Raw genomic sequence first — 55098 nt, 5'->3', positions numbered from 1 at the left:
GGGTCCAGCGGGTGCTGGGCCGCCCGCCCGTCAGCTTCGAGGACTACGCCGCCCGGGCCTGGGCCTGACGCCTGGGGAGGGCCAGGTCAGCACATGGTCCACGAGATCGACTTGGACCGCCGCACCGGCGAAGTGAGCTGGAAGGTGACCGTGTGCTTGGACCCGAGCTCGGGGGTGATCGTCTTCTTCGAGCCGAAATAGTCGCTCTTGCCGTTGTACGGAATCTTCCTGGAGCCGCTCTCGATCACCTGGCCGTCGACGAGCCACTGGTAGGAGAACGGCGCTCCCATCTCCGACGCGTCGATGCCGATGCCGAAGCCCAGCGAGCCGTGGTAACAGGTGACGCCCTCCTGGTTGATCCTCGACGCCCCGGCGACCCGTACGTAGGCGAGGCTGAACGAGGCGGTCCTGGCCTTGGTCGCGGTGGGCGACGGGCGCCTGGTGCTCGGCTTGCTCGTCGGCGTTCGGGCAGGCGTGGCGGTCGCCTTCTTCGTCGGCGTCGGCGTCGGCGTCGGGCGTACGGTGGTGCGCGCCTGCGACGGCGAGGGGGTGGGGCGCGGGCGTTTGGGGGTGATGGTTGGGGTCTGCGTCTTCCTGGGCGCGACGGTCTTCTTGTGCTTGGCGGTGGCGGAGGGGGACGGCTCACTGGAGCCGGCGGCCAGTGTCGGCGGGGCGGGATTCCGGTCCGCCGAGGCGTTCCAGACGACGACGCCGGCCGCCAGGCACAGAGCGACCGCTCCGGAGACGCCGGCGATCAGCGGGAAGCGCAGTGCCGTGCGGCGCGGCGGAAGGGCTCGGGGTTCGCCCGCCGGGGCGTGCCAGGGCCCGGGGGCGGGGGCGTGCCCGCCGAGCAGGCGCAGCAGGACGTCCTGCATCTGCGGGCGGGCGCGAGGGTCCTTGGCCAGGCACGCGTACACGACCGAGCGCAGCGGCTCCGGTAAGTCGCCAAGGAACGGCTCCTGGTTCAGGACGCGGTTGATGACCGCGGGCAGCGAGTCGCCGCCGAACGGCGGCGTGCCCGTTCCCGCGAACACCATGACGGAAGCCCAGGCGAAGACGTCCGCCGCCGGGCCGACGTGCGCGCCCGCGAGCTGCTCCGGGGCCATGTACGCGGGCGTCCCGACGACACTGCTGGTGACGGTGACCGCGGAGTCGGCGACGCGCGCGATGCCGAAGTCGATGACGCGCGGCCCGTCCCGCCCGAGCAGCACGTTGGCGGGCTTGAAGTCGCGGTGCACGATGCCCGCCTTGTGGATGGCGGCCAGCGCCGTGGCCGTGCTGACCGCCAGCCGCTGCAGGTCGGCGCCGTGGTGGCGGCCGGTCTGCTGCAGCGAGGGGCCTTCGACGTACTCGCTGACGATGTACGGACGCGCGTCCATCGACGCGTCGAGCACCTGGGCGATGCAGAACGGCTCGACCCGCCGGGCCGCGGCGATCTCCTTGGCGAAGTGGTTGTCGCTGCCGACGGACTGCCGCAGCACCTTGACGGCCACCGGCCGTCCGTCCGGGGCCTGGCCGAGGTAGACGACACCCTGGCCGCCCTCACCGAGCCGCCCGACGATCCGGTAGGCCGCGATCGTCTGGGGATCTCCTGGGCGTAGGGGTTCGGCGTTCGGCATGAGTGGAGTTACTCCTGTGACGGCCGGCACGGACCTTCCGCACCTTAACGGGATAAATCCGGATCTGGCAGCCATTTGCTCATCGGGACATCATGGCGCAGCCACAACGGCGGGCCGGCTCCTTATTCCGATGGCAGGAGGAAACGCCAGGTCATGGCGAAGACGCGGCCCTGGCTGTCGCGATAGAGCGGCCACGCTCCCAGCCCCTTGTGCCGTGCGACGGACCGGATCACCGCTCTCGCCTGGCCGCCCGTCAGGTTTCTGACCAGGACGTCCCCCTCCGCCTTCGCCGGTTCGGGGATCTGGGACGGCCAGGTCATTTTCGCCTTCTCGCCGCGCCGCTGCTCGGCCACCAGCCGTACCCGGTCGGCTCTGTAGCCGGTTCCTTCACGTCTCACCCGGTCGGCGAGGGTCGTCAGGGTCTCCTGCGCGTGGTACAGGGAGTCGGGGTAGCGCTTCCCGCCGCCGTATCCCTCATGGAGGGCGTACGCGCTGATCGTGCGCAGGGTGCGGCCGCCGGTCCAGACGCCAAGGGTCGCCGTGGTGGCGTCGTAGATCCTGGAGCCGCTCGGGGTGGGGGACGGAGGCTGGCTGACCAGGTCTTTCCTGAGCGAGCGGACGAGGGCGGTGACATCGGCGGGCGTCAGCCGCAGCCGGCGGTCGGCGTCGGCGACCGCCAGGCCATCCCCGTACACGATGATCTCGGCCGGTTCGATCGCCTTGAACCCGGGCCGGATGTAGCCTCCCCCATCCTGCAGCAACGCGACCACCTGCCGGCTGCCCGGCCTCTCGTCGAGCGGGGCGACCTTGGCCGGGGCGGCCTTGGTCGGGACCACCTTGGCTGGGGCGGCCTCGGTTGGGACGGCCTTGGCCGGGGTGACCCCGGTTGGGGCGACCTCGGGTGGGGCGAACTCGGAAGAGGAGGAGCAGCCGGTGGCTGACATCATCGAAACGGCTGTCACCAGAATCGTGCAGAACGCGCGCATATTCCGGAAACGGGAAAGATCCCTCGCCGGTTCAGCCGGCCACCCGGCAGGCGCCGCACTCAGCCGTCGGCGGTGAGCCCCTCGGCGATCTTGCTCAGCTCACGGTCGACGGCCTTGTCATCGGCGAATTTCTTGGCGTACGTGGGGCTGAACATGATCTCGGCCCGCCGCTGCTCGCCCATGTTCAGGATGAGCGTGGGGGTGCCCTTCATGCCGTCCTCGCCGACCCCTTCGACGACCAGATAGCCGGTCCGGTCGCCGATGCTCACCTCTTCGCCTTCCCCCTCGTCGCGGTGCAGCTGCACGCGGTCGTCGACCTCCTTGACGGTCTGGCCCTCGTACACGTAGATCTGGACGCAGTAGAAGCCGTTCTTGTCCCCGTCGTAGTTCCACGAGGTCGTGTAGCTGTCGCCGAAGTCCAACGACCAGTGGGACCACTGCAGGCCCTCGGGCAGGTAACCCACCTTGATGTGCTTGAACGCCCTGCCGTCGCCCAGGTCCCCGAGGCTCGGGGGTTCGGACGGCACGGGTGGGGTGTCGTCGATGGCGGGCGGGTCCGGGGTCGGGGAGACGGTGGGCGTCTGCATGGAGCCGCCCGGGGCCACCGTCAGATAGAGGGGGGCGGCCGCGACGACGGTCAGCGACGTGGCCAGCGCCGCGATCCTGCCCCGCATCCTCTTGCGCCGCGAGGACCGGATGACCCGCTCCACGAGGTCGGGCGCGGCGTGCAGTCGCGCGGTCTCGTCCGCCATGATCTGGCGGAGCTGTTCCTCAAGCGTGGGCATTGCCGATCACTCCTTCCACGGATGCCTCGCCGAGTGCCGTACGCAGCTTGGCCATCGCCTTCGACGCCTGACTCTTCACCGTGCCGACCGTGCAGCCGAGCACCTCCGCGGTCTGCGTCTCGCTGAGGTCCTCCCAGTACCGCAGGACGACCACCGCGCGCTGCCGGGCAGGCAGGTCGCGCAGCGCGTCCATGAGCACGTGGCGCAGGTCGACGTCGGTCGAGCGCGCCGGCGTCTCCGGCGGCATGCGCATCGGGATGATGCGCAGGATGGCCCGGCGGCGGGCCCGGCTGATGGCGGTGTTGACGATGACGCGGCGCACATAGGGCTCGGGGTTGTCGTGCCGCACCCTGTCCCAGTTCCTGTAGGTACGCTCCAGCGCCGTCTGCAGCAGATCCTCTGCCTCCGCCTCGTCTCCGCAGGCGAGGTAGCTGACCCGCAGCAAAGTCGTGGCCCGCGCGGCCACGAACGCGCCGAAGTCGTGGTCTGTGCCGCTCACGGCTGTCTGTCCCGTTTCACGCCTCCTAATACGCCTCGGCCGCTCCAACAGTTGCCCGAGTGTCGCAGGCAACCTCGCTAGGTGCTCAGGCGTATTGGGGGACGTCACTTCGTACGTCTGGAGGAAGCACATGAAGCTCGCGACCGCACCGGTCCGGCCGCTGATCGCCATCGGGACCGGCCTGGCCGCCGTGGTCACCGCTGCGCTGCTGGGCCTCCCGAGCCTCGTCAAGGCGCCGGAGACGCGGCTCACGGCCGCCGCGTCGGCTCCGCCGGAAGGCACGTACTGGCATACGAGGGTGCTGACGCAGCGCACCCATCCCCGCCAGTTCGGCAGCGGCGCGAATCGCTACTGGGTGGTGGAACAGGACCTCACCGAGAAATGGACCATGCCCGACGGCAGTTCCTGGTTCGGAGTCCGGCCGCTGGGGGCGTACCCGAAGAGCGCGGCGGACCGGAAGGCGTGGCGCCGCGACGGCTCACCCGCCAAGTGGACCCGCACGGCCGACGGCCAGTACGTGAAGAAACTGTCCACCGAACCAGACAAGGGCCACCTCTACCCCGTACGGGCCCGGAACACGTTCTCCCTGGCTGGGCAGCACCTGAGGTACGACGAGGTCCAGCGACTGCCCGCGGACCCGAACGGATTGAAGTCCTGGTTCGCGGAGGCGGCGCGAGTCCTACGGGTCAAGGAGAACGGCGTGGACAGGTACGTCACTGGAGCGCTGATGGAGCTGTTCCATCAGCTTCCCGCGCCGAAGGAGGTCCGCACCGCGGCCTACCAGGCCTTGCTGACGATGCCCGGCGTCCGCGCCCAGGGCAGGGCAAAGGACAACGTGGGCAGGACCGGCGCGGCCGTCCTGATCGACTACCCGGAGATCGTTCAGAGTGGCAACACGATCAAGACCAAGACCGACCTGATCATCGACACCGACACGATGCTCCTTCTGTCCCGAACGTGGACGACCCACCTCAACGGCAAGCTGTTCATCAACAAGATCAGCACAGAAACCGTGCTCCAGGCCGGCTGGACCAACGCCGAACCGGCCGTACCCGCCCTGCCGTAACGGCACCCCGCTCGGCGGGCGGCGTGTGCGCCGGAGCTCGGTATGGTGCCCACGTGGCGCTACGCGACACCGGCTTCGAGCCGACCTTCGCCCTCGACCCGAGTCTGTGGGTGGCATTGGAGCAGGCGCTGAATGTCGTCGAGCGCGACGTCCGCAGCGCGGGAATCACCGGAACCCTTCGGTTGGTCATCCCTGACCGGGACGGCAGCGGTCTGGCCTGGGTGGAGTTCCGGGGCGGTTACCAGGGCAACGGCCTCCGGCCCGTCGAGGGAGGCGATGCTCAGGGGGCGCTCGTGAGCGTCGCGGATGCCCCCAGGAAGTGATCGTGGAGATGCTGTGGGAGGTTTGGCCCGTCTGCTCTGCCCATGATCGAGGAACGCCGTTGGCGGCGGTCCCAGATCCGGCCGGTGGCCCAGGCATACTCCCAAGCCTGGATGTACGGCGGCTCGACGCCGAGGCCGGTCAGGACGGCGCAGACCTGCTCGCGGTGGTGGTTGGCGTGGTTGAGGGCCTGAGCCACGAAGATGCCGGCGCGGACCTCGCGGGTGCCGTCGTCCACGATGACCACGCGTTCCACGTCGAGCGGCTTGGCCAGCAGCTCTTCCCAGAGCTGCTCGGCCTCCGATGCCCAGACCAGGAGTTTCTGCAGGTCGAAGTGCTCGTCGCTGTCGACCCAGGCGAGCTCGGTCTCGGCCAGGCGCCGTACGTAGCTTCCGTCCGCCTCGATGATGTGGTGAAGAGTGGACAGGATGCCGCCGAAGGTGCCGACGCCACGCACTTCGAGTTGTTCTGCTGAGAGATTTTGATCCAGGCAGAACTCCACGAGCCGCTTCGTTGCCCAGTTGTTGTGGCGGATCGCGTCGAGCAGGACCTCGTTCATGATCTCCCCCTCGGGGCCGGCGCTAGTCACGATGGTGCGGGGCTCCGCCTGGGTGGGCAACGCATTTTCGGTAGAGGGGGACCGGAACGGTTGCGGAGCCGCGACAGCGCGAGCCGGTCCCGCTGATATCCGGTTCTCCGCCCTTTCAGTCCTCGCCGTGATAGGCGCGCAGCTCTCGGCGGGCCTGATGGCGGCTGTGGTGGCGATCTCGTCCGGCAGCGTGCTCGGTCCCAGCGATGTGATCACCTCCGGCTTCGCACACGATATCGGGGACCGAAAGCGACGTTGCCGCTCAGAGAACGACCGACGTGGCTGAACGCACCACGCCGTGAGCGACTCCTTGACCGGCCCGTGTCGGCCTGGCGGGTTACGCCACGATCGGGAAGCGGCGATCCAGGCCGGAGATGCACGTGGACGAGGCGGTGCTGAGCGGTGTGCGCAGAGAAACGAATGTCAGCGTCATTGGTCGTTGACCGTCCAGGCCCTCTGAAGAGCAGCCGCCCTGCTTCGACCGCCCGGCGCAGCGCCGCCTCCCTTGGCGTCCTTTCCGCTCAGGGAAAACACCCGCACCCAGCGACGGCACGGATCTCTGTCACGGTGAACGCATCAACGATGTGCCGGTTCTCGATGAGGAAGCCGACCAGTCCCGCTACTGCCTCCGTGCCCGTGGCGGCCCGCGCCTGTCCGCTGAGGAGGTAGACCAGGGGTGTGGACGGCTGGTCGAGCGCGAAGCGACGGCCGTGGCGGCGTACGTCCTTCAAGACCCTGATCGGCATCGGCCGCTCCGACGTGAACCACACCGCGATCTCCCACAGCGGCAACATCGGGTCAGCCTCGGCCGAGGCGTGGTAGCAGGCGACACAACCGTTGCCGGCGTGCAATCCGTGTGGGCAGGTCCATCGGGCGACATCCGCGGCGAGTTGGGGGCGCGCGCTCAACTTCGCTTCCCGCACGCAACGACGTACTCGCCGTACCGGCTGCTCGGGCGGGGGAATGGAACCGGAAGCGATGATCGAGATCCTTTCGCTCAGACGGCATGTACGAACGGCACGGCAGTTTTCCGCCACGGGTCAGCGTGGGTTCGAGGAACACCACCCGGGCCGGTTGGAGAGCGATGGGTGAGGACTGATGAACGGCGGTTCGGCATCGGGTGTACCGCCTGTCTCCGGCAAACAAGGCCGGTTGTGTCCGGGGCGCAGCCGACGCGGCTGTCGGCATGCCAAATACCCCAGGGAATCCACCATACGCCGCTCGGCCCTCCGGGCCCGTCACACACGCTCGGACGCGCAGGCCAGGGCTGGACGCCGCCGCCGTCCTGCGCTGTGAAGAGAGTCGAAAGCCCTGCTCGGGGGCCAGTGGCCGCGGTGCCGTGATTTTGGAAGCCGTTTCGGCGGTCGCGATCGCTCGGTGCCGGACGATTCTGAAATCAAGACGGAATTTTACTCCCAAAATTGGATGATTTCCGAATCTGTAGATAAGCTGAAATCACCGAGGACATTTTCGAGCGTTGGCATTACAGGTCGGCGTCGCCCCCGGCGATAGACCTTACCCGGGCCTTTTGAAGGCGCCCAGACAGGCCAACGATCATGACATCCATACTGCTTCATCACCCACCGCTGAGCGCCGCTGCCGGCGCACTCCCCGCGATCGATTCCCCGGTTCGGCTCTGGTTGGATCCCGCCCTGAGCCGACAGGGGACCAAGGGTGGAACGTGGTGGCCGTACTCCCGCAACGCCGGCGCCGAGCTGCCCGGCCTCATCGCCGCGGTCGACCAGCGGCTGGGCCGGATCACGCGGCGCGTCGGCTTGCACGCCGATGCCTGGGACGACATTCCGCACCTTGTCCCCGCCCGTGGCCGGCAGGTCCGAGTGGACTGCTTGCGCGGGGCCGATCCTGATCTGATCGCCCTGACCTTCGCAGGGGACCAGCCTGTCCTGCTCCTGGTCATTCCGTCCCGCGCCGGATCCGACCCGGCTGCCAGCACGCCGCAGGTCGACGAACTGGCCGAGTGGGAGAACGAGGGCGGCCACCTCCCGCGCCAGGACCCAGAAGGCTCGCCCCGCCGGCAGGCGACCGGCCAAGCCGATCGGCAGCCACCCGCCTCTTCTCCTCGATCGGAGCCTCCCAAGACCGTCATCGACTCCTTCCCGCTCGGCAGGGCCGTTCCGTCTGAACCGACCACCATTCGCCTGTCCGGCGAACTCGACATCTTCACCAGTCCGACGTTGCGCTCGCGCCTGCTGGACGTCCTCAAGTCCAGCACCAGCCTGCTCATCCTCGACCTGTCCGCAGTGTCCTTCTGTGATGCCTCCGGCCTGGCCGTCATGGTCGGCATCCAGCGCCGCGCCCGATCCATGGGCATCAGCCTGGCCCTCGCCGCACCCCGCCCGTCCATGACCAGGCTGCTGCACATCACCGGCTTGGACCGCAGCCTGCCGATCCAGAAAGGATCCCTAGCCTGCGGCTTTCACGGCGAATTTGAGTCAGCTTGATCGTTCGCATAAGAAAAGTGCCCTTGAGCTGGGATGATCGGACTTGTCTAAGGCCCCGTTCACGCCAGATCAGAAGGCACTTTCCGAGTGAACTCTACCGCTCCCCACCGCAAGATCACCGCGTCCGCCGACGGCCGCGGGCTGGTATCTCACGCCGGTGCTCTGCTGCTGTTGCAGACGCTGCGCGTCACCGGGCTCAACAACGCCCTGTCGCAGCGGCTGGAGCGATGGCGGCCCGCCCGCGCGATCCACCACCCCGCAAAGATCATCACTGATCTGGCTCTCACCCTGGCACTCGGCGGAGATTGCCTGGCCGACATCGCGATGCTGCGCACCCAGCCCGAGGTGTTCGGCCCGGTCGCCTCCGACCCCACGGTCTCGCGCCTGATCGACCGGCTCGCCGCCGACCCGGTCCGCGCGCTGAAGGCGATCGGCGCCGCGCGAGCCACCGCCCGCCAACGCGCCTGGCACCTGGCCGGACCCCACGCCCCCGGAGCCGACGGCCAGCCGGTCATCGTGGACCTCGACGCCACCATCGTGCTCTCCCACTCCGACAAGCAGCATGCCGCGCCGACCTGGAAGAAAAGCTATGGCTTCCACCCGATGACCGCCTTCGCCGACCACGGCCCGCTCGGCGGCGGGGAACCTCTGGCGGTGATGCTGCGGGCGGGCAACGCCGGGTCCAACACCGCCGCCGACCATATCGAGACCACCCGGCTCGCCCTGGCCCAGCTCCCCAAGCACCTGCGGCGCAACGTGCTCATCCGCACCGACTCCGGAGGCGGCACCCGCGAGTTCCTGTCCTGGCTCACTCGCCCAGGACGATGGCTGAAGTACTCCATCGGCTTCACCATCACCGACGACATCGCCGCCGCCATCCTCAAACTCCCCGCCACGGCCTGGACACCCGCCTATGATGCTGAACGCCGAGTACGGCCCGGCGCGTGGGTCGCCGAGCTCACCGGCCTGCTGGAGCTGACCGGCTGGCCGAAGGGGATGCGGGTCATCGTCCGCAAAGAACGCCCGCACCCCGGCGCCCAACTGCGCTTCACCGACATCGACGGGCACCGCTTCACCTGTTTTGTCACCGGCACCCCAGGCGGCCAGCTCGCTGATCTGGAACTGCGCCACCGCCGCCGCGCCCGCGCTGAAGACCGCATCCGCGCCGCCAAGGACACCGGCCTGCGCAACCTGCCCCTGCACGACTTCACCCAAAACCAGATCTGGCTGGAGATCGTCGCCCTGGCCTGCGAACTGGTCAGCTGGATGCAGATGCTCGCCATGCACGGCACCGACGCCCGCCGCTACGAGCCGAAACGGCTGCGCCTGCGCCTGTTCGCCGTCGCCGGCCGATTGGTACGCGGGGGCCGCAGGATCCGCGTGCGGATCCCAGCGCACTGGCCCTGGGCCAGGCAGATCATCACCGCCCTGACCCGGCTGCACGCTCTGCCGGCACCGACCTGACCATCACCAACCCGTCCCCACGACCGGAAAGGAACCCCGCGGGCCTGTGGAACCCCGCCCACCCGGCGCGACAGCCGGGCAATCCCGCTGACCGCAGCGAGGAAATCGACCTTCAGCCGGACCTCTTAGCCGACCAGATCAAGATCGAGAAAGATCGAGGCTAGCACGGCCGGCGATCAACGCGGAAGGTCTTGGCGCGGTAGGTCGGAACGCATGCTAGACTGTAGGCAGTTGCAGTTGTGGTACCCATAAGAGACTTTGTGCGCGCCTGACAGATTGTAATCTTCAGGCGCGTTTTGTTTTGCCGGTCATTTCCGGATGGGCTCATTGCGGCAACGCGGGATTCGCGAGGTGCGAATTCCGTACGTTGTGCACGTATCCGAAGGAGATCGACATGGCAACCGGAACCGTGAAGTGGTTCAACTCCGAAAAGGGCTTCGGCTTCATCGCGCAGGACGGCGGCGGCGCCGATGTCTTCGCGCACTACTCCAACATCGTCGCCAACGGCGGCTACCGCGAGCTGACCGAAGGACAGAAGGTGGCCTTCGACGTCGTCCAGGGTCAGAAGGGCCCGCAGGCGGAGAACATCGTCGCCGCCTGACCTGACGGGTGTCCCGGGTCCGGTCCGCACAGGTGTGGACCGGACCCGTTCCGTCGCAATTCCCGTCGCCGATCTGCGCTTTTCGCGCGCGACCGGCGGTGTTTCGCCGCCCAGCGCATTCATTCGGGCAAAAGACAAGCGGGTTGATCGCGCGCGCGTCCGGGCGAAAGCGCATCAGTCGCGGGAAGCGAAAGTATTTTTGGGCAACCGTCGATTTATTCGCCGGTAGAGCGCATACTGACTGCAATGAGGCCTAATCACGCCGCGGCCCGGCGACGCCCGCCAGGAAGTCCCTTCAAGTTTCCCGAGCCCCCTCCACCGGCCCCCGTCGAGCAGTTCGCCGTGGAAGACCAGGTGAGCCACGACAAATACGGCCTCGGCCGGGTCGTCGCACTGGAGGAGGATGTCGCCGTTCTCGTCGATTTCGGTGCGGAGACACGTCGTATCACCGCGCCGTACGCCAAACTCGTCAAGCTGTGACGAGGGCAGACCTCTTCCAGCCGGCGGCCGGCAGCGCTATGCCGACTCACCACGATCGCCGCACGCCCCTACGCGGAGCGCCGCGACCCGTAAGGCGGGTTGGGGAGCGTATGGTGGATTTACCTGGGACATTTCGCATGTCGGCATTCGCGTCGGCGTCGCCTCAGGCTCAGCCGGTCCTTGATGCCGGAGACAGGCGGCACGCAGATGCCGAACCATCATTCACCGGTCATACCCATCCCTCTTCAATCGGCCCGAGTGTTCCTGGAGCCGACGCTGACGCGAGACGGAACGCTTGACGGGGCCTGGTGGCCGTGCTCCACCGACCTCCACCGTGAACTACCCGGCCTCATCCGCATCCTGCATGACCGGCTCGGCCCCGTACTCCGGGTCCGGCTCGATGTGGCCGCATGGGACGACGTCCCGGCCCATCTGCTCATCGACGGCCGGTTCCTGCGCATCAGCGGCCTGCCGGCGGCGCCCAACACGATCAGGGTGATCCGCGGAAACCAGGACGGTTTCCTGCTCCTGGTGGTCCCGCCGGACACCACCGCCCCCGTCGCCGCCGCCGCGATGAGAACCGCCGCACGCACAGGAAACACATTGTCCGCGGACGAGATCCTCGCCCGCTGCCACGGGCCTGCCCGCGGGCGCATGCAGGGCACGAGAATCCACCGCTACCGGGCCTCCGACCGAGCAGCCGTGCTCGCGCTCATCGACGCCGACCGCCTGCCCGGCCAGCCTGCGTGCACGCCCGACATGCTCGACCAGGCAGTAACGGAAACGTCTCACCGCGATCCCGCCCCTTGGGCCGATTTCGAAAATCCCAGAACCGACGTGCTGGTTGATCCGGATGACCGTGTCATAGGTGTGGTATCCCATGTGGTGCATCGCAGCAACAGCGCCCCGGGCAGATCCTGTGGTTGCACGGACGGGAGAACCTGGACGTGATCGATGCGCTCGTCTCCCACGCCCTCCGCGAACTCCGTGGCAGACAGATCACCCACGCCTTCACTGCTGCACGCGGCCTCGGGCTCGCTGCCCTGCCGACCAGCCGCCGGCCCGTCACCAAGAAAGTACTCGAGCACGCCGGGTTCTCCGGACGGAACTCCTGGCGATACCTGCGCCGCACCACACCACCTGAACTCGACGCCAGAGCGGCATGCCCGCTGGTCGAGGTGGTCTGCAGCAAGGCTCCGCCAGGATGGTGGCTAAAGGCCCGAGACGACGAAAGCACCGCCGAACTCGTCGTCCAAGAGCCGATGGGCGGCCTCGGCACCCTGTGGTGGTTCGGCGCGGACGCCCGCCACGCCGACCGGAGGCTGGAACGGGCTCTGCTCCAGGAGGCCGACGGCATCCTGCGCGACCGTGGAGCGTCGGAGACGATCCTGTACGCGGCCGGTGACCCGGCACCTGACTGGGGACTGTTCAAGGCCGCCGGCTTCACCGAAATCGACCAGCTCACCTCCTACATCCGGCACGGCTGATCCGTTGTGCCCGAACCCGGTGGCGACGGAGCCGCGGCCGGCCTCAGCGCCCGTTGCCGGAGATGATGCCGCTGTACGAGCCCACCACCTTGACCTGGCCGAGCTCGGCACCCTTCGGCGGGATGTGCGCGACCACCTGGATCAGCTCGGTCATCGTCATGTACGTGTAGTACTTGCCGCGCAGGAGCCCGTTGTTCTTCTGGAAGACGTAGTTGCGCTGCGGCCCCTGGCGTACGTCGTAGCGTTTGGTCCGCTCGATGGTCGTGAACGTGAGCGCGCCGCCGTCGGTCGTGCGCAGGGCGTACGAGGGGTACGCGGCGGCCGGCCGGGCGTTCTCGGTGAGCCGGGCGTACTGGTTCATCTTCATCCGGTTCGACGCGGCGTCGGTCGTGAGCTTGTCGGCGGCATAGCGGCTCTTCTCCGCCCTGCTGCCCTTGCCCACCAGGTGGGCGGCATAGCCCGAGGCGAACGCGGCAGGCGACATCAGCAGCCCGGCAGCGTCCGTCTGGCTCACTTCGGTGGCCGTCCCCGAGGCGTCCGTCGCGATCTGCGGCCCTTCCCCGGCGGTCGTTCCCTCGAAGGAGTCGGGGGCGTACATCTGCCGCCAGCCGCCCCCGTCACGGGCGAACAGGAGATAGGTCGGCACCTTTGCGGTCTCGCTCCTGCCCTTCCAGTACGCGGTGGCCAGGAACCATCGCTGCCCCGGCACATAGAACGTGGGTCTGGCGTAGCCGAACGGCTGGTAGTCGTCGTCGCCGCCCAGTTTCCGGCTGGAGGCATAGGACGCCTTGTCGATGACGAAGCTGGAGCCGCCCTCGTAGCCCGCCAAGAGCTTGTCACTCATGGCCTCGTTGGCCGCGTTGTTGCGTTTGACATAGTCCTCGACCACCGAGGCCGTCTCCTGGGCCGACACGGGCGCCGAAGGCTTCGGCGCGCTGCTCGTGGCAGGCGGCGCCGACCGGTTCGCGCCCGGCATTGGCAGAGCAGAGCACCCCGCCATCAGGCACCCGGCCATCACGCCACCAACCACCCACGCAAACCGCCGCACTCCACACACCTCATACGTTTCCGCCCTAAAGCGCACAAAGGTACCAATAGCGGTAACGCCGTGCGGCAGAACCCCCTGCCGACGCGTCTCCTTCTGAACGCTGCGGGCCGCGGTGATCAGCTGAGCGCGCAGCTCACTTGGGGCGGCGCGTTGGTCGTGTTGTCCCAGGTGGCGATGAAGCCGAATGAGGTGGACGCGCCGGCCGCCAGGCCGCCGTTGTAGGCGACGTTGCGTGCCGTGACGGTGGCCGCGTTCTGGGTGAGTGCGGTGTTCCACGATTCGCGAACCTGCTGGCCGTTGGCGAAGGTGAAGGTCGTCGTCCAACCGGAGGCCGCGCTCGGGGAGGCGTTCTTCACCGTGACCTCACCCTGGAAGGCGCCGCCCCACTGGGAGATCACCCGGTAGGCGGCGGTGCACGGGCCGCCGGTGGGCGGAGGGGTCACGGTGGGCGAGGACGACGGCGGGGTCACGCCGCCGAGCACCCGTGCGAGGGGCGGGTACCACCGGTCGGCCATCTTCTGGAAGCCGGTGTCGTTGGGATGTACCCCGTCGCCGGTGTCCGTGGCCGGGTTGAAGCCGGTCCACTGGTCCACGACGACGACGGGCGACTGGGTGGTTGAGAGGCCGGCGGCCCAGTTCGGGATCGCGTTGTTGAGCGCCACCACACTGGCCGCGCAGGTGGGGCAGCCGGACGGGTTCATGGGGATGATCTGCGCCACGATGATCTTCATGTTGGGGTTGTTCGCCCGCATCTGACCGACCAGCTTCGTGTACGCGGCGAGGACGGTGCCGGTGGGGAGGAAACCACCCCACATGTCGTTGGTGCCCAGGTGCATGAGGACGATGTCGGGCTTGGCCGCGTCGAGCCACGGCGGCAGCTGGTTCTGGTCGGCGATGCCGGTGGCGGAGTAGCCGCCGTGGCCCCTCGTGGTCGCCGTCGTAGGAGAACCCGTAATTGCAGCCACCGTCCGGGTCGCTGCCGACGAAGTCGATGTTCGTGTATCCGGCTGTCTGCAGGTGGTGCCAGAGCAGGGCGCGCCAGCAGCCGGGTCCGGCGGTGATGGAGTCGCCGAGCGGCATGATGCGAACGGGCGCCGCCGCCGACAGCGCGGGCAGGGCCGCCCCGAAGACGACCGCCGCGAGGAACGCGGTGAGCAAGGCGTACAGGTGGGATCCGCGAAGCATGGGCGTCTCCTGGCAGCGACGATCAGGGGGCGCGTCACATGAGACCCGACTCGGGCCCGCCGGCTGGCGGGCCCGGTCGAAGGTGCTACGAGAGCGGGTTCTGAGTGAGCAGGTGTGCCTTGAAGCCCTCGCCGTAGGTGCTGGTGGGGGTGCCGCTGTAGTCGGTGATGAGCACGTTGCCCTGGCCGCAGCCCCATGGGTTCCAGGTCCAGGCCGTGTACCCGACGCCGTGCGCGTCGGCCCACGCCATCACCCGGTCGATGTAGTCGTGGGCGCAGGAGTCCTGGCCGATCTCGCCGGCGTGCACCGGCACCTGCGCGGCGACCGCACCGACCTGGCTGTCCCAGCAGGAGGTGTTGGAGCAGGCGTTGAAGTTGTACGTGTGCCAGGCGGCCATCAGGTTGCCCGTCGGGTCGTCCGGCTTGTAGGTCAGCCACTGGCTCAGGTCGTTGGACCAGGTCAGGCCGCCAAGCATGATCACATTGGTGGCGCCCGTGGCGCGCACGGCGTTGACCAGCGACTGCATGCCGGCCACCGGGTAGCCGATGCCGGTGCAGGTGCCGCCGTCGCGCCAGCAGGTCCAGCCGGCGGTCGCGTTCCAGTTCGCGGCGGCGTCCGGGTAGGGCTCGTTGAACAGGTCGAAGATCACCGCGTTGTTGCCCTTGAAGGCGTTGGCCACGCCGGTCCAGAACGTCGGCGCGTACTGCGCGTCCGGCATCGGCTTCTGGCAGGTCGCCGCGGTGTCTGAGCAGCCGGCCCCCTGCCCGGTGTACTGGCCGTAGCTCCAGTGCATCTCCACGATCGGCGTGATGCCGTTGGCGACCAGCAGGTTCACGTAGTCCTTGACGTTCTGCTGGTACGTGGCGCCGCTGGGCGAGCCGTTGGTGCCGACCCAGCATTCCTCGTTCAGCGGGATCCGTACCGCGTGGATGTTCCAGGCCTTCATCGCGTTCACCGAGGCCTGGTCCACCGGACCGCTGTCCCACATGCCCTTGCCCTGCACGCAGGCGAACTCGCCGCTGGCCCGGTTCACACCGAGCAGGCGGTAGGTGGCGCCGCTGGAGGTGACCAGCCGGTTCCCGGAGACGCGCAGAGCGGGTGCCGCGCCACCGGTGCCGCCGTCGTTGTCGGCCTCGGTGGCGTTCACGGTGACGGAGGCGAGGCCGGAGGAGGCGACGGTGATCGGCCGGGCGCCGTTGGCGCTGTCGGCGTCCTCCGCGGCGCGCAGGGTCACGGTCTGCGGGGTGTTCCAGTTGGACGTGGTGAAGGTCAGGCCGGCGCCGCCGCTGACGGTGATGTCGCTGTCCCCGGCGCCCGCGGTGCTGGTGACGGTCACGTTGCCGGACGGCTGGGACCTCAGCCGGACCGTGTAGGTGCCGGTCGCCCCCTCGGGCACGCTCACGCTGGTGGAGGAGACCACCAGGGCCTGCTGCGTCCCTCCGGCGCCGGTGCCTGAGCACGAGACGGCGGGCGAGTTGTTGACGCCACCGGTGTAGGTGCCGTTGAAGCCGACGGTCCACGTTGCCCCGGTGCCCTTGGCGGCGTTGTAGGAGGTCGGGTTGACGGTGACAGCCGCGCCCGCCGGGGTGGGGGTCGCCGGGGTCGGCACGCCCTCCCACATCTGGGTGATCACCTGGCTGTCGGGGAAGTCGAAGCTCAGCGTCCAGCTGGTCAACGGGTCACCGGTGTTGGTGACGGTGATCGTGGCGCCGAAGGCGCTGCCGTTGTCCCAGCTCTTGGCATAGGTGGCCGAACACGACACGGCCGCGTCGGCAGCGGTCTGGACGGTGGCGAGCCCGAATCCGGCGAGCAGAACGGCGGCCGCGGCCGTCAAGGCTCTGCGCCACGAGTTCCGGTGGATTGGCATAGGGGTTCTCCGTGACGGGATCGAGGGGCGGAAGCGACCATGGGACCTCCGCCTCCAGCGAATGGGAGCGCTCCCAAACGATCTGCCCGCCCGGACCGCTTCGCAAGAACGCCCTGCTTCCGGAACCGGGACGCCTGCGCCGACCTTGCACAAGAGGGAGAACGGCACTGAAACTTTCATCCGGGGCTCTCCGGCGGCGGAGCTGAAATGAGTAGGGGATACTCAGGCCGATCCATCGTCAACGCGACACGATCCATGGCGAACATCGTTGGTTCAGGCGCGCTCTGCCGCCGTTCCCGACCTGGAGGTGCCATGTTCAGGGTGCTCAGCCGATTCGTGCTCGGAACGCTCCTGGCTATGTCGATCATCTCGACACCCGCCTCGTACGCCGCCGGCTCCCCGATAGCGATGATCAACCGATGGACGGGGAAGTGCGCCGACCTCCCGAACTGGGGCGCGAACCCGCCAGGCACGCCAGTGACCCAGTTCTCCTGCAACAGTTCCGACGGCGACAACCAGCTCTGGATCCCGCGGCCGACCCGGGTCGTCAACGGCGTGCAACTCTACGAGTTCCTCAACGTGAAGAGCTCGCTCTGCCTCGACCTGCCCGGCCTCGGCCACGCCCCGGCCGGGACCCGGCTGAGCATCTATCACTGCGCGTCCACACCGGCCGACGACAACCAGGAGTGGTACCTACGTGATGTCGTGGAGCCGCACGTCGACCAGCTGGTCATCAACTACAAGAACGGGCTCTGCCTGGACGTGGCCGGATGGGCGAGCACAGGCTCCGACCGGGCCAACGACCTTCCGCTCACCGTCTTCACCTGTTACGACCCGTCCTGGGCGAACGACGGGTACGACGATCACCGTTGGCTGTTGATGGCCTGACGGCCGGACGGCGGGCCACGTCCGCGCACAGGCAGGCAGTAGTTCGTCACACGAATTTGTTACGCTGGGCCGATGAGCAAGCATGTCGACGGCCCGATCGGGATGGCGTCCGCGCTCGTGCGGTCCACGTTCGTGGTGAATGCCGTGTACGCGGCCTCCGCCCGCGAGTACGGCCTCACCCAGCAGCAGGGCCAGTTGTTGTGTGTCCTGATGGCGCAGCCGTACGGCATGAGCGAGCTGGGCCACGTGCTCGGCCTCGCCAAGTCGAGCCTGACCGGCCTGGTGGACCGCAGCGAGCGCAACGGCCTGGTCCGGCGCAGACCCGACCCTCAAGACTCCCGCGCGGTGAGGGTGGCGCTCACCAGGCGGGGCGCCAGGCTGGCCGATGAGTTCTACACCGAGACCTGCCGCCGCGTCGACGGGCTGACCTCGAGGTTCGCCCCGACGGAGCGCGACGCGCTCGCCGGACTGCTCGGCCGCGTCGTGGCGGACAACAAGGTCCCCACCGTCTTCGTGGGGCCGGATCGCATGCGCTGAACCCACAGAAGGAGTTGCGGTTCGGGCTACGAACTAATATGGTTCGTAGCACGAACTCAGTTCTTTTCTGTGATGGAGTGTGTGAATCATGAGTCGTACAGTTGTGGTCATCGGCGGAGGTTACGGTGGTTCCGCGGTCGCCAAGGCACTGGACCCGGAGGCCGACGTCGTCCTCATCGACCCTCGGGACGCGTTCGTCAACACGGCAGGCTCGCTGCGGGCGCTGACCCGGCCCGACTGGGCGCACAACATGTTCTTCCCCTACGACCAGTGGCTCAGGCGCGGCACGGTGGTCCGCGACCGCGCGGTCTCGGTGGACCCCGGTGGCGTCACCCTGGCTTCGGGCCGGCGGGTCGAGGCCGACTACCTGGTTCTGGCCACCGGCTCCAGCTACGCCTACCCCGCCAAGCCCACCTCCGACTCCACGGACGAGGTCCTGGACGACCTGCTCCGGACCCACAAAGAGCTGGCGGGTTCGGAGCGGGTGCTGATCCTCGGCGCCGGGCCGGTCGGCCTGGAACTGGCCGGCGAGATCAAGGAGGTCTGGCCGCACAAGCACGTGACCATCGTCGACCCGGCCGAGCAGCTGCTGGCCGCCTTCCCCGCGGAGATGCGCGAGGAGCTGCACCGCCAGCTCGGCGAGCTGGACATCCAGCTGCGGCTGGGCACCGGCCTGACCGCGCCTCCGGCAACCGAGCCCGGCCAGGCGGCGGCGTTCACCGTCACCACGACCGGCGGTGCGGAGATCACCGCCGACATCTGGTTCCGCGCGCACGGCGTACGCGTCAACAGCGACTACCTCGCCGACGGCCGGCTGACGACTCGTACGCCGCAGGGTCAGGTCCGCGTCACCGAGACACTCAACGTGCACGGATACGACCACGTCTACGCCATCGGCGACATCACCGACGTCGCCGAGGCCAAGATGGCCGGGTACGCCATGCAGCACGCCGAGGTGGTGGCCCAGAACATCATCGCCCACCTGCGCGGCGAGCAGCCGGAGGCCGCCTACCGGCCGCTGCCCCACCCCATGATCCTGCTCCCGCTCGGCCCGCGTGGCGGTGTCGGCCAGCTGCCCACCCCCGACGGACCGGCCGCCATCCCGGCCGAGACGGTCTCGGCGTACAAGGGGGCCGACCTGTTCACCGGCCGCTTCACCGAGCAGTTCGGCGCCGCCTGACATGGACCACACCCGGCTGGGCAGCGGCGCGTACGCCGTTGCAGAGAAAGGCAGCACATTGTCCACACATAACGTCGTCTTCGGTTTTGGTGCGCATTCCAGAATTGACGACATTCCAGAGTTGTTGCGCATGGCCCAGCAGGCCGACCGGGACGGGCTTGACCTCTTCACGTTGTCAGACCATCCCTACATCGGCGACCGCCTGGATGCCTACGCCGCGCTCGGCTTCATCCTCGGGCGTACGCAGCACATCGCCGGCTTCGCCAACGTGACCAACCTGCCGACCCGGCCCGCTCCCATGCTGGCCAGGACGGTGACGTCGCTGTCGGCGCTGTCGGGCGGCCGGATCGTGCTCGGCATGGGCGCGGGCGGGCTGTGGGACCGCATCGCCGACATGGGAGTGCCGCGGCTGACGCCCGGCGACGCCGTGGACGCCTTCGAGGAGGCGATCGTCCTGGTCAAGCTGCTGTCGGGCGGCGGCGCTCCAGTCACCTACCAGGGCAACCACTACCAGGTGAACCAGATCGAGCCCGCTCCCGTCGCCGCGCCTCCCGTGTGGACCGGATCGGTCGGCCGGAAATCCCTGGCCGCCACCGGCCGGGTGGCCGACGGCTGGATCCCCGGCCACGCGGCCGACTGGCGCAGCGAACGCTACCGGGCCTCCCGGCCGATCATCGACGAGGCGGCGGCGTCCGCCGGCCGCGATCCGAGCGAGATCCGCACGGTCTTCAACTTCCCCGGACGCATCACCGACCGGCCGCTGCCCGCCACCCGCGACCGCGACGGCCGCTGGCTCGGCGGCTCCGTCGACCAGTGGGTCGAGGAACTGACCGGAGCCGTGCTGGAGCACGGCGCGTCGGGCTTCACGCTCTTCTCCACCGGCCACGGCGCCGTGGACCTCACCGTCCTGGCCCGCTGGGCCCAGGAGATCGTCCCGTCCGTACGTGAGGCGATCGCGAAGTAGGGCCCATGAGCACGTACTCACAGGACCGAGACACACGGTGAGCCGGCCGCCCCGCCGGCCCGAACCGGCACGCGGGACTATCGGGCAGCGGACCGGCGCCCGCTGCGGTGGCGGCGGTGATAAGACACAGTGACGGCGGCCAGCAGCGGGCCCCACAGCAGCAGCGGCGCGTAGCAGGCGTAGAACAAGGCGCGGTAGCCGCCGTGCGGCGCCGGCTCCTCGTACGTCACGAACATCATCACGGCCAGCTGTGACCACCACAGCAAGGTCACGATCGCGGCGCCGACGGCCGCGGGAATCACGGCGGCCCATGGCCGCACGCCCTTGCCGCCGATGAAGGGGATCCAGCGCGGGACGACCTCCCCCCACGGCCGGACGAGGCCCATCGTCATGTACGCGGCCAGCTCGACGAGCACGCTGAGCCCGATCATGTACAGGGTGCCCCACCCGGGAGAGTGGTAGTCCTCCAGCAGCTCGCGCTCGCTGATCCCGAGGGGGACTCCGACGGCGAGGGCGACCCGCCACAGGCTGGAAGGCACTGTACTGGCCACCGCCACATGAGCGGCCACACGCGCCCAGGCGGGCGGCGGTGCGACGGGCGGGGCAGGGGCGGCGGCCATAGAGGGGATCATGGGCACGACTCTGCTGCACGCCCGGCCGCACCGCCTCCCACCGTGAGGCCAAGGCATTCCCCCGGACGGGGGAGGGCGTCGTTCGCTCGCTGCGCGGGGCGGCCACGAGCCGGCAAGGCGTCGGCGCGCCCTGCGGTGCGGGCCGTCATGCACGAGCTCCAGAGGCCGCCAGCTGGTCGGCGACGTTGCGGAAGGTGGCCAGCCAGCGCTGGTTGCCGACTCCCGAGTCGCGGCCGTTGCGTACGACGACGGCGTCGGCATCGGGGGCCACGTAGATGTACTGCCCGTGGTTTCCCCACGCGTAGAACCGCCCAGGCCGTTCGACGTCGACCCACCAGAAATACTGGTAGAAGGCGGCCGGGTCGGTGGCGGTGTCGGCAGCCGTGGCGGCGTCCACCCAGGCTTCCGGCAGGATGCGCCTGCCGTTCCACTCACCGTGGTGGAGGAACAGCAGACCGAGGCGGGCGGAGTCCACGGGGGTCGTGTTGAGGCCGCTCTCCATCTTCTCGAACCCGGAGCGTGCCGAGTCGAGATTCCAGGTCGCGTCCGCTTCGGCTCCCAGCGGCTGCCACAACCTGGCGGACATGTACCCCGAGACCGGCATTCCCGTGGCCCGCTCGAGCACCATCCCCAGCAGCAGCGGGTTGTAGTTGTTGTAGCGCCACTCCTGCCCCGGCGGACGCTCGATCTGGGTCCGGTTGAGGGCGATGTCGCGCAGGTCGACGCCGTAATAGGTGAACGCGTCGTCGTCCCACGGCCAGGGAAGGTCGGTTTTCCAGTACCGGAGGCCCGACGACATCGTGAGCAAGTGGCGCAGCCTGATCTGCGCGAAGCGGGGATCGCGCCTTGCGAGCTCCGGCAGGTAGTCGGTCACCGGATCCTCGACGCTGCCGATCAGTCCCTCGGCGACCGCGATACCCACCAGCGTCGACACGAACGACTTCGCGACCGAGAACGAGGTCTGGCGAGTACGCCGATCCGCGCCGCCGAAGTAGCGCTCGTACACCAGCCGGTCCTTGTGGACGACCAGGAACGCGCTGGTGTCGGTCGCACGCAGGAAGTCGTCGGAACGGAGGTCGATCCCGCCGCCCCCGGGAAGCGGGCCGGCGCCCTGACCTGGTATCAGACGGGATGGGAACCGGTACTGGTCGCCCACGTCGGCGTCGTACCAGACCAGCGCCCGGGCGAGAGTCGACCGGTCGAGCGAGGACCACGCCCATCCGTAGAGACCGAGCGTCACGACGAGCACGGTGCCAACACCTCTGGTCAACCAGCGGCGCCATGGCCGTCGCCGCACCGTCGGCTCGATCGTCTCCTCCATGTCCTCGCCTTCTCCGTCTCATGGCCGGTCGCGATGGACGCCCTCGTCCTGCGTACGGCGACTCAGCCGGACTGCGGAGGCAGCGGGCCGAGCGCGGTCACCCCGTACGTCGCGTCGAGCTCACGCAAGCTCTCCTGCGTGAAATCGCCCACCTCGGCCCGGCGGTGGATGTCGCGGAAGAGCCCCTCGGCGCCGCCCGGGACGAAGATCGTCAGCTTGCGCCCTCCCGAGGGTCCGGCGCGCAGACCGTGCGGGCATCCCGGCGGTACGAAGACCACCGCTCCCGCCTGGGCGGACAGCCATCGCCCCGCCACGTGATAGTCGTAGTGGCCGTCCAGGATGTACCAGAGCTCCGCCACCGCGTGGGTGTGCAGCACGGTCGAGAAGCCGGGCGGATCCACGCTCTCCAACATGCCGATCATGCCGTCCGTACGCTCGCCGGACGCCTTGATCGTCATGGGCGTCAGCTGCGGGGTGGCGGCGGGCTCGCCCTGACCTGCGGCCAGCAGGTAGGGCCTGAGGGAATCGCCGGTCACCAGGCGACCGGAAGTTCGTGCGGGCCGAAGGCGGCCATTCCGCTGCGCCAGCGCAGCTCGGCGGGGTCCACCGCCAGCCGGAGGCCGGGGAACCGGCACAGCAGCGCCGCCAAGCCGGTCTGCAGTTCCATACGGGCGATCCCGGCGCCCAGGCAGAAGTGGGCGCCGCGGCCGAAGGTGAGGTGATCGTTCTTGGCGCGGTCGAGATCCATCCGCGCCGGCTCGGGGAAGGCGGCCTCGTCCCGGTTGGCCGCCGCGGTGGGCCCGCCGCCGGCCTCCATGCGATCGAGCAGGCCTTCGGCGATGTCCTGGACATCGGCACGCATCGACTCCACCCGCCGCGGCACGAAAGCACGCGACACCGCCCTGCGCAGTCGGGTGTGGTCCGGGGGGTCGAGGTTGAGCAGGCTTTCCGGCAGCCCGATCGGGCGCTCGGAGTACTGTGGCACGCCGGGCCGGAACAGCCAGGCACGGCTGAACACCGGATCCATCAACACCCTGACGACATCGTCATGGCGCGTCACCAGGTATCCCTGGTCGCCCGACGGCATGCGGACCCTGAGCACGGGCTGCTCGCTGCTCACCTGGGTGAGCAGCGAGGGTGGATCGAGCGGAGACGGCCAGTCGAACGAGAGATCGCGCATGCCTCCCACGATTCCCGGTGCGACGATCTTGCCGTTTCCCTCACGTTGGGGGTCTCCATCCCTCTCCCGGGGGATCTTCGGCCATCTCCGCGAGACAGAGAGCCCCGGCCACACCAGGGCCGACCAGCCCGCGGGGCGCGGGTGCGCCTACTTCACGAACTTGATCTCGGGATACTTCGGGGACGGGCCGTCGAGCAGGTGGTTGTTCCGATGGCGCAGGTGCAGGTCGAAGAACGACGCGAGGTAGGTGCGCTGCGCCGCCAGGGACCGGCCGGGGTCGATCGTGCCGATGACGCCGTCCTGCTCCGGGATCAGCGCTCCGAGCTGCGGCACCACGGTCTGCAGGTCGGTGAAGCTGTTGTGGGCGGCCTTGAGCAGGGTAAGGTCGCGCTTCCAGCCGCGCTGGTGGCTCCAGAAGTCGCGCCAGGATCGGTCGGGGCCGCCGGGCAGGTGGTTGTGCTCATTGAGTTCGCCGGTTTCCTTGTTGACGGGGGCGGAGCCCATCAGCATGAAAGGTCGGTCCAGGCCGTGCTCGGCCACCTTGCCCGGCCGGTAGTCAGTGCCGGTGGGGTCACCGTATGCCATGCCACCGTCCATGTTGACGCCCGCGTCGATGCGACGGTCGCGGTACATGGCCTCCCCGGCGGTGAAGCCGCCGAGCGAGTGGCCGAACATGCCGACCTGGCCCAGGTCGAGCGCGCCGCTCAGCCCGCTCGGCAGCGGCCGCCGTTCCGCGTCGGGGTTGGTCCCGGCGTTCAGCGCCGCGAGCCGGTCCAGGACGAACCGGGTGTCGGCGACCCGCGTTTCGGTCGCCTTCTCGGCGTACGCCGGGGTGAGGTCGGCCGGCAACATCCGCTCGACGCGGTCGCCGGGGAACTGCACGGCCAGCGTCTCGTAGGTGTGGGAGATGGACACGACCACGTAGCCGCGACTGGCCAGGTCGTCGGTCAGCACCGTGTCCAGCTCGCGCGGCACGTTCAGCCCGGGAGAGAACAGCACCACCGGCTTGGGGCCGCCCCGCCGGTCGACCGCCGCCGAGTCGTACGCGTGCCGCTTCGTCCTGTCCCATGCCACCGAGTTCTCCGGCAGCTTCATGAACGTGTGGACGGCGGCTGCCACGCCGTCCGGCAGCCACGCGGCGCGCTCGTGGCGCCCCGTCGCCCGGGCCGGGTAGGTGACGGTGACCATCAGCTCACGCCTGCGGTCCTTGCGCCACGGATCGGCACGGTCGCGGTCCACAAGGTGCAGGGTGACGCTGCCCACGGGACGCGCGCCGGTCGGCTCCGGCAGCGAGATCCGCGCCGGCGGCGCCGCCAGCGCGGCCGCGGGCATCATCAGCATCACGGATGCGGCCACGATTGTCAGTCCGAGTACGGCACGGCAGCGCCGCCTGGTGCTCAGGTTCAACTCACGCCTCCTGTCGAGATCGCCAGACATGGATCACACATTCCTGGATCACGACGGAGGCGGGACTCCCGCGCCGGGGGGAACCGTTACCCCTTTGAGGGGGAGCTTCGGCTCCGGTTGCCAAGGGCGTGGGCTCAGCCCGTGGGGATGCGCAGGGCTGAGCGGCGGGCCCAGGTGGCCCAGCGCCAGAGCCACTCGATGGGGCCCTGGCGGTAGCGGCGCAGCCAGAGGGTGGAGAACAGCCACTGGGCCGCGAGGACGGCTCCAGCGACCAGGTAAGCCGTCGTCAAGGACTGGCCGATCGGCAGGCCGAGGAGGTGAGTGGCCGCCAGAACGAGGAGCGTGGCGGTCAGATAATTGGTCAGTGCCATCCGGCCCAGTGGCGCGAAGACGAACTGCAGCGCCGGTCGCAGCGGCGTTCTGAGCAGGATCAGCAGGACGCACACGTACACACCGGCGAGCAGCAGATCGGCCAGGGTGGACATGGAAGACAGATACGTCGTGGCCCCCACGGCCCGCATGCCGGCCTGCGCCCACAGGGCAGAGGCCACCCCCGCCGCGAAGGCCAGGCCCAGCAGGACCGGTCCTCGGGTGGACCGCTCGATCTTCTCGATCACGCCGTATCGGACCAGTGCCGAGCCCAACAGGAACAGCCCGGCGATCAGCAGGGGCCCGCCACCGCCGATCACCGCCGCCGTCAGGAGCGCGGCGGAGCTGCCGGCCACCGCCCACCGCGGCAACCAGGACGAGGGCAGCAGCACCAGCAATCCGACGATGGCGTACTTGGTCAGGATTTCGCCTGGCCACAGCAGCATGTGCACGAGGCCGATCGCGAGCAGCACCAGCAGCCGGCGCAGCAGGGCCAGCCGTGGGCGGTGGGCGCGGTTCGCGGCGGAGTCCAGCAGCAGCGAGAACCCGATACCGAACAGCAGGGAGAAGATCGGGAGCCCGAGCCAGGGGTCCCAGTCGCCCATGGGCTGCGTCACGACGGCGGTGCCGTCGTTGGCTATCAGCTGGATGTTGGCGAGCAGGATCTCGCACAGCGCGAACCCGCGCAGGACGTCGAGCGCGGCGATACGCGGCCGGCCGGGGGAGGTCATCGCGGGGCCTCCCATGCCGTCGCCTCGGCAGAGGTTAAGTGGGCATCGGGGCCGCCGCCGGCCGGTCCCGTAGCGTGATCTTCATAGCGCATGGGCCTCATCCTGCGGATGCGGCCCCGCCGCGGACACCGGCCACAAGTCGGATCTCGCGGTCTGTGACCGTACTTTCGGCCGGTTCGGCGCTCAAGGATCGTCGCGATGGCCGTGCGGCCACATCACCGGGTTCCGGCTCAGGTGGTAACCCTGGCCATCACTATCCCGCCGACGATCAGGGCGAGCGCCGCCATCCTGCCCGCCGATACGGGGTCGTCGTTGACCACGATGCCCAGGATGATCGCGCCGACGGCGCCGATGCCGGTGAAGACGGCGTACGCGGTGCCGACCGGCAGTGTGTTCATGGCCTGGGACAGCAGCCAGACGGCGGCGGCCATCAGAATCAGGCAGATCAGCGTAGGGACCGGTCTGGTGAAGTTGTGCGTCGGCTTGATGCTCTGTGACCACGCCACCTCGACCAGCCCCGCCAGCAGCAGGATCAGCCAGTTCATCGGGCCGCCTCCTTGAGCGCCGCCGCCAGGGACTCCTCGTGCCGGTCCCGCAGATGCGCCAGCGCGGGGTCGAGGCGGGCGTTGACCAGCTCCGCGTGAATGAACGTCACGTCCTCGACCTGGAAGTGGCCCTTGAAGAAGTCGCGGAGGTAGCGCTCCTGGTGGTCGTAGGGTTCGCGCGGCGTGCCGGGGCCGTACGCGCCGCCGCGCGCGCTGGTCACCACGAACGAGCGGCCCGCCAGCGACATCTTGGGAAAGGTGATCTGGTCGAGCCAGGCCTTCAGCGACGAGGGGATCGAGTAGTTGTACATAGGCGTCCCGATGAGGATCACCTCGGCCGCGACCACCTCCTCCAGCAGCGGCTCCACGACGGCCCACGCCTGGCGCTGGGCGGGGGTGCGGACCGCCTCCCGGTAGCGGGAGATGTCGGTGATCTCGTGCTCCAGGATGTGGTCGCACAGTTCGGTCCAGGCCTCGCCGATGTGCGGCACGGGCTGTGCGGCCAGGTCGCGGTAGACGTAGCCGGCCCGCGGGCGGGCGGTCCGCCAGGTCTCGGCGTACAGGCTCGACAGCCTCCGCGAGAACGACGCCCGGCGGGCGCTGGCGTCCAGGTGCAACAGCATGGTCTCTCCTCATCAACGGTATGTGGACACAGTGTCCGGTTCAATATAACCGGACGCTATGTCCACATACAATCGGACGCATGGAGAGAGCCGACGCGGCGCGCAACCGCGCACGGATCCTGGAGGCGGCCGCGCTGCTGTTCGCGGAGCGGTCCCCGCAGGACGTGACCATGGACGACATCGCCAGGAAGGCCGGGGTGGGCCGGGGCACGCTCTACCGCCGCTACCCCGACCGGGCGTCGATCGCTGTGGCGCTGCTCGACGAGCACGAGCGGGACCTGCAAGAACGTCTCCTGCGCGGCGAGCCACCCTTGGGCCCCGGAGCACCGCCAACCGAGCGGCTGGCCGCCTTCTACGCCGCCATGGTGCGCCTGCTGGAGGACCACCGCCACCTGGTCCTCGGCTCGGAGGTGGGCCGTTCGCGCTTCGAGACGGGCGCGTACGGCTTCTGGCGCGCCCACGTGCGCGTGCTCCTTGCCGCCGCAGGCACGCCCGGCAGGGACGCGCTGGTCGACGTCCTGCTCGCCCCTCTGGCTCCCGAGGTGTACGGCTACCAGCGCGCGGTGCTGGGCCTCACGCCGGAGCAGATCACCGAGGCCCTTGCCAGGCTGACGAAGACCCTGGAATCAGCTGCGAGTCTGTCCAGCTGATGGTTCCGGCACGAATTGGCCCTCATCGTCGAACGTCATGTGGCAGACCGCGTTGCCGCCTCACGGGCTCACGTAGTGGTGCAGCAGAGCGGGTTCACCGGCTGCGTTGGCCCAGTCAGCGCGGCTGCTGCCAACCCTGCGCCAACCGGACCGTTCGTACAACGCGATGGCCGACTTGCCCTCAGAGGACACCCTCAGCTTCAGCGGTCCTCGCACGGCGGCGCGGACTGAGTCGAGAAGCCCGGCGGCCAGACCACGCCCGCGTGCTGCCGGAGTCACGAACAGGCGGACGATCTCCGCGTCTCGGGTAAGACCCACGTGGCCAAGCACGTTGCCTGCCTCGATCGCTATCCAGGCCGAGGCCAGGTCGGCCGGGGTCAGCCAGCCCCCGGGATCGTCCGGCCAGTCCACGGGATAGCGGTCGGCGGCCTGGACCTGGGCCAGCGCCTCAACGCAAGCGTCCATGTCCTCGCGGTTTCTGAGGCGGATTTCCACGCAGGCAAGCCTAGGACGGGGTTCGGTCTGACCGAACCCCGCCCGCGCAAAACCGCTCAGCTGGAGAAAACCGCGCTGTGAAGGTCCACAGGGTTGGCGGCGTCGCCGGTGGCCACGCCGTACACGGCCGTGAAGGAGGCTCCGCCGACCGAGACCAGGCCGGTGTAGTCCCCGATCAGGCGTCCCACGCTTGTCGCCGGAACCTTCCGCGCGTCGAACGGCCCCTCGATGTGCTGCTCCCGCCACGCCCCGGACTGCGTGCAGTCGTTGGTGCAGGTGACGGCCCACACGTCGGCGGGCAGGGTGGCGGGGTCGGGCGTGTTGTTGCGGAAGTCGTAGTAGGTGACCGCCACGGCGCCCGTCCGGGACGCGGCGACGACCGGTACGGCGGCGGAACCGGTGGGCGTCTTGTCCACGCGGACCGGGCTGGACCAGGTCTTTCCGCCGTCCTTCGACCGCGAGTAGGCCACGTGGAAGGTGCCGTCGGAGTCCTGGCTCTGCCAGACGGCGTTGACCACCTGCGTGCCCGGCTGGGCGGCCAGCAGCGGCAGGGAGGCGTTGCGTATCGGGTCACCCGAGTTGTCCGGGTCCGGGATGCGGGGGCCCACCGCGAGCGGGGCCGGAACGTTCAGCGTCGGCGCCGACCAGGTACGGCCGCCGTCGGTCGAGCGGATGACCTGGGTGGCACCGTCGGTGCTCGTCTCGTGGTGCATGCCGATCAGCAGCGTCCCATCCGGGAGCGGCACCAGCTGGGTACCGATGACGCCGCTGTTGGTAGGCACGTCGTACACCTTGCTCGTGGTCCAGGTGCGCCCGTCGTCGGTCGACTTCGCCAGATAGATCGGCTGTACCCAGTTCTCCTCTGTGTCGGTCGACTGGTTGTCGATGCGGTCCCACACCGCGTAGACCACGCCCGGGCGGTACGGGTCCGCGGTCACCGATGGGCGATCGTTGAAGAAGCGCGGGTTGTCGTCCCGTTGCAGGGTCACCGGGGCGTCCCAGTGCCGGCCGCCGTCAGCGGACCGGGCCACCAGGATGGCGGTCACGTCGCCGGTGCGCGACAGCGAGAACGACGCGGCCACCGCCGCACCCGACGGTGTGACCGTGACCCAGTTGTCGGTCGTGACGTCGTAGTCTCCGCCGTTGGCGGCCGTGCCGCCGTTACACCGAGAGAAAGCGGGCAGGTTCTCGGACCGCTTCCAGGTCTTTCCGTAGTCGTCCGATACGGCGGTGACCGCGCCGTTGCTGCCGTACCGGTTCCAGCGGTCCTGCTGGAACACCGTGACGAGGTGCCACGGACGGTTCGGGTCCCGCGCCAGCATGGGCAGGACTTCGGTGTTCGGGTTCAGCGTGTAGCCGTCGGCCGGGGGAAGCCCGCAGCCTGCGGGCAGAGGGCTGCTGCCCGAGACCGGCCGTACGATGGCAGGTCCGGCAGATGCCGTACCTTGCGCGGCGGCGGGCTGCGCAACAGCGCAGGCGAGCAGGATGGCCGCTGCGGGCAATAACGCTCTGGAGCGTCGGATCACAAGCCTTCCTCATCTTCGTCGATGGGGCGTCTACAGGGGACGTCGACCGCCTCGCCTGAGGGAGTGGCCTCCCCCAGGAGCCAGGCAAACGATGCGAGGGCAGATTACTGCCTCAAGATCAGTTTCGTCTGCCCCGCTGGTCGTACGCTCCGAGAAGCACGCCTTCCTGCGCAGGCTGGGCGCGGCTGACGAGATCGACTACACGTCAGCCGTCGATCTGGGGTGACCGGGTCAGGTCGGCGCGGGCACCGGCCGGGCCTCCGCTCGCTCGATGCGCGCCTTGACGTCGCGGAAGTGCAGCCGCATCGCCTCCCGGGCGGCCTCGGCGTCCCGAGCGCGAAGCGCCGCCACGATCCGGCGGTGGTTGACGGTGATCTCCGCGGTCCGCTCCTCCGGCGGGCCGAGTGTCGGCTCGACCTCGTGGTAGACGTCCCAGAACAGGCCGATCAGCTGCAGCACCAGCTCGTTGCCGCACGACTCGTACAGCAGCGCGTGGAACGCCCGATCGGCTTCCGGGTCCCGGTCCATGCCATTGGCCAGGGCTTCCAGCGCGGCGAGCCGGGGGGCGCTGGTGCTCTGGGCGACCTGGCCGATCAGCCCGGTCTCAAGCAGTTCGCGGACCTCGACCAGATCGTGCAGCGCGCGGATCCCACCAGGCCCGGAACGCACCCGGAAGGCGAACGACGGGGTCAGTGCGTCGAGCGACGCGTACCCGACGAACGTGCCATGACCGTGCCGGATCTCGACGATGCCCAACGCCTGCAGTGCCCGCACGGCCTCGCGGACGCTGTTGCGGCTCGCCCCGAGCAGCTCCATCAACTGCACTTCTGTCGGCATCGGTGACCCGGGGGTCAGCTCGCGCTCGTGGATCAGGGCGACGATGCGCTCCTGAAGCGACGCGCCGTCGTCACGCGTACGCATGCTGCCTCCAGGGTCGTCGAAGACCTTGCCTCATAACATCCCACCTCTCGGTCCCGAACGGCCAGGCGGGGCAGGAGATTTTACGCCGACGACACCGATGGGCCATCGGAGGGACGTGGCTTGTCCGCCGTACCTGCAAGACATAGGATGTCCTACTTGCGCCAATCGGATAGCGGGGCGTCGTGGAGACATTGACGCCGGGGGCCCTTGGCGGCACCTGGGGTACGGTGCTGCTGCCCATCCGGGACGACGAGTCGATCGACTGGGCGCGCCTTGAGGCGGCGCTGGACGTGCTCGTCGCCGTGGGGCTTGACGGCCTGTACGCGCACGGCACCGCGGGCGAGTTCCACGCGCTCGGCGAGGACGAGTATGACCGCGTCAACGCGCTGCTGGCCGAGCGGTGCGAACAGCACCGGCTGCCGTTCCAGATCGGTGCCGGCCACATGAGCGCGCAGACCTGCCTGGCCCGGGTGGGCCGCGCGCGGGCGCTCCGGCCCGGTGCGATCCAGGTGACGCTGCCGGACTGGTTGCCGCTGTCGCGCGGCGCGGTGGTGCGCTTCCTGGCCCGCGTCGCGGCCGCCGCCGACCCGGTGCCGCTCGTGCTGTACAACCCGCCGCACGCCAAGACGCAGGTGCCTGCCGACCTGTATCCGGTGATCCGCCGTGAGGTTCCCGCGGTCATCGGGATCAAGGTGGCCGGCGGTGACGCGCGGTGGTACGCGGAGATGGAGCGCCACGCGGCCGGCCTCGCCGTCTTCGTCGCCGGCCATGACCTGGCGACCGGACGGCGGCACGGTGCCGCCGGCTCCTACTCGAACATCGCCGCTCTCAGCCCGGCCGGCGCCATGGCGTGGCAGCGGATGATGGTGGCGCAACCCGATGCCGCGCTCGATGTGGAGCGACGGATCCACGAGTTCTTCGCCGCGCATGTCCGGCCGCTCCAGCGCAGCGGGTACGCCAGTGCCGCGCTGGACAAGTTTCTGGCCCACCTCGGCGACTGGGCCGACATCGGCACCCGGGTCCGGTGGCCGTACGAGTCGGTCGACGCCTCGCTCGCCGTACGGCTCAGGCCACTGGCCCGGGCACAACTGCCCGAGCTCTTCCCAGCCGCTTAGCGAGCACCCGGCAGGACGTAGGATGTCTCTCCGGTACACCATGCCGGCATCCGGGCACCGTCAAGGCACGGCGATGACGCCCGCAGGGTCTCCGCGAGCGCCATCGCCAAGCGGTTCGTGTCCTCTTAGCTGACGTGATCGAACGGCAGACGCAGCCCGAGCCGCCCGCCGATCGGGGCGTTCCACTGTCGGATCAGGTCCAGCTCGGCGTCGGTGAGGGCGCGCCGGTAGACGCGTGCCTCGTCCAGCGTCCCGCGGAAGCGGTCCACACCGTCCATCCGCTGTCCGATGTGGATCCCCTCGAGCCCGAACTCCTTGCCGAGGGTCAACGATCCGGGCGGCGCCGCCGCCGACGAGACCTGTACGCCGTCCACCAGGAGCCGGAGCTCGCCGCGCACCCGCTGGAGCGCCACGAAATGCCACTGCCCGTCGTTGTACGCGCTCGGCGACTGCACGGTCACGTTGAATCGGCCGACGGAGAGGACCGCCCGGATGCGGTTGCTGGCCGGTTCGGCCCGCAGCCACAGCGCCGGCGGGTTGGTGCCCCGGTTCACCCGGTGGAACCAGAAGATCGCGTGCGAGCCGGTCTGCTCCGAGTACCGGATCCAGGAAGTGAGCGTGAAGTCCTTCGCGCCGAGGTCGATGGAGTCGTTGAACGGCACCTCCACCCGGTCGTCCACCCGGTCCAGGGCCAGCCCCTTGCCGAAGCGCCCGTCGGTGGTCTGCGCACCGCCGCGGACATATGCCATGTTGCGGTACGGCGAACCGTCCGGCGTCGTCGGGCCGGGTGCCGGAGGTCCAGGGATGCCGGGCGGCGTGCCGTTCGGCGTCTCCAGGTACGCCTCGTTGAACCGCGCGAACCGGATCTGCTCGTACGGCGTGATGTTGCCGGCCTCGTACATCAGGGCCGCCTCGTCGCCGTCCAGCCGCACCATGTCCGAGTACGCCGTCGGTCCCCAGTAGAAGACCTTGCCCTGGTCCCAGGTCTCGAAGCGGCGCCCCTCGTCGTAGGACGACCGGATCCCCATCGCTTCCCGGGCGCCCGGGTGCATCGGCGAGGAGAAGAGGATGCGCCCCTCGCCGAACCGCAGCAGCGACGCCTGGACGTCGGTCGTCGCCAGCGCGGGCATGGTGCGGAACGGAGCGTCCCACGTCTCACCGCTGTCGCTGCTGGTCGCGTACGCCCGATTCCCATCGTCGGTGCCGCGCTCGCGGGCCGAGGCGTAGATCCGCCCGTCGGTGAGCTCGACGACGGTGACCTCCTGGGCGATGACCGTGCCGTCGTCGCGGGACGTCTCGGCGCCGATGTTCCAGGTCACCCCGCTGTCGTCGCTGTAGAGCAGGTGCGTGCCGTAGACGTGCTTGCCGACCCGGTCCCAGCTCTCGAAACTCGCCCCGACGACCAGCCTGCCGGCGTGCGGGCCGTGCTTGAGCTGGATGCCGTGCATCGGGCCGGTGGCGTACCAGAAGTTCCACTCCGGACGCTTGCCCTCGGTCATCTCCCTGGCAGCCGACCAGGTCGCCCCATGGTCGTCACTGAACTGCACCCACGGGTCGCGGTCGCAGCCGTTCGGGCACGGCTCCGCACCGTTGTGGGTGCTCACCAGCACGACCCGCCCGGTACGCTCGTCAACGATCGGCACCGGGTTGCCGTGGGTCGTGCCGTTGCCCTCCGAGATCACCTGCAGTGGTCCCCAGGTCCGCCCGCCGTCGGCGGAACGGCGCAGCACGAGGTCGATGTCCTCGTCGTCGCCGCAGTCCTTCACCCGCCCCTCGGCGAACGCCAGGAGCATGCCGTTCGTGGCCCGCACCACGGCGGGGATCCGGAAGCAGCCGTATCCGAAGTCGCCCTGCTTGTAGAGCACCTGCTCGTCCACGAACGGTGCGGTGTCGGCGGTCGCGCCGGGCTCGAAGGGGCCCGCCGTCACCGCGGTCGCCGGCGTGCTGAGCGCGCTGACGAATAAGCCGGCGATCACCATTACAGCGCCCGCCCGGCGGCGCCGGGAACGGCGCCCGGAACGGCCCTCCGGGGGATGACCATCGTGCATGTCCTCGCCCTTCCTGCAGGAGAAGATTACGAGGGGACATCCTACGTCCAACGTAGGATGTTAATAAATAGTGAAGTAGACGTTTCATCAGAGGGCGATCGCGGCAATCACCGCCATTCTCGGATGGACAGGGCGACTCGTTAGGCTGCGTCACAGCAAGGCGGCGAGCAGGCGATCTGCGAGGTGACGGATGGCTGGGGAGGCGGCGCGGCTGCTGGTGCGCTTCGGCCGCCGGTATGCGGCCGCGGTGCGTCTGGCGACGCTGCTCCCGATCTGCGGGATCGCCCTGTTCCGCGCCGCTCCTGCGAGCTTTACGGCCACCGCGTACATGGTCGGTGTCGCGGCCGCCTGGACCTGTGGATACGCGTGGTGGCTGCGCGCCGGCCGGGGAAGCCTGCCGGTGGCTCTGGACGTGGTCGTCCTGGTGGGGCTGTTCGCGAGTGTCTTCTGGACCGACGCCGTCGAGGACAGGAACACCGGGTGGCTGCGGCTTCTGGTCACGTTCGCCTGCGTGACATGCCAATGGCACACATCGCCGCTGGCAGGCGGCGCGGCGGCGCTGGCGGCCGGGGGCGGGGCGGTGGGCATCCTCGCCGCGGCGGGAGCGGCGGACGTGGACGCGACCTTGATCAGAGGGACGGCGTGGGCGATCCCGGCGGCCGCGCTGTCCAGAGCGGCCTGGGTGGTCGTCCAGCGCGCCGCGGAACGGGCCGACCGAATGGCGGCCGAGGCCGTGCGGGTGCGCAGCGAGTCGCTGGTGGCCGCGGCAGCCCGTGCGGAGGAACGCGAGCTCGCCAACGCGTTGCACGACACGGCGGCGACGACGCTGCTGATGGTCGGTGTCGGGCAGGTGCGTTCGGACGCGGACTGGCTGGCACCGCAGGCGCGCCGCGATCTGGACAGGCTGCGCTCCGACAGCGGGCCGGCACCGCAGTATGCCGACCTCGTCGACCTGCTGCGCGCCGACCTCGACGCCACGCATCTGACCGTGGAGTTCGACGCCCCCGAGCAGCTGCGGCTTCCGTTCGACGTCGCCAGGGCGATCGCCGACGCGGCAGGGGAAGCCCTCACCAACGTACGCCGCCACGCGAGCACGACACGCGCGACCGTCCGGCTGCGCGGGGACGCGCGGGCCCTGCGACTTGACATCGCCGACCAGGGGAAGGGCTTTTCGCCGACGGACGTGCCGGCCACCCGGCGCGGCATACGCGAATCCGTGCGCGGCAGGATGAGCCGCGTCGGCGGTACCGTCACGATCACCTCCGCCGAGGGAGAGGGCACTCTCGTACGGCTGGAATGGCGAGCCGGCCATGACTGACGCCGTCGAGGAGGTGACGCGCGCGCAGTTACGGCACGGCCTGCGGATCGCGACGTTGCTCGTCGCCATGGCGACCGTGTTCGGGCTCGGGCTGGCCAACCTGCTCGGCCATCTGGACGTCCATGAGTCGCCGCGTACGCAGCTGGCCGCCTTCGCGGCACTGGGGGTCGTGCTCGTCGGCGAGGCCGTGCTGCTCGTCCGGGGGCGTTCGTGGGGCCGGCTGCGTGGGCCGGCCATCGCCGTCGTGCTCGGCGCGTCCGTGCTGTCGTACGCGGCCCTGCCGGACGGACGCACGTCCACGGGCGTGGACTGGGTGTTCGGCGCGGCCAACTGGGTGGGCGTCGTCGTGCTGCTCGACCGTCCGTTGCGGGCGGCGGCGTCGTTCTTGCTGGCCCACGAGCTCGTTGCACTGCTCCACCTGGTCCTGTTCGACAACCTCAGCCGGGGGGCGCTGGCCAGGTTCGCCACCGGCTCGGTGTCCGTGATCGGCTTTCCGCTGTGCTTGGCCGTGGTGGCGGCCGTTCTGCTCCGTCTCAGCGCGGCGGCGGCGAACTCCCGGAGGGAGATCGAGCAGGTGCGCATCGCCGAGGCCGTCGCCGTGGAGTCCCACCGCCGCAGGCAACAGCGGTTCGTGGAGCTGTCGGCCGCCACGGTCCCGCTCCTGGAGGGGCTCGCCGACGGCTCGTTGCGTCCCGAGGACCCGGTGGTCCAACGGGACTGTGCCATCGAGGCGGCCCGGATGCGCAGACTGTTCGCCGAGGCCGACAATGTCGCGAATCCTCTGCTGCACGAGCTGCGCCACTGCATCGACGTGGCGGACCGCAAGGGCGTCGTGGTGGAACTGGACACACGCGGCCAGTGGCCCGAGCCGCCTCTGGCCGTTCGGCGCGACCTCACCGAGGCGGTGCTCATCGTCCTCGCCACCACCGTCTCCCGGGCGCGGGTCACCGTCATCGGCAGTGCCGACCTGGTGTCGGTCAGCGTGGTCGCGGACTGCGGTGAGCTGAACATGCCGAGCCCGGCCACACCTGGCGTGCAGGTCGAGGCGTTGAAGAACGACGACACAGTCTGGGTGGAGGCCCGATGGCAGCGGACGAGCTGATCACCGCGGTGATCGTGGACGATCATGCGGCCATCGCCGCAGGTGTGCGCCTGTGGTGCTCCCAGGCCGTGCCACCCATCGAGCTCATCGACGCCGGGGACCGGCTCGCTGACGTCTGGACCGGACCCGGCGCCCTCGCCGACGTGGTGATCTTCGATCTGGAGCTGGTGCCGCGCCGGCCCGACTTCGGCGAGCTTCGCAGGCTGGTCGACAACGGCCGGCGCTTGATCGTGTACTCCCAGCACACCGACGACGCGACCGCGATCAAATGCATCGACCTCGGCGCCCTCGCCTATCTGACCAAGCGTGAGGGGCCCGATCACCTGGTGCCCGCCGTCCGGGCAGCCGCGCGGGGTGAGCCCTACACCGCGCCGTCGCTGTCCGGGGCGCTCATCGCCAATGACGATCCTGGCCGGCCGCGCCTGTCCCAGCGCGAGACCGAGGTGCTGCGGGCGTGGTTCGTGTCCTCGTCCAAGGAACTCGTCGCCGCGAAGCTCAACATCACGGTCAAGACCGTCGACACCTATATCGCGCGGGTACGGGTGAAGTACGCCAACGTCGGGCGGGCCGCCCGTACCAAGAGCGAGCTCGTCGGCCGCGCGCTCGACGACGGACTCATCACGCTCGCCGAGCTCAACCAGACAGGGACCCCGATGTAGGGCGTTCACCGGACACCGGCGCGCCTTGTGCCTTCGTAGAGTGGCGATCAGTCGCGGCGCAGCCGTGCGAATACCCTCTGCGACGAGGCAGCAGGGATTGATGTGAAAGGAATGGGGGGAAGGTCCCTGCCAAGCCGTTGATCTTCGCGACCGGCGCGTCCACGATCGCTCGCACAGGTGGGGATTCGTGTGTGAAGTGATCGACTAGTTCTGGTCGATGTCGAGCACCGAGACGGGCACCGGCAGCTCGACGGGGGTCGGCGGCGGCGTTGTGGGAGGCAGCGCCGCCGCCGGGCGATGACGCCGTTCCAGGCTGGGTCGTCCAGCTGGCCGCTGCGGACGGCGCGACGGGATCGAGGATCGTGGCGCTTGAGGTGTTCGCGCCCCGCGTCGAGTCACCGGGCAGGAGAGCCGTCGGCATGAGCCGCTCGTCCTGCGCCTGCCAGCAGATGTCTCCTTCCCCCCGCGTCGGCCATCCAAGAGGACAGGTGGAGTCCTGATGGGACTGGAGATCAAATTCCTGGGGCCATGGGAGGCCACGGTGAACGGTGAGCCGGTGAAGGTAGCCGGTGCACGGCGGGTCGGGGTCTTGACCAGGCTGGCATTGAGCGTTGGGCAGCCGGTTCCCGTGGAGGAACTCCTTACCCAAGTATGGGGACAGAGCAGAGCGACGACGGCCGGCAAACAACTGCACATCGTGGTGTCGAAGCTTCGCGGCGTCCTCTCACCGCACCAAGGCGACGACATCATCGCGACCGTCTCCGGCGGCTACCAGCTGAATCTCGCGTGCGAACGCATCGACGCCCACCTGTTCACGCTCCTGGCCCACCAGGCACGTGCCGCGCGGGCGCAGGGCGAGATCGCGAGGGCGGACGCGCTGTTCCAGCGCGCTCTGGCTCTGTGGCGGGGTAACGCGCTGGCCGGCATAACTGCCTCATGGGCCCAGATCGAGTCCGCCCGCCTGGAAGAGGAGCACCTGACCGCACTGGAAGACCATGTCGACCTCCGCCTGGCGGCCGGTGATCATCACGCGGTGGTGCCGGCGCTCACGGCCCACGCCGAGGCCCACCCCCTTCGGGAACGCCCTCGCGCCCAGCTGATGCTGGCGCTGTACCGGGCCTCCCGATCGTCGGAAGCCCTCGCGGTGTACCAGGAGACTCGCCGCGTCATGGTCGATGAGCTGGGCATCGAACCAGGAGCGGCGTTGCGTCGGCTGCAGCAGGCGGTGCTCCGGCGAGATCCCGCACTCGACCTCACCTCCCCGGTGCAGCGAACCACGCTCACCAAGCCCGTCGTCCCGGCCGAACTGCCCGCCGACACCCGGACGTTCACCGCGCGCGCCACCGAAATCGCCTGGCTGCACAAGACGCTCACCGACACCGTGCGCGAATCGCCGGCCGTCGTTGCGATACATGGCCCCGGCGGGATCGGCAAATCCGCGCTGGCCGTCCACGCCGCGCACGCCATCGCCGATCACTTCACTGACGGCGTTCTCTACGTCGATCTGCGCGCCGCCACCGCCGGGTTCCAGCCGCTGTCGCCGGTCGAGGCTCTGAGCCGGCTGCTACGCTCACTCGGGCTCGACGGCACCGCCATACCGCCCACCCTGGCCGAGGCCGTCGCCCGGTACCGCTCCCTTACCTCGACGCGCAACCTCCTGGTCATCCTCGATGACGCGTTCGACGCGAGCCAGGTCCGGCCTCTCATTCCCGCCGGGCCCGCGTGCGGGGTCATCATCACCAGCCGCGAGATCGTGGCCTCACTCGACATGCCGAGGCGTCTGCACCTGACCGGGCTCGACCACGCCGACGCGACCGCGCTGTTCGCCCGCCTCGTGGATCCCGGCCGAGTCTGTGCCGAGCCGGAAGCGGCACGCCAGATCGTACGACAATGTAACGGCCTTCCCCTCGCGCTCCGCATCTCAGCGGCACGCCTGGCTGCTCGCCCCGATCGCGCACTGTCCCATCTGGCCGATCAGCTCGCCAACCCAGGCCGACGCCTCGATGCCCTCGAACACGCCGACCTGTCGATGCGGGACAGCATCGCGGTCAGCCTCCAGCACCTTCCAAAAGAGCCCGCAGGTCACGACGCCGCCCACGCGTTCTTCTTGCTCGGCCTCCTGGAAACCCCCACCCACACGGTGGCTGCCGCGTCCGCTCTCACCGACTGGCCGGAACACCGCGCGGAAGCCGCGCTCAACCAGCTCTTGGCCGCCCGCCTCGTCGAATCCGCCGGCCCCGGCCGCTACCGGATGCACGATCTGATCCGCCTCTACGCCCGCGAGCAGGCCGCCCGTCACGTGCCCGAACCTGTGCGCATCACGGCCACCCGTCGCGCGTTCCATCACTACCTGGTCGCAGCCAAGAACGCACATGTCCTGATCGACCCCGGCACGGACAGTCTCATAGTGCGGTACCCGCACGATCAGCGCGGTGCCGGCTCGCCACCCAGGACGAGGCGAACAGTTGGGCCGCGAACGAACGTGACAACCTCCTCGCCATCGGCCGGCAGGCAGCCGTCGACCCTGGCGCCGCGGCCACCGCACAATGTCGCGCCGCAACCACAAATTGGCGCATCCGGCGTAAGGGCCGGCTCGTAGAGCTTCCAGCCCGATTGGCGGTGTGAGATCGCGATCCGTCGTGCTGCGTTGGTGCGGCCGCCACCATCGCCGTCAGCCTGACCGACCGGCTGAGCGTGGGCTTCACGAGAAGCGCGCCATGGGCACGCTGACCTCGGTACTGGCCGCAACATACCGGGCGCATACCGCCAGCTCCTACTCTCGGGTAGCGCCCGGACACACGACGGATTTCTTCGGTGTGTCGCGTCTTTATCCGAAACCTCCAGAGAGAGGAGACGACGTGCTGGACAGACGCTTAGCCGGCGCGGCCATGCTCCTGACGGTCGTCGCCGGCGCTCTGGTCGTGACATCGGCTCCGGCCGTGGCGGCTCCGGATTTCCAGCTGCCCTTCCCTTGCGGTCAGAAATGGCGGTTGAACACCTGGGACTCCTCGCACGCCCCAGCCCTGGACATGGTCCGCGAGCCGCAGTCTGGCCGCAGGCCGGGCGGTTCGCCCGCGTGCTCCGTACTGTGTATCTACCGACCGTGATCGCCGGCGCGCCGAACAAGAACGGCAACTGGGAACTGATCATGACGGATGCCGCCATCGGCATCGCCGTACATCTGGACGACCGTGCCTCATTCGACCGGGCGGTCACGACCTGGCGTGGCAGGCTGCCCGCCTACATCTACCTCACGACGGACGGCTCGCTGCCCAAGGCGCCACCGCGCAGCACGTACGACACCAAAGCCGAGATCATCGAGTACTGGCACGGGCAGACCACGTTCGTGGACGGGCTGACCCAGGAGACCTGCCGTGACTTCTGGCACACCGGATGGGGTCTCGCGGCCATCTCCCACGTCGCGGAGACGGCCGGCATCCTCGGAGCGCACTTCGAGGTCGGCTACAACGCGCTGCACCACCGGCTCGGATACGACGACATTCGAAGTGGGTCGTGCAGAACCGTCCGGCCGGCGCGTCCCACTTCCTGGGCTGGGAGACCCTCACCCACGCACAGAACCCCAACTAGGCCGGGGTGGGCGCGTCGGCCACACCGGACTTCAACGTTGACGGCGTCGGCGACCTCTTCACGTACTTCTGAGAATTCCACGAGCCGGTATGTCGGCGGTATGTTCCGGCAGCCGGCACGACCTGTTCCGTTGCGGTAAGCCCAGCGGCGCTGCGACTCTTTTTTCAGTATTCCTCCGGGCATCGGAAAGAGTAACCATGAAAAAGACATTGGCGGTTACCGTTGCAGCTCTGGCAGCGAGCGCCGCGCTGGCCGCTCCGGCGCAGGCCACGGCACTGGACAAGAGCAAGTCGGAGCGGCTCGTGATGGCGGTGCAGCTCACGATGGACTCCAAGACCAGCTTCGACAGGTGGGCGAAGGCCCGTGTGAACCGGAACACCGATACCGTCAAGGCCTACAACTTCGACTGGAGTTCCAACGGCTGCTCGGTGCCGAAGGAAATAAAGAACGCCGACGCCTGGAAGCTCATCTTCCTGATTCCCTGCACCCGGCACGACTTCGGCTACAGAAACGTCAAGAATATCGCGAGTGCGAGCAGCTGGAAGAATACGTACAAGAAGAGCGTGGACTCGGCATTCCACGGAGACATGAAGAGAACGTGTGACGGGCGTTTCTCCGGCGCGAAGAAGGTCGCCTGCAAGACCGTGGCGTACGAGTTCTACGCCGCGGTCAAGCTGTTCGGGTAGTCACAGCTGGTTCCTGGACCGCATCGGCGAGTCCCGTGACCGAGGAAACCCGATGTCTCAACGCGTTCCCAAGTGCTTGACGGGGTCGGGAGGCTGGGGGAGGTCCTGGGCGAGCAGGATCTCCAACTCCGCCTCGGTGAGGAGGTGGACATCACACAGCATCCGAGCTGACTGGTGCCAGTACTTCCGCGCCTCTTCCTGCCGTCCAAGATCGTACAGGGTGTCGCCGAGCCCCCACAGGGCAACGGCCTCCAGCGCGCGGGCACCGGCCCTGTGGTGGAGGAAGGCCGCCCTCCTGTATCCAGCCTCGGCCTCGGCGAGCCTGCCGGCGCGTCGGTAAGCATCGGCCAGCGTCTCGGCCGCCCCTCCCTCGCCGGAGGGATTGTCGAACTCCGCCCAGATCTCCAGGCTTCTTCGGCCCGCGTCGATCGCGTCGTCCAGCCGGCCCATTCTGATCAGCACCGCGGCCCGGCTGTTGAGGATCATCGCTTGGTAGTCGCGCAGGCCGCTGGCTGTCGCTGTCGCTGTCGCCTCGTCCATGGTGGCAAGCGCGTCGTCGAACCGCCCCAGCTTGCCGTAGGTCATGCCGAGGTTGTTGAGGGTGCCCGCCTTACGCAGGGGCAGGCCTGCTCGATCCCAGCACACGAGGGCACGCTCGAACTGCTCGACCGCAGGCTCGAAGCGACCTTGGTTCTTGTGGATGCAGCCCAACTGGTTGTGCCCGCGGGCTTGGCTCGCCCATTCACCAGTCCTGACGGCCACCTGAAGGGCGCGGTGATGGATCTCGGCCAGATCAGCGAGCCAGCCTCTGTGGCTGAAGGGTCTGTTGAGACCGGCGGCGAGCCCTTCGACCGTGCCGGGATCGTCGGTGCGGGTGGCGGCCTGCCGGGCGACGGCGATGAGGTTGTCGCGCTCCAGCTCGATCCAGTCGATCGCCTCCCGCGGTGTATCCAGGCGAACGCCCGGCTGGTCGGCGCGAAGGTTTCTGACGATGACGGAGGTGGGATCGAGCAGCAGGCTGGCCGTCCTGGCGGTGGCCAGGTAGTGGTGCAACGCGCGGCGGGTGGCGGCCACCCGATCGCTCTCCTGGACGATGTCGTCCGCTTGTTCGCGGGCGTAGAGGCGGAGGAGGTCGTGCATCCGGTAGCGGCCCGGACCCGCCGATTCGAGCAGCCGGGCATCCAGGAGGCGGTCCAGCGCAGCCTCTGCCGTGCGCTCGGGCCGATCAGCGAGAGCAGCGGTGGCTGCTGGGGTGTGGGTTGGCGTGTCGAGGAGGCCGAGCAGGGCGAACACGTGGGCGGCGTCCCGGCCGACGGGCTCCTCCTTGAGGTGATGGAGGCTGACGGCGATGCTGGCGCGGACAGCCAGGTCGGCATACTCCAGCGTGTCCAGGCGGCGGGTGGCGTCGGCGAGCCTGTCGGCGAGGTAGGACAGCGTCCAGTCGGGGCGGGCGGCCAGCCGTGCCGCTGCGATGCGAAGGGCGAGGGGCAGGCCCCCGCAGAGCCGGACGATCCGCCCGGCGGCCTCCGGCTCGGCGTGGACCCGCTCGGGACCGGAGATCCGGGCCAGCAGCGCGGTGGAATCGGACGGGTCGAGGCCGGGCAAGTTCAGCTGGCTCGCCCCGTCGACCGAGGTGAGAACCTGCCGGCTCGTGATGACGACCGCACACCCCGAGCCGGCGGGAATGAGCGGGCGAACCTGGCGGGTGTCGAGGGCGTTGTCGAGGATGAGCAGCATGTTCCGCGCCGAGGTGAGGGATCGGTAGCGGGCCGCAGCCTCGTCGACTGTGCTCGGTACGGCGGAGCCGTCCAGGCCGAGCGAGCGCAGAAGCCGGCCGAGCGCCTCGAGCGGCGACAGAGGCCGGAGGCCGTCGGTGGCGCCGTGCAGGTCGATGTAGAGAACGCCGTCGGCATAGCGGTCGGCGACGGCGCGCGCCAGGTGTACGGCCAGCGCGGATTTGCCGATCCCGCCGGGACCGCCGATGGCGACGATGGCCGGCGCGCCGGCCCCCGGGTCGGTGAGCGCCTTGTCGAGCCAGGCGAGCTCGGCATCGCGGGCGGTGAAGGCGCGGGTGTCGGCGGGCAGCTCGGCCGGGGCGGCGGCGTCGCCGAGCGTGGCATCCTGCGCCGGAGCGGTCAGATCGAGGACGGGATCGCGAGCGAGCACCGCCTGCTGGAGCCGGCGCAGCGCGGCATCCGGCTCGATGGCGAGCTCCTGGACCATGACGCGGCGAGCCTCCTGGTAGACCGCGAGCGCTTCTGACGACCGTCCAGCGCGATACAGCGCCAGCATCAGCTGCGCATGCGGCCTCTCCCGCAGCGGGTGCGCCTCGATGTGGACGGTCAGCTCCGGTATCACCGCGTGGTGATCGCCCGCCGCCATCCGCAGATCGACGTGGTCCTCCAGAGCGGTGAGACGTTCCTCCGTCAGGCGGGTGGCCTCGATCTGGGCCCACTCCGCCGACATGCCCGCCAGAGCCTCTCCCCGCCACAAGGCCAGAGCCTGCCGGAACGACCTGTCCGCCGTAGTGGTCTCTCCTCTGGCCCGGCCCGCACGCGCTTCGCGCACCAGCCGCATGAACAGGTGCGCATCGACGTGATCAGGCGGCACGTCCAGGCAGTATCCACCCGGCGCGGTCACGATGACCTCGTCGAGCGCCCGGGGCGCAAGGAACTCGCGAAGCTTCGACACCACGATGTGGAGCTGCTTCGGCGCCGTCGCCGCCCGGCTCTCCCCCCACACATCGGTGAGAAGTTGGTCAGTGGTGACCACCCGCCCGGCGCTCAACGCCAGCCGGGCCAGCAGGCCGATCCGCCGGCTGCCGGTCAGCGGCAGCACGTCGCCGCCTGCCGTCAGCTCCCACGGACCTAAGATCTTGATCCTCAGTCCCATCGCAACAACCTTCCGTGGGCCAGAGATCGGATTTTATCGGTCGTGATCGTCACGCGGGCGAGGCTCTGCAGGTGACGAACCCACCCACGACATACCGCCGGCTGCACGCTGTCGCCGTGTCGTGGACTCTTCACTGCGTGACTTCACCCTGGCCAAGGAGGAGCGGCAGCTCGGCTTACTTCCACTCCCGCCCGTCGGTGACGGCAGGAGTGTTCTCACACTCCCGCTGGCCGGTGCCCTGGAGTTGACCGCCGACCGCGTCTGGACCCTGGGCGACGGTGGGGTGGGCGATCGGTGGGCACCCATCGGAGCCGGATGCCGTGGTGTGAAGCCGAGGCGGGTGGAGGGTGCGGCGGGAGACCGTTCCTGGCCGACGCGCTGCGGCAGGTACGCGGCTGACTACGCTCCATGGCGATGACTGTGAACAGCGACAAGTCCAGCAGTCGTGGCCCACTCGGTCGGGCCGCACCTTGGCGAGGCGACCATCCGCACCGCTCGACGGCGCAGCTCGGCGGGGTAGGGAGAGTTACCTGGCAAGGCAGGCATCGTAGCGCTGGCCGATGCCGGCGCTGAAGGGTCTACGGGATGACGCGTGACAGGAACTCGCGGATGAGGGCGACGATTTCGCCGAGATTGGTCTCCAGCGCCCAATGTCCGGCGTCGAGCAGATGCAGCTCGGCGTCAGGCAGGTCGCGTAGATAGGCCCTGGCTGACCCCTCCGGCATGTAGCCGTCGTGTGGACCCCACACGATCAACGTGGGAGGACGGTGCTCGCGCAGGTATGCCTGCTCCCTCGGGAACCACTCCAGCGTCGTCGCCTGGTCCTCGAAGAGGCCCACGACGTTCGCGCGGCGCTGCGGGGTGTTCATCAGCGACCAGTGCAGCTTCCACAGATCCGGGCTCACCCGTTCGACGAGACGACTGGGCAGCTCGCCGACGAACTCGTCACGGAAGCCTTCCTCCGTGACGTTCGCGGTCAGCTTCGCCCGGCCCTCGTCCGTTGGGTTCGCCCAGAATTCCTTGAGCCAGGTGTACTTCGGTCCGAGCTCGTCCTCGTAGATGTCGCCGTTCTGGATGATGAGCGCGCTGACCCGTTCCGGGGCGCGCATGGCCAGGCGGAGCCCGAACTGGGAGCCGTAGTCGTGCAGGTAGAGGGCATACCGCGACAGGCGCATCTTGTGCGTGAAGCGTTCCAGGAAGTCGGCGTAGCCGGTGAAGGTGTAGGAGAAGCCGTCGGGCGTGGCGCTGTAGCCGAAGCCTGGGACCGGCGCGTCCGGCGGCCCGGTCTCACGGTAGAAGACCTCCATGCCATCAACGTCGATCATCCGATGCTCGACTGCAGCCGGCCACGCTGAGGTGGTGCGTCCATGTCCCGTCATGGCGCAATGGCCTACCCCGCACCCTGACTGATATTTGGCCCAAACAGACCAGCAGGTCCTTTCCCAGGTCTGCTCGGCTTGCCCTCCGGGACTGCGGCAGGCTGAGAGGCTGCTCATCCCGGCTGTGTAGGTTGCGATCATGACTGAAAACTGGCGGACGGATCGGATCGGGAGTGCGCTGCGGGGTGAAAATCCCACGGTGCTGCGACGGATGGACGCCGGGTTCGCGGTGATCGGGGACACTCAGTTTCTGCCGGGATACTCGGTGCTGCTGATAGACGATTCTGACGTGGAACGGCTGTCGGACCTCCCGAAGGACAAGCGGCTGTCCTTCCTGTCCGACATGGATCAGCTGGGAGAGGCCGTTGAGCGGGTCTGCCGTCGTCTCGACCCGGCCTTCCGCCGAGTCAATCTGGAGATCCTCGGCAATACCGACCGGTTCCTGCACGCGCATGTATGGCCGAGGTTTGAGTGGGAACCGCCCGACCTTGTGGGAAGGCCCGTGTGGCTCTACCCCCACGACAGATGGGGCGACGAGCAGTTCGCGCTCGGCCCGCAACACGATGTACTGAGAGAGGCGATCAGCAGCGAGTTGGACCGGCTGCGCTCGTCGAGCTGACCCGCTCCTATCGCTGACCCCGTACTTGCGCTTCCCGCTCGAGCACCACAAGCGCATCCGGCACGGCCTTGGCACCCGCTATCGAGGCCGCCTAAGATCAACAACCCACGCCACCCGATCATTCCCCATTGCCTGGACGAGGCTCACAGCCAGCCGCGCTCCTTGGCCAGCACACCGGCCTGGAAGCGGGTGCCGGCGCCAAGCCGGGCCATGAGGTCGGCGACGTGCGTGCGGAACTTGCGGACCGAGACGTTGATCGACCTGGCGGCCGCCTCGTCGGTGTCATGGCAGGTCAGGGCTCGTAACACCCGCTGCTCGATCGGGGACAGCGGCAGGTCGTCCAGGTCGCGTGCCCGCGCCCACATGCCCTCGAACACGTCCACCAGCATCGCGACCGCGCCCGGCTGCCGGATCTGCAGAGCACCGGCTTTGGGGTCGGCGGGGTCGGCCTGGACGAAGGCGACTGACCGGTTGACGACGGCCAGGTGCCGGATCGGCTCGGCGGTGATCCGGTGCAGATCTCCGAGGGCGTGCCACTCCTTGGCGTAGGGCACCTGCCGCGGATCCTCCAAGGCGTGGATCGAGAAGAGGGTCCGGCTGGTCAGACCCGCGGCCAGCGCGCGCTTGAGAGGCGAGTCGTCGTAGCGCCACCCGCCGTACAGGGCGTGCGTCTTGATGTGCAGAAAATCGTCGGGGTTGGCGTGCAGCAGGGCCTCGATGCGGCTGGTGACGTGCTGCCCGTTCTGGAGGTGTTCGACCATCTGGACCGGGCAGCCACGGCGTTGCTCCTCGGCCAGTTCCGTGACGACGTCCCAGGCGGCGGTGAGCTCGGTGAGCTGGCGCTGGGTCTGCTCGATGCGCCGACGTACCAGCAGCTCCACCGCGGTGGCGGGAGGGACCGCGGTCAGCGACGCGTCCAGCAGGCCCAGCGCCTCCAGCTCATCGATCAACCGGTGCAGGTCTGGCATGACGAGGTCGAGGGCCGCGGTCTCCAGGTCGGCGCGCGGGTTGCGCAGGAAGTAGCGGTAGGCGCGTTCCTGCTCGGCGGTCAGCCCGAGGTCGGCCAGGCTCAATCCTTCACCCCCGTTGTGGTCGTGCCGGCTGCTGCAAGGATAGGTGCAGGTGGTCATCCTGTTTGTCGGCTTTGCGGGCCGTCATGCTGTTCGGCATGGAACGTTTGTGTGTCATCGACATCCGCGACATCCACCATGCGGTCGGCTTCCTGAGCACTCACCCGACCGTGGTCTGTGATGGGATCGGCGTGCTCGGCATCTGCGCTGCCGCCGACGTTCTCCGCCGTCTCGCGTCGCCTCCGCTGGACCTGATCATCAACTGGAGCAGTCAGCCGGAACGGCTGGGGCCGGCGATGACTTCGAGTTGCAGATCCCGATCCTCGTCGTTGTCGGGCAGGCTGAGGGTGACCGTGTAGCCGGCCATGGCGAGGATCTCAGCCAAGGCTCTGATGGTGGCGTTCACCACGTCAAGCTCGAAGCGTGCCATCGGGTGGTCTTTGTCGAGGGCGATGAGCATGGTCTCAAAGAGGCGCCAGCCCACCTGGATGGATCGGGTGCCACGGGTCAAGGAGAAGCCGCTGACGTTCTCGTCCGCGTACGGGAATCCAGCAGCGGTCAGCAGGTCGACAAGGTCATGTTCTAACTGGTCCAGATCGGCCACGGCCGCGACCCTACCAAGATACGGAATTAGATTTCCTGATGTTGTGCATGGATGAAACGAAATTCTCTGGGGCCACTGCGCGCGGATGGTCTTCTCCGGTGCCGTAGCGAAAATGGTCCTTCAGCCACGTGGCCAAGTCGTCGACGCCAACACCGTGTACATCCAAACAAAGTGAGGCAGCAGGCGCCCTCGCCCGCCAGCGCATGCAGCACAATTGACCTCACGGCCACTCGTTGATGTCGGTGCACCGTGGCATGATCCCCGGGCATGACGGACTTCGCCGACCTCGCCCGAGCCCATCTGCCCGCTGAAACCGCCGACCGGCTGCTCGCGCTGTTACGTCCGGCAATCCAGCTATCGATCGCTCAGGATGACCAGCCGGTGGTCGGGCGGCTGGGCGGGGTCGCGGACCTGCCGGAAGGCGTGTCCTGGCCGGTCGGTCCGAGTTCGCGTCCGCTGTCACTCGTCGCCACCCTCGACTGTGCGCGGCTGGCCGCGTATGAGGTGGACATCGAGCTGCCCGGGGATGGCACGCTGCTGTTCTTCGTCGAGTTCGAGGGTGACGGCGATGCCGTGATCTACGTGCCTGCCGGGACGCCCACGCTTCAGCAGTCCGAAGGCTGGGTCTACCCGGAGGAGCTGCTTACCGCGCGAACTGTGCTCACCTGGCCGGACAATGTTCAGCCGGAGCTCGCCGAAGCGTTTGGCGGAGGCTCGGCGGTGTTTCCTGCGATCTGGAACCATGTGTCAGCCGGACGGGAGTTCAAGGAAGTGGTCGGCGAGTACGAGCTCCGCCACCATGGCTCACGGCACCAGGTCGGCGGCCATGCCATGGTCCTGCAGTCACCGTTCGAGGCCGTTGCCGCCGAACGTCAGGGCGCAGGCTGGTACGACGAAGAGTCGTTCTATGCCGAAGCCCGTCAGTGGGTACTGCTTCTTCAGCTGGACGAGACGGAGCACATGGGCTGGGGCGACGGGGCACACATCGTCTGGGGCATACGCCGGGACCACCTCGCCACCCGCGACTTCTCCAGGGTCGTCTTCGATGTCCAGGGCCATTGACGTCCCGCCCACGCTCGGCATCACCCTGACTAACCGATCATCGAAAGTGGGTCAGAGCCCGTTGAAGACACCGGGCGCGCCGACGGCCGAGCCCGGGACGCGGCTCCTTGCCGTTCCAGACCAACGCCCTGCTTCCGATCGGTGACAACGCCGTGGCCATCCTCGGACCAGGGCTGGTGATCGCGCTCCTTCCGCCTCCCGCGCATCAGGCTGGACGGGCCTTCCACCAGGTCGGCCATGCCCGGGCGACGTCCCGCTGAGCACCCCGTACGAAACCGTCCTCAGCGGACGGTGCCGTCCCACTGCCAGCGGTCTCTGCGGCCATGACCGGGAAGGTCGGCGCGGCCGGTGCACCACATGAGGAGCTCGGTCGCGTCGTCGCCATCCGGAGCCTCAGGGAAGAGGCGCCGCACCGCGGGGGCACACAGGTGTTCCGGCGGGCGCCAGTCGAGCCCGAGACCGCGGCTGATGTCCATGCCGTGGACGAGCAGTTCGACGACTCCCATGGCGGCGAAGCCGGAGCCGTCGGAGTGGCCCCACGGGTGCCAGGCGCGTACGTCACCTTCGGCCTCACGTACGGCGGAGGACAGGATCTTCGCCGCGATCCTGATCCCCTCCAGGCAGTCTCCGATGGGAGCCTGCGGGTCGAGCGAGGCGAAGAGGGTGATGTACCGGTCGGCCGGACGGGCGATGAGCAGGCCGGCGTAGCCGACAACGCCCAGGGCCAGGTGGTCCAGCGTGGCCCGGCAGGTCCAGTCCAGCCCCGCGGCGTTGCGCGTCCAGTCCTGGTCGGCGCCCTTCTCAAGGATTGTGGTGGTTTCGTCGGCCGCCTCGACGACGAGGCCGGCCCAGGAGGCGGCGTTCATGCGCTGGGGGTCCTGAAGTGGTCGATGATGCGGGCGTAGCTGTCGAGGGCGTGGCCGCGGCTGATCGCCTCGGTGAGGAGCTGCTCGGTGTACTCGGCCATGGTCGCGTCGATGCCTCGGATCCGGCTCTCGTGGATGAGGTGCCGGACCGGCGGGATCTGGGTCTCCAGTGTGGCGTCCTCGGCGGCGTAGGAGTCCTCGTCGATCTGGTGCGCGTACGTCGTCAGGAACGACGCCACCCCCTTGAGCCAATCCGTGGCCATCGGCAGGAAATCGGTGGCCGCGACCTTCTCGGTGCCCATGAGCGCCGCGGCGTGCATGAACCCGTTGAACGTCGCCCACATGATCCCGAGCAGCGCGACGTCGTACACCGCGGGAAGGCCGACGTCGGAGCTGATGAGCGTGGTACCGCCGCCCAGGACGCCGAGGGTCTTCTCGTGCGTCTCGTACAGGGACGGCGACCCGCCGTAGAGGATGACCGTCTCCGGCGCGCCGATGCCCGGCGGGGTCATCATGATCGCCCCGTCCAGGTATCCGGCTCCACGTTCCGCCGCCCAATCGGCCATCACGCGAGCCTCGTCGGACGCGCCCGACGTGAGGTTGACCAGGACGCGGCCGGACAGCGCCGCTTCGGCCGGGGCGAGCAGCTCCCGTGCGGCGCCGTAGTCGCGTACGCAGACGATCACCAGCGGGGCGGCGGCGACGGCGGCGTCAACGGTCGGGGCTTCGCTCGCGCCGGCTTCGACGAGCGCCTGAGCCTTGCCCGGGGTGCGGTTCCAGATGGTCGTGGGGTGGCCGGCGTTCATGAAGGCGGCGGCCAGCGCCCGGCCCATCATCCCCATGCCGATGACCGTGACGGGGGTTCTTGCCATGTCTGTCACTTCCTGTCCGTTTGGTGGTGGCGTCACATCACGATGGCAGCGCGAGCAGCCAGCCGAAACTGGCAGGAGTGCCGACATTCACCAAATTGCTGCCATATAGTTGGCCGATGAGTGCTGGATCCGTCGCGCTGGTCGTGGTCGACGACACCATCTCGATGTGGGACATGTACGAGCTGGGCATCGCCACGGCGGTCTTCGGCGTGGCCCATACCGATCTCATGGACCCGTGGTACGACCTGCGGTTGGTCGGGCTGCGCCCGGGGACGTCCGCGTCGGTGCCGGGGTTCACGCTGAACGCGCCGTACGGCCTGGACGAGCTGGAGAAGGTCGACACGGTGATCGTCCCGGTCGTGCCGGAGGCATACATGCGCGGCGACCGCGAGCTGCCGGAGGAGCTGCTCGACGCGCTCCGCCGGGCGAGCGCCGCCGGGGCGCGCATGGTCTCGCTCTGCAACGGCGTATTCGCGCTCGCCGCCGCTGGCCTACTCGACGGCCGCCCCGCCACCGCCCACTGGGAGCACACCCGCGAGCTGGCCGAACGATACCCGCAGGTGAAGGTGGACGATTCGGTCCTGTACGTCGACGACGGTGACGTGTTCACCAGCGCCGGGCTCAGCGGCGGGCTCGACCTGTGCCTGCACATCGTCCGCCGCGACCTCGGCGCGCGGGTGGCCAACCAGCTCGCCCGCCGCCTCGTGGTTCCCGCCCACCGGCCGGGCGGTCAGGCCCAGTACGTGGAACGCGCCGTCGCCGTGACCGACGACGGGATCGCCCCCGTGCTGCACTGGGCACTGGAGAACCTCGACCGCCCGCTCACCGTTGACGACCTGGCCGCCCGCGCCGGGATGAGCGTCCGCAGCTTCCACCGCAACCTCCGGGCGGCGACCGGCACGAGCCCGATGAAGTGGTTGCTCCATCAGCGCCTCGCCCGCGCGCAACTCCTCCTGGAGACCACCGACCTGCCCATCGAGCAGGTCAGCGAACGCAGCGGGCTGGGCAGCGCCAACAACCTCCGCCACCATTTCGCCGTGCACCTTGGAGTGGCGCCCACCGAATACCGGCGCGCCTTCCCCTGTCCAGCGCCGGAACCGCGAACGCCCGATCGACCTCGCCCCAGCCTGCCGGCGCCCGCCTGAACCCGGACGCGCCCATCCGTAGCGGGCGAGCACCGCTGCACCGGCCTTGATTCCAGCGGTGCCGCTGTGGCCTGCGCTGTCGCCCTGCACCCCGGACAGACTCGCGGGTCTCAGGTGTTCCACCTGCCGAGCGCCCCCGCCCGCGCCATGCCGCGTACCACGAGCCAGTGAAAGGGCCGGATGACGAGGAAGTACAGCCTGCCGGTCCAGTGGAGATACCTGATCACGGTCACCATGCGGTAGCGGTCCTCCCCGTCGGCGACGATGGCGAGGTAGGCGGCCAGGTGCGAGTCGCTGGCCTCCAGCAGCAGGTGGTGATCCTCGACGCCTTCGACGACCGAGAAGAACCCGATCCTCCCGCCCGGCGTGAAGGGGACGTCCTCGGGCCGCATACCGCCCGATCCCGGACGTACGACCGGGTGGGCCGTCCGCAGCATCCGCGCGAACAGCCCGCGCGTCCAGTAGAGAAAACGAAGCCAGCCGGGCGCCCACCCGAGCGCGCCCGCGACGAACGTGCGCAGACCTACCGAGGCGCGCACCCGGAGCGTGTCAGTGAAGTCGCCAGTGTCGCTCAGCGTCCGCAAGGCGGCGACGTCGGTGTCCATCCATCCTCCATTTCCTACTCTCTGAGAACTTTTACCCGTGACACGGCCTCCCGGAGATCCCCCGCGAGAGGGGGAGGGATCCCCTGGCCGGGGGAGGTCCGCCTCTCGGACGCCGCCGCACAGTGATGGCCAGGAGGAGTCATGAGGATTGCGCATGCGGCGATGGCATGGACGGGTCTGTACGTGGTGTCGAAGGTGTCGTACGCGTTGGAGGGGCGGCTGCACCGCCGTCCGACGCGGGAGGTCCCGGTGCTGGTGGTGCCCCGATGACCTCCGTACAGTTCGCGATCGCCGGTCCGGCCGTGAGAGGGGAGCGAACGCGACAGACCACGAAGGGTGTGGAGGAGGAAGACGATGACGACACTCGCTGACCAGTTCGTCCCAAAGCCCCACTTCGCCGAGCGCCACCACATCGAGATCCCCGCCGCCCGGGTGGTCGTGTGGGACGCGTGGCAACAGCTGGATCTGTCGGACCCGCCGCTGGTGGCGCGGTTCCTGTTCGGGGCGCGCGATGTGATCGCGCGGCTGCGCCACGGTCACGCTCACCTGGATCTGCCGGACACGTTCATCCCGCTGGCCGAGGAACGACCGGTGGAGCAGGTGAAGGGCGTCGTGGGCACCTGGTGGACCTTCGGGGCCGACAGCAACCGCGTCGACGTCTCCGGCAGGCAGGAGTTCCTGGACTTCGCCGAGCCGGGCTACGGCAAGGCCATCGTCGGCATGCGCTTCGAGGACATCGGCGGCGAGCGGACCCGCGTGACCACCGAGACCCGAGTCGTGTGCACCGATGAGGCCTCCCGCCGTGGGATGGCGCGCTACTGGCCGCTCATTCGCCCGTTCAGCGGGCTGATCCGGATCATGATGCTGCGGGCGCTGCGCAGCAGGGCCCTGCGATGACTAGGTCCGCACGCCGCCGAGCCGGGGTTCGTGAGCGACGTCACCGAGGTCGCGATCGGCGAGGTCAAGGGCCGGAGGGTGGTGCTGAGCGCGGGGCGGGAAGGTCTGGTCCAGGTTCGGGATGCGGGCACGCTGCGGCCGATCGGCAAGCCGATCCCCGGTCTGACGAGCCGAGCCGCGTCATCGTGGACATGGCCGCCTGGCGCGTGGTGACGTCCTTCTGATCCTGCACACGGCGGGTCCGGCGTCTGCACGTGCTGAGCGCTGCACGCGGGTGGACCCGCGTGCAGCATGATGCATCGCAGGTGTGCAGCCTTTCCGGCTTACCTCGCCTCCGCGAGGCTTGCCATTCTTCTTCCGCAGGTGAAGGAGGATGGACTTGTCGAAGCGTATTGTGATCGCGCTCACCAGCCACGGCGAGTTGGGTGACACCGGCAGGAAGACCGGTTTCTACGTTTCGGAGGCGGCCGAGCCGTGGGAGGTGCTGACGGCCGCCGGGCACGAGGTGGAGCTGGTCAGCGTCGCGGGCGGCCGGCCGCCGCGCGACGGGGAGGACCCCGCTGACCAGTCCCAGCAGCGCTTCCTGGCTGATCCGTCGGTCGCCCGGCAGCTTGCCGACAGCCCGCGCCCGGAGGACGTCGATGCGTCCCGGTTCGATGCGATCTTGTTCGCGGGCGGGCACGGCGTGATGTGGGACTTCCCGGACAACCCCGCGCTGGGCCGGCTCGCCCGGGAGATTTACGAGAGCGGCGGGGTGGCGGCCGCGGTCTGTCATGGCCCGGCAGGGCTGGTCGGCGTGCGGCTGTCGGATGGCTCGTACCTGGTGAGCGGCAAGAAGGTCGCGGCGTTCACCAACGCGGAGGAACAGGCGGCAGGGCTGGTCGGCGTGGTGCCGTTCCTGCTGGCCGAGCGGCTGGGGGAGCAGGGCGCGGTGCACGTGCCCGCGGCGGACTTCACCGCGAACGTGATCCAGGACGGCCGTCTGATCACCGGCCAGAATCCGCAGTCGGCCCGCGGTGTGGCCGAGGCGATGGCGCGGGCCTTGGGCTGACAGTGCGCTGCCGTACGGCAGGCGTCCCATCAGACCTCGGCAGCGGAGAACCTCCGGTGCCGGAAACCCGATATTGAGGAGATTGATGATGAGTAGTGTTCCCAGAGTTCAGCTTGGCACCACGGACATGAGCATCAGCCGGGTCGGCTTCGGCGCGTGGGCCATCGGTGGCGCCGGTTGGCGGTATGCCTGGGGTGCCCAGGACGACGCCGACTCGATCGCCACCATTCACCGCGCGGTCGAGGCCGGGGTGAACTGGATCGACACCGCCGCGGTCTACGGGCTTGGCCATTCGGAGGAGGTGGTGGCCAAGGCGCTGGCCACGCTGCCCGAGGCGGACCGGCCGTACGTGTTCACCAAGGCGGGCCTGGTCTGGGACGAGAACGACCGGCTGGCCGCGCCGGTGCGCACGATGGCCCAGGTCCGCCGGGAGGTGGAGGATTCGCTGCGGCGGCTGAACGTCGAGCGGATCGACCTGTATCAGGTGCACTATCCCGACACCGGCCGCTCCCTGGACTGGGCCGCCAAGGACGACGACCAGGGTGTGGCCACGCCGCTGGAGGAGTACTGGCAGACCATGGCCGACCTCAGGGCCGAGGGCAAGGTGCGGGCGATCGGCCTGTCCAACCATGGCCTCGCCCAGTTGGAGGCGGCTGAGGCCATCGCACACGTGGACGCGATCCAGCCGCAGTTCTCCGCGCTCAAGCGGGCCGCCGCGGACGATCTGGCCTGGGCTGCCGCGCACGGCACTGGCGCGATCGTCTATCAGCCGCTGCATTCGGGCCTGTTGACCGGTGCGTTCTCCCGTGAGCGGGTGGCCGCGCTGCCGGACGACGACTGGCGCAAGACGTTCCCCGAGTTCACCACCGACCTCGACCGTAACCTCGCCCTGCTGGAGGTGCTGCGGCCGATCGCCGAGGCGCACGGCACCACTGTGGCCGCGGTTGCGATCGCCTGGACTTACGCCTGGCCAGGGGTGAGCGGCGCGATCGTCGGGGCGCGGCGGCCCGAGCAGGTGGCCGGGTGGATCGACGCGGCCACGCTGGAGTTGACCGGCGAGGATGTCGCGGCCATCGGCCGGGCGATTCTCCA

Annotated in this window: 57 protein-coding genes (2 of these 57 running past the window's edge); 29 read left to right on the top strand and 28 right to left on the bottom strand. The window is 69.0% G+C overall.

Annotation, left to right across the window (positions count from 1 at the left end; genetic code table 11):
* Positions 1-68, top strand: the final stretch of a protein-coding gene (locus ACIBVN_RS33045) for an NAD(P)H-binding protein (protein WP_397143138.1). The gene continues 733 nt to the left of window position 1, outside the view; only the last 68 of its 801 coding nucleotides appear in the window; the start codon falls outside the window, past its left edge; it ends in the stop codon at positions 66-68.
* A gap of 18 nt (positions 69-86) precedes the next feature.
* On the opposite strand, the gene ACIBVN_RS33040 is transcribed toward ACIBVN_RS33045, so the two are convergent.
* From ACIBVN_RS33040 to ACIBVN_RS33025, 4 genes are all read right to left on the bottom strand, one after another.
* Positions 87-1619, bottom strand: a complete 1533-nt coding sequence (locus ACIBVN_RS33040) for a serine/threonine protein kinase (RefSeq protein WP_397143136.1) — start codon at positions 1617-1619, stop codon at positions 87-89.
* A 122-nt stretch (positions 1620-1741) separates the two neighbouring features.
* Entirely contained in the window at positions 1742-2566 is an 825-nt protein-coding gene (locus tag ACIBVN_RS33035; protein ID WP_397143134.1) for a hypothetical protein, read from the bottom strand.
* A 98-nt stretch (positions 2567-2664) separates the two neighbouring features.
* Positions 2665-3390, bottom strand: a complete 726-nt coding sequence (locus ACIBVN_RS33030) for a hypothetical protein (RefSeq protein ID WP_397143132.1) — start codon at positions 3388-3390, stop codon at positions 2665-2667.
* Positions 3377-3889 (bottom strand): SigE family RNA polymerase sigma factor, encoded by a 513-nt coding sequence (locus tag ACIBVN_RS33025; protein ID WP_349447254.1) that lies wholly within the window; start codon positions 3887-3889, stop codon positions 3377-3379. The genes ACIBVN_RS33030 and ACIBVN_RS33025 overlap by 14 nt, the downstream gene beginning before the upstream one ends.
* 130 nt (positions 3890-4019) lie before the next feature.
* On the opposite strand from ACIBVN_RS33025, the gene ACIBVN_RS33020 reads away from it, so the two are divergent.
* Both ACIBVN_RS33020 and ACIBVN_RS33015 read left to right on the top strand, forming a co-directional pair.
* Positions 4020-4955 carry a hypothetical protein gene (locus tag ACIBVN_RS33020; RefSeq protein WP_397143130.1) on the top strand — a complete coding sequence of 312 codons (936 nt, stop codon included), beginning with the start codon at positions 4020-4022 and terminating at the stop codon, positions 4953-4955.
* Between the two features lie 53 nt (positions 4956-5008).
* Positions 5009-5278: a hypothetical protein gene (locus tag ACIBVN_RS33015; protein ID WP_397143128.1), complete on the top strand. Its 270-nt coding sequence runs from the start codon at positions 5009-5011 to the stop codon at positions 5276-5278.
* Here the strand turns inward: ACIBVN_RS33015 and ACIBVN_RS33010 are convergent.
* Both ACIBVN_RS33010 and ACIBVN_RS33005 read right to left on the bottom strand, forming a co-directional pair.
* Positions 5236-5865, bottom strand: a complete 630-nt coding sequence (locus ACIBVN_RS33010) for a DinB family protein (RefSeq protein ID WP_397143126.1) — start codon at positions 5863-5865, stop codon at positions 5236-5238. The two genes, ACIBVN_RS33015 and ACIBVN_RS33010, sit on opposite strands and share 43 nt — an antisense overlap.
* A 521-nt stretch (positions 5866-6386) precedes the next feature.
* Positions 6387-6773, bottom strand: coding sequence for a hypothetical protein (locus ACIBVN_RS33005; RefSeq protein ID WP_397143125.1), 387 nt, complete (start codon positions 6771-6773; stop codon positions 6387-6389).
* Between the two features lie 648 nt (positions 6774-7421).
* Between ACIBVN_RS33005 and ACIBVN_RS33000 the strand changes: the two genes are divergently transcribed.
* The 6 genes from ACIBVN_RS33000 (at position 7422) to ACIBVN_RS32975 (ending at position 12359) form a co-directional block, all read left to right on the top strand.
* Positions 7422-8327, top strand: a complete 906-nt coding sequence (locus ACIBVN_RS33000; RefSeq protein WP_397143123.1) for an STAS domain-containing protein — start codon at positions 7422-7424, stop codon at positions 8325-8327.
* Positions 8328-8414: 87 nt separating this feature from the next.
* Positions 8415-9791 (top strand): IS1380 family transposase, encoded by a 1377-nt coding sequence (locus tag ACIBVN_RS32995; protein WP_397143121.1) that lies wholly within the window; start codon positions 8415-8417, stop codon positions 9789-9791.
* Between the two features lie 394 nt (positions 9792-10185).
* The gene (locus tag ACIBVN_RS32990) at positions 10186-10392 is read left to right on the top strand and encodes a cold-shock protein (RefSeq protein WP_397143120.1); all 207 of its coding nucleotides are present in this window, start codon (positions 10186-10188) and stop codon (positions 10390-10392) included.
* Positions 10393-10734: 342 nt separating this feature from the next.
* Positions 10735-10872: a hypothetical protein gene (locus ACIBVN_RS32985; RefSeq protein ID WP_397143118.1), complete on the top strand. Its 138-nt coding sequence runs from the start codon at positions 10735-10737 to the stop codon at positions 10870-10872.
* Between the two features lie 258 nt (positions 10873-11130).
* The gene (locus tag ACIBVN_RS32980; protein ID WP_397143116.1) at positions 11131-11823 is read left to right on the top strand and encodes a DUF5994 family protein; all 693 of its coding nucleotides are present in this window, start codon (positions 11131-11133) and stop codon (positions 11821-11823) included.
* A complete protein-coding gene (locus ACIBVN_RS32975; RefSeq protein WP_397143115.1) occupies positions 11820-12359 on the top strand; it encodes a hypothetical protein in 540 nt (179 codons plus the stop codon). Before ACIBVN_RS32980 ends, ACIBVN_RS32975 begins: the two co-directional genes overlap by 4 nt.
* Positions 12360-12402: 43 nt before the next feature.
* Here the strand turns inward: ACIBVN_RS32975 and ACIBVN_RS32970 are convergent, their stop codons facing one another.
* The 3 genes from ACIBVN_RS32970 to ACIBVN_RS32960 form a co-directional block, all read right to left on the bottom strand.
* On the bottom strand, positions 12403-13248 hold the full coding sequence (locus tag ACIBVN_RS32970) for a hypothetical protein (protein WP_397143113.1): 846 nt from the start codon (positions 13246-13248) through the stop codon (positions 12403-12405).
* A 275-nt stretch (positions 13249-13523) separates the two neighbouring features.
* Entirely contained in the window at positions 13524-14372 is an 849-nt protein-coding gene (locus ACIBVN_RS32965) for a cellulose binding domain-containing protein (RefSeq protein WP_397143112.1), read from the bottom strand.
* Between the two features lie 305 nt (positions 14373-14677).
* Positions 14678-16459 carry a cellulase family glycosylhydrolase gene (locus ACIBVN_RS32960; RefSeq protein WP_397143110.1) on the bottom strand — a complete coding sequence of 594 codons (1782 nt, stop codon included), beginning with the start codon at positions 16457-16459 and terminating at the stop codon, positions 14678-14680.
* Positions 16460-16771: 312 nt separating this feature from the next.
* On the opposite strand from ACIBVN_RS32960, the gene ACIBVN_RS32955 reads away from it, so the two are divergent.
* The 4 genes from ACIBVN_RS32955 to ACIBVN_RS32940 all read left to right on the top strand — a co-directional run bounded on the left by ACIBVN_RS32955 (position 16772) and on the right by ACIBVN_RS32940 (position 20028).
* Positions 16772-17347, top strand: a complete 576-nt coding sequence (locus ACIBVN_RS32955) for an RICIN domain-containing protein (RefSeq protein WP_397143108.1) — start codon at positions 16772-16774, stop codon at positions 17345-17347.
* Positions 17348-17419: 72 nt separating this feature from the next.
* The gene (locus tag ACIBVN_RS32950) at positions 17420-17884 is read left to right on the top strand and encodes a MarR family winged helix-turn-helix transcriptional regulator (protein WP_397143106.1); all 465 of its coding nucleotides are present in this window, start codon (positions 17420-17422) and stop codon (positions 17882-17884) included.
* An 88-nt stretch (positions 17885-17972) separates the two neighbouring features.
* Complete coding sequence (locus ACIBVN_RS32945; protein WP_397143104.1) at positions 17973-19064, top strand: NAD(P)/FAD-dependent oxidoreductase; 1092 nt, start codon at positions 17973-17975, stop codon at positions 19062-19064.
* A gap of 1 nt (position 19065) precedes the next feature.
* Entirely contained in the window at positions 19066-20028 is a 963-nt protein-coding gene (locus tag ACIBVN_RS32940; RefSeq protein ID WP_397143103.1) for an LLM class flavin-dependent oxidoreductase, read from the top strand.
* Positions 20029-20105: 77 nt separating this feature from the next.
* Here ACIBVN_RS32940 and ACIBVN_RS32935 read toward each other — a convergent pair whose 3' ends face one another.
* The 8 genes from ACIBVN_RS32935 to ACIBVN_RS32900 all read right to left on the bottom strand — a co-directional run bounded on the left by ACIBVN_RS32935 (position 20106) and on the right by ACIBVN_RS32900 (position 26836).
* Complete coding sequence (locus ACIBVN_RS32935; protein ID WP_397143101.1) at positions 20106-20660, bottom strand: hypothetical protein; 555 nt, start codon at positions 20658-20660, stop codon at positions 20106-20108.
* A 145-nt stretch (positions 20661-20805) separates the two neighbouring features.
* The gene (locus ACIBVN_RS32930) at positions 20806-21981 is read right to left on the bottom strand and encodes a serine hydrolase domain-containing protein (RefSeq protein WP_397143099.1); all 1176 of its coding nucleotides are present in this window, start codon (positions 21979-21981) and stop codon (positions 20806-20808) included.
* 62 nt (positions 21982-22043) lie between these two features.
* A complete protein-coding gene (locus ACIBVN_RS32925; protein WP_397143098.1) occupies positions 22044-22517 on the bottom strand; it encodes a cupin domain-containing protein in 474 nt (157 codons plus the stop codon).
* Entirely contained in the window at positions 22514-23161 is a 648-nt protein-coding gene (locus tag ACIBVN_RS32920; protein WP_397143096.1) for a cytochrome P450, read from the bottom strand. The genes ACIBVN_RS32925 and ACIBVN_RS32920 overlap by 4 nt, the downstream gene beginning before the upstream one ends.
* A 147-nt stretch (positions 23162-23308) precedes the next feature.
* Complete coding sequence (locus tag ACIBVN_RS32915) at positions 23309-24517, bottom strand: alpha/beta hydrolase family protein (protein WP_397143094.1); 1209 nt, start codon at positions 24515-24517, stop codon at positions 23309-23311.
* A 185-nt stretch (positions 24518-24702) separates the two neighbouring features.
* Positions 24703-25668 (bottom strand): DUF418 domain-containing protein, encoded by a 966-nt coding sequence (locus tag ACIBVN_RS32910; protein WP_397143092.1) that lies wholly within the window; start codon positions 25666-25668, stop codon positions 24703-24705.
* A 230-nt stretch (positions 25669-25898) separates the two neighbouring features.
* A complete protein-coding gene (locus ACIBVN_RS32905; RefSeq protein ID WP_397143090.1) occupies positions 25899-26213 on the bottom strand; it encodes a DMT family transporter in 315 nt (104 codons plus the stop codon).
* Positions 26210-26836 carry an FMN-dependent NADH-azoreductase gene (locus ACIBVN_RS32900; protein WP_397143088.1) on the bottom strand — a complete coding sequence of 209 codons (627 nt, stop codon included), beginning with the start codon at positions 26834-26836 and terminating at the stop codon, positions 26210-26212. The genes ACIBVN_RS32905 and ACIBVN_RS32900 overlap by 4 nt, the downstream gene beginning before the upstream one ends.
* A gap of 80 nt (positions 26837-26916) precedes the next feature.
* On the opposite strand from ACIBVN_RS32900, the gene ACIBVN_RS32895 reads away from it, so the two are divergent.
* Positions 26917-27486, top strand: coding sequence for a TetR/AcrR family transcriptional regulator (locus tag ACIBVN_RS32895; RefSeq protein WP_397143086.1), 570 nt, complete (start codon positions 26917-26919; stop codon positions 27484-27486).
* 60 nt (positions 27487-27546) lie between these two features.
* Here ACIBVN_RS32895 and ACIBVN_RS32890 read toward each other — a convergent pair whose 3' ends face one another.
* From ACIBVN_RS32890 to ACIBVN_RS32880, 3 genes are all read right to left on the bottom strand, one after another.
* Positions 27547-27981, bottom strand: coding sequence for a GNAT family N-acetyltransferase (locus tag ACIBVN_RS32890; protein ID WP_397143084.1), 435 nt, complete (start codon positions 27979-27981; stop codon positions 27547-27549).
* A gap of 56 nt (positions 27982-28037) precedes the next feature.
* On the bottom strand, positions 28038-29507 hold the full coding sequence (locus tag ACIBVN_RS32885) for a sialidase family protein (RefSeq protein WP_397143082.1): 1470 nt from the start codon (positions 29505-29507) through the stop codon (positions 28038-28040).
* 231 nt (positions 29508-29738) lie between these two features.
* A complete protein-coding gene (locus ACIBVN_RS32880; protein ID WP_397143080.1) occupies positions 29739-30428 on the bottom strand; it encodes a FadR/GntR family transcriptional regulator in 690 nt (229 codons plus the stop codon).
* A gap of 182 nt (positions 30429-30610) precedes the next feature.
* On the opposite strand from ACIBVN_RS32880, the gene ACIBVN_RS32875 reads away from it, so the two are divergent.
* Positions 30611-31543 carry a dihydrodipicolinate synthase family protein gene (locus ACIBVN_RS32875; RefSeq protein WP_397143078.1) on the top strand — a complete coding sequence of 311 codons (933 nt, stop codon included), beginning with the start codon at positions 30611-30613 and terminating at the stop codon, positions 31541-31543.
* A 125-nt stretch (positions 31544-31668) separates the two neighbouring features.
* On the opposite strand, the gene ACIBVN_RS32870 is transcribed toward ACIBVN_RS32875, so the two are convergent.
* Positions 31669-33522 (bottom strand): exo-alpha-sialidase, encoded by a 1854-nt coding sequence (locus ACIBVN_RS32870; protein ID WP_397143076.1) that lies wholly within the window; start codon positions 33520-33522, stop codon positions 31669-31671.
* Between the two features lie 259 nt (positions 33523-33781).
* Here ACIBVN_RS32870 and ACIBVN_RS32865 point away from each other — a divergent pair, with 259 nt between their 5' ends.
* The 6 genes from ACIBVN_RS32865 to ACIBVN_RS32840 all read left to right on the top strand — a co-directional run bounded on the left by ACIBVN_RS32865 (position 33782) and on the right by ACIBVN_RS32840 (position 40944).
* Positions 33782-34909: a sensor histidine kinase gene (locus ACIBVN_RS32865; protein WP_397143074.1), complete on the top strand. Its 1128-nt coding sequence runs from the start codon at positions 33782-33784 to the stop codon at positions 34907-34909.
* Positions 34902-36011 carry a hypothetical protein gene (locus tag ACIBVN_RS32860; RefSeq protein ID WP_397143072.1) on the top strand — a complete coding sequence of 370 codons (1110 nt, stop codon included), beginning with the start codon at positions 34902-34904 and terminating at the stop codon, positions 36009-36011. Before ACIBVN_RS32865 ends, ACIBVN_RS32860 begins: the two co-directional genes overlap by 8 nt.
* Complete coding sequence (locus ACIBVN_RS32855) at positions 35993-36670, top strand: response regulator (RefSeq protein WP_397143070.1); 678 nt, start codon at positions 35993-35995, stop codon at positions 36668-36670. Before ACIBVN_RS32860 ends, ACIBVN_RS32855 begins: the two co-directional genes overlap by 19 nt.
* A 499-nt stretch (positions 36671-37169) precedes the next feature.
* Entirely contained in the window at positions 37170-39269 is a 2100-nt protein-coding gene (locus ACIBVN_RS32850; RefSeq protein WP_397143068.1) for a BTAD domain-containing putative transcriptional regulator, read from the top strand.
* A 489-nt stretch (positions 39270-39758) separates the two neighbouring features.
* Positions 39759-40397, top strand: coding sequence for a hypothetical protein (locus ACIBVN_RS32845; RefSeq protein ID WP_397143066.1), 639 nt, complete (start codon positions 39759-39761; stop codon positions 40395-40397).
* A 58-nt stretch (positions 40398-40455) separates the two neighbouring features.
* The gene (locus ACIBVN_RS32840; RefSeq protein WP_397143064.1) at positions 40456-40944 is read left to right on the top strand and encodes a phospholipase A2; all 489 of its coding nucleotides are present in this window, start codon (positions 40456-40458) and stop codon (positions 40942-40944) included.
* A 57-nt stretch (positions 40945-41001) separates the two neighbouring features.
* Here ACIBVN_RS32840 and ACIBVN_RS32835 read toward each other — a convergent pair whose 3' ends face one another.
* Both ACIBVN_RS32835 and ACIBVN_RS32830 read right to left on the bottom strand, forming a co-directional pair.
* Entirely contained in the window at positions 41002-43836 is a 2835-nt protein-coding gene (locus ACIBVN_RS32835; RefSeq protein WP_397143062.1) for a BTAD domain-containing putative transcriptional regulator, read from the bottom strand.
* A 578-nt stretch (positions 43837-44414) separates the two neighbouring features.
* A complete protein-coding gene (locus ACIBVN_RS32830) occupies positions 44415-45161 on the bottom strand; it encodes an alpha/beta fold hydrolase (protein ID WP_397143060.1) in 747 nt (248 codons plus the stop codon).
* 193 nt (positions 45162-45354) lie between these two features.
* Between ACIBVN_RS32830 and ACIBVN_RS32825 the strand changes: the two genes are divergently transcribed.
* Positions 45355-45834 (top strand): HIT family protein, encoded by a 480-nt coding sequence (locus ACIBVN_RS32825; protein WP_397143058.1) that lies wholly within the window; start codon positions 45355-45357, stop codon positions 45832-45834.
* Between the two features lie 143 nt (positions 45835-45977).
* Here the strand turns inward: ACIBVN_RS32825 and ACIBVN_RS32820 are convergent, their stop codons facing one another.
* The gene (locus ACIBVN_RS32820) at positions 45978-46907 is read right to left on the bottom strand and encodes a hypothetical protein (protein WP_397143056.1); all 930 of its coding nucleotides are present in this window, start codon (positions 46905-46907) and stop codon (positions 45978-45980) included.
* A gap of 268 nt (positions 46908-47175) precedes the next feature.
* Entirely contained in the window at positions 47176-47508 is a 333-nt protein-coding gene (locus ACIBVN_RS32815) for a hypothetical protein (protein WP_397143054.1), read from the bottom strand.
* Between the two features lie 267 nt (positions 47509-47775).
* Between ACIBVN_RS32815 and ACIBVN_RS32810 the strand changes: the two genes are divergently transcribed.
* Positions 47776-48570, top strand: coding sequence for a YwqG family protein (locus tag ACIBVN_RS32810; RefSeq protein ID WP_397143052.1), 795 nt, complete (start codon positions 47776-47778; stop codon positions 48568-48570).
* 281 nt (positions 48571-48851) lie between these two features.
* On the opposite strand, the gene ACIBVN_RS32805 is transcribed toward ACIBVN_RS32810, so the two are convergent.
* Both ACIBVN_RS32805 and ACIBVN_RS32800 read right to left on the bottom strand, forming a co-directional pair.
* Positions 48852-49436: a maleylpyruvate isomerase N-terminal domain-containing protein gene (locus ACIBVN_RS32805; RefSeq protein ID WP_397143050.1), complete on the bottom strand. Its 585-nt coding sequence runs from the start codon at positions 49434-49436 to the stop codon at positions 48852-48854.
* Entirely contained in the window at positions 49433-50308 is an 876-nt protein-coding gene (locus tag ACIBVN_RS32800) for an NAD(P)-dependent oxidoreductase (RefSeq protein WP_397143048.1), read from the bottom strand. Before ACIBVN_RS32800 ends, ACIBVN_RS32805 begins: the two co-directional genes overlap by 4 nt.
* 116 nt (positions 50309-50424) lie before the next feature.
* Here ACIBVN_RS32800 and ACIBVN_RS32795 point away from each other — a divergent pair, with 116 nt between their 5' ends.
* Positions 50425-51453: a GlxA family transcriptional regulator gene (locus ACIBVN_RS32795; protein ID WP_397143046.1), complete on the top strand. Its 1029-nt coding sequence runs from the start codon at positions 50425-50427 to the stop codon at positions 51451-51453.
* A gap of 110 nt (positions 51454-51563) precedes the next feature.
* Here ACIBVN_RS32795 and ACIBVN_RS32790 read toward each other — a convergent pair whose 3' ends face one another.
* A complete protein-coding gene (locus tag ACIBVN_RS32790) occupies positions 51564-52058 on the bottom strand; it encodes a DUF2867 domain-containing protein (RefSeq protein ID WP_397143044.1) in 495 nt (164 codons plus the stop codon).
* Between the two features lie 141 nt (positions 52059-52199).
* On the opposite strand from ACIBVN_RS32790, the gene ACIBVN_RS32785 reads away from it, so the two are divergent.
* From ACIBVN_RS32785 to ACIBVN_RS32765, 5 genes are all read left to right on the top strand, one after another.
* Entirely contained in the window at positions 52200-52328 is a 129-nt protein-coding gene (locus ACIBVN_RS32785) for a hypothetical protein (RefSeq protein WP_397143042.1), read from the top strand.
* A gap of 84 nt (positions 52329-52412) precedes the next feature.
* Entirely contained in the window at positions 52413-52955 is a 543-nt protein-coding gene (locus ACIBVN_RS32780) for a hypothetical protein (protein WP_397143040.1), read from the top strand.
* Between the two features lie 30 nt (positions 52956-52985).
* The gene (locus ACIBVN_RS32775) at positions 52986-53168 is read left to right on the top strand and encodes a hypothetical protein (protein ID WP_397143038.1); all 183 of its coding nucleotides are present in this window, start codon (positions 52986-52988) and stop codon (positions 53166-53168) included.
* A gap of 160 nt (positions 53169-53328) precedes the next feature.
* Entirely contained in the window at positions 53329-54006 is a 678-nt protein-coding gene (locus ACIBVN_RS32770) for a type 1 glutamine amidotransferase domain-containing protein (protein WP_397143037.1), read from the top strand.
* Positions 54007-54133: 127 nt separating this feature from the next.
* On the top strand, positions 54134-55098 hold the 5' portion of the coding sequence (locus ACIBVN_RS32765; RefSeq protein ID WP_397143035.1) for an aldo/keto reductase. It continues 34 nt past the right edge of the window; the window shows 965 of its 999 coding nt (coding positions 1-965); the start codon lies at positions 54134-54136; the stop codon falls past the right edge of the window.

Source organism: Nonomuraea sp. NPDC049400, from assembly GCF_044466425.1.
In the GTDB taxonomy this organism is placed as follows: Bacteria; Actinomycetota; Actinomycetes; order Streptosporangiales; family Streptosporangiaceae; genus Nonomuraea.
This window is presented reverse-complemented; position numbering and strand designations above follow the sequence as displayed.

What these genes read in the sequence shown, in the direction of transcription:
- ACIBVN_RS33040 (WP_397143136.1), bottom strand. Translation starts at nt 1,619, where the DNA reads ATGCCGAACGCCGAACCCCTACGCCCAGGAGATCCCCAGACGATCGCG.
- ACIBVN_RS33035 (WP_397143134.1), bottom strand. Translation starts at nt 2,566, where the DNA reads ATGATGTCAGCCACCGGCTGCTCCTCCTCTTCCGAGTTCGCCCCACCC.
- ACIBVN_RS33030 (WP_397143132.1), bottom strand. Translation starts at nt 3,390, where the DNA reads ATGCCCACGCTTGAGGAACAGCTCCGCCAGATCATGGCGGACGAGACC.
- ACIBVN_RS33020 (WP_397143130.1), top strand. Translation starts at nt 4,020, where the DNA reads ATGAAGCTCGCGACCGCACCGGTCCGGCCGCTGATCGCCATCGGGACC.
- ACIBVN_RS33000 (WP_397143123.1), top strand. Translation starts at nt 7,422, where the DNA reads ATGACATCCATACTGCTTCATCACCCACCGCTGAGCGCCGCTGCCGGC.
- ACIBVN_RS32990 (WP_397143120.1), top strand. Translation starts at nt 10,186, where the DNA reads ATGGCAACCGGAACCGTGAAGTGGTTCAACTCCGAAAAGGGCTTCGGC.
- ACIBVN_RS32960 (WP_397143110.1), bottom strand. Translation starts at nt 16,459, where the DNA reads ATGCCAATCCACCGGAACTCGTGGCGCAGAGCCTTGACGGCCGCGGCC.
- ACIBVN_RS32955 (WP_397143108.1), top strand. Translation starts at nt 16,772, where the DNA reads ATGTTCAGGGTGCTCAGCCGATTCGTGCTCGGAACGCTCCTGGCTATG.
- ACIBVN_RS32950 (WP_397143106.1), top strand. Translation starts at nt 17,420, where the DNA reads ATGAGCAAGCATGTCGACGGCCCGATCGGGATGGCGTCCGCGCTCGTG.
- ACIBVN_RS32945 (WP_397143104.1), top strand. Translation starts at nt 17,973, where the DNA reads ATGAGTCGTACAGTTGTGGTCATCGGCGGAGGTTACGGTGGTTCCGCG.
- ACIBVN_RS32940 (WP_397143103.1), top strand. Translation starts at nt 19,066, where the DNA reads ATGGACCACACCCGGCTGGGCAGCGGCGCGTACGCCGTTGCAGAGAAA.
- ACIBVN_RS32935 (WP_397143101.1), bottom strand. Translation starts at nt 20,660, where the DNA reads ATGATCCCCTCTATGGCCGCCGCCCCTGCCCCGCCCGTCGCACCGCCG.
- ACIBVN_RS32930 (WP_397143099.1), bottom strand. Translation starts at nt 21,981, where the DNA reads ATGGAGGAGACGATCGAGCCGACGGTGCGGCGACGGCCATGGCGCCGC.
- ACIBVN_RS32920 (WP_397143096.1), bottom strand. Translation starts at nt 23,161, where the DNA reads ATGCGCGATCTCTCGTTCGACTGGCCGTCTCCGCTCGATCCACCCTCG.
- ACIBVN_RS32910 (WP_397143092.1), bottom strand. Translation starts at nt 25,668, where the DNA reads ATGACCTCCCCCGGCCGGCCGCGTATCGCCGCGCTCGACGTCCTGCGC.
- ACIBVN_RS32905 (WP_397143090.1), bottom strand. Translation starts at nt 26,213, where the DNA reads ATGAACTGGCTGATCCTGCTGCTGGCGGGGCTGGTCGAGGTGGCGTGG.
- ACIBVN_RS32900 (WP_397143088.1), bottom strand. Translation starts at nt 26,836, where the DNA reads ATGCTGTTGCACCTGGACGCCAGCGCCCGCCGGGCGTCGTTCTCGCGG.
- ACIBVN_RS32895 (WP_397143086.1), top strand. Translation starts at nt 26,917, where the DNA reads ATGGAGAGAGCCGACGCGGCGCGCAACCGCGCACGGATCCTGGAGGCG.
- ACIBVN_RS32880 (WP_397143080.1), bottom strand. Translation starts at nt 30,428, where the DNA reads ATGCGTACGCGTGACGACGGCGCGTCGCTTCAGGAGCGCATCGTCGCC.
- ACIBVN_RS32870 (WP_397143076.1), bottom strand. Translation starts at nt 33,522, where the DNA reads ATGGTGATCGCCGGCTTATTCGTCAGCGCGCTCAGCACGCCGGCGACC.
- ACIBVN_RS32865 (WP_397143074.1), top strand. Translation starts at nt 33,782, where the DNA reads ATGGCTGGGGAGGCGGCGCGGCTGCTGGTGCGCTTCGGCCGCCGGTAT.
- ACIBVN_RS32860 (WP_397143072.1), top strand. Translation starts at nt 34,902, where the DNA reads ATGACTGACGCCGTCGAGGAGGTGACGCGCGCGCAGTTACGGCACGGC.
- ACIBVN_RS32855 (WP_397143070.1), top strand. Translation starts at nt 35,993, where the DNA reads ATGGCAGCGGACGAGCTGATCACCGCGGTGATCGTGGACGATCATGCG.
- ACIBVN_RS32850 (WP_397143068.1), top strand. Translation starts at nt 37,170, where the DNA reads ATGGGACTGGAGATCAAATTCCTGGGGCCATGGGAGGCCACGGTGAAC.
- ACIBVN_RS32840 (WP_397143064.1), top strand. Translation starts at nt 40,456, where the DNA reads ATGAAAAAGACATTGGCGGTTACCGTTGCAGCTCTGGCAGCGAGCGCC.
- ACIBVN_RS32835 (WP_397143062.1), bottom strand. Translation starts at nt 43,836, where the DNA reads ATGGGACTGAGGATCAAGATCTTAGGTCCGTGGGAGCTGACGGCAGGC.
- ACIBVN_RS32830 (WP_397143060.1), bottom strand. Translation starts at nt 45,161, where the DNA reads ATGATCGACGTTGATGGCATGGAGGTCTTCTACCGTGAGACCGGGCCG.
- ACIBVN_RS32825 (WP_397143058.1), top strand. Translation starts at nt 45,355, where the DNA reads ATGACTGAAAACTGGCGGACGGATCGGATCGGGAGTGCGCTGCGGGGT.
- ACIBVN_RS32810 (WP_397143052.1), top strand. Translation starts at nt 47,776, where the DNA reads ATGACGGACTTCGCCGACCTCGCCCGAGCCCATCTGCCCGCTGAAACC.
- ACIBVN_RS32805 (WP_397143050.1), bottom strand. Translation starts at nt 49,436, where the DNA reads ATGAACGCCGCCTCCTGGGCCGGCCTCGTCGTCGAGGCGGCCGACGAA.
- ACIBVN_RS32800 (WP_397143048.1), bottom strand. Translation starts at nt 50,308, where the DNA reads ATGGCAAGAACCCCCGTCACGGTCATCGGCATGGGGATGATGGGCCGG.
- ACIBVN_RS32795 (WP_397143046.1), top strand. Translation starts at nt 50,425, where the DNA reads ATGAGTGCTGGATCCGTCGCGCTGGTCGTGGTCGACGACACCATCTCG.
- ACIBVN_RS32790 (WP_397143044.1), bottom strand. Translation starts at nt 52,058, where the DNA reads ATGGACACCGACGTCGCCGCCTTGCGGACGCTGAGCGACACTGGCGAC.
- ACIBVN_RS32785 (WP_397143042.1), top strand. Translation starts at nt 52,200, where the DNA reads ATGAGGATTGCGCATGCGGCGATGGCATGGACGGGTCTGTACGTGGTG.
- ACIBVN_RS32780 (WP_397143040.1), top strand. Translation starts at nt 52,413, where the DNA reads ATGACGACACTCGCTGACCAGTTCGTCCCAAAGCCCCACTTCGCCGAG.
- ACIBVN_RS32770 (WP_397143037.1), top strand. Translation starts at nt 53,329, where the DNA reads ATGGACTTGTCGAAGCGTATTGTGATCGCGCTCACCAGCCACGGCGAG.